Raw genomic sequence first — 55,663 nt, forward strand, 5'->3', positions numbered from 1 at the left:
AACAGGATTACTGAAATCAATACAAAAGGATATCTCCGTGCCCGATCCAGTATGTGTGAAGTTTCTATAGATAAAGATAAAAGTAGGTGTAGCAATGGCGGAAATCAAGTACGAAATTATTGAGAGTGTAGGAGTCTTATCTCAGTCGGCTAAAGAATGGTCTAAAGAATTAAACCTAATAAGTTGGAATAAAAAAGAACCGAAGTTTGATTTGCGAGACTGGGCACCGAACCATGAAAAAATGGGAAAGGGAATAACTTTAACAAATGAGGAATTAAAAGTACTGAGGGATTTATTGAACGAAATGAAATTATAAAATGATAAGTAGCTTTAATAGAAAACAAAAAACCTTGCTAATGCAAGGTTTTTTGTTATGGAGAATAGGGGGCTCGAACCCCTGACCTCTTGCATGCCATGCAAGCGCTCTCCCAGCTGAGCTAATCCCCCGAAACGATGTTACAAATGATATTATAGCGAAGAAGTTGAAAGGTTGCAAGAGAAAAATAAAAAAATAACAGTTTAAGAATCTTCTTTAGAAATAGGTATGTTTGGATGAATTGAATTATACGGTAATTGATTAGGATTCATATATATTCGTGAACTGAATAGCTTTAAAATAATAAGGTGTTCTTTATTAATTCAATCTTATTGAAATTTATAAATATACTTTTATCAGGTTAACGGGCAGTAAGGCTCCCACCTCAAGATTCAGAGTACAATAAAAGAAGCTAGGTGAGAATAACTGTCCCTAAAAGCTTCGAAAGTTGAATTCATACTAAATAGGCCTACGGCAACGGTGCGTGACTAGCATCCTGTGACTTAGAGCTTTCCAGCAGTAAGAAACGAAACCCTCTACTGCTGGAAGGTTCAATCTATTCTGATGTTTATTATCTTGATGGAGAGGGGTAAATGTGCATCATGAGTGATCTATTTCTAGAGTTCATTAATTACGAAGTGCTTTTCAAACTGACATTCGCGGCAATTGCAGGAATTGGAATTGGATTGGAAAGGGAATTAAAGGGAAAGCCTTTAGGATTAAAAACTTGTTTAATCATATCTGTTATGGCTTGTTTATTAACGGTTGTGTCGTATGAATCTGCTTTTTTATATTCTAAAGAATATTCTCGACCGATGGATCCTGGCCGAATTCCATCCTATTTGATCTCAGGGATTGGTTTTTTAGGAGCAGGGGTTATTCTTAGAAGAGGAAATGAAGCTATTTCAGGTCTAACTACTGCATCCTTGGTTCTTGCTGCTGCAGGAATTGGAATTACAATTGGAGCCGGTTTTTATATAGAGGCTCTAACAGGAATTATTTTCTTAATTATTGGAATAAAAGTTGTTCCACCCTTATTCGATAAGATAGGTCCAAAGAAGCTTCAGGAAAAAGAAATAAAGATAAAATTATATATAGAAAAATCCACAAATTTAACTGAATTAGTAAAAGAAATAAACAATAAAAAGTTAGGTGTGAAACGTTTGGTCATTAAAGAAGAACTAGATGATATTATCATTAATAGCATAATAACTGCACATAGAGGAAGCTACACAACAGATATTTACTATGAATTAAAGTCTATTATGGGAGTAATGCAAGTGGAAGTTGAAAGCGTAGAATAATCATAAATGGGTTATTATTGAAATTGAAATATGAAATGCCATGGGTAGTAAGAAGCAACTCATGGCATTGTTTGTATACACTTGTACCTCTGTAAAAGAGGCTTGGCTGTTTGTTGGATTCAATACAGAATGAATGTAAATGTTGAAAAAATAAATGCGGAAATAACGGAAAGAATAAAAGTTCCACCATGAACTTTTTCGTCTGTGTCAGCGATTTTAATGCCTTCAAAAAATGCATACAAAAACAAATATACTGCCATGATTAAGGATAGATATAGTGCAACCGTTTGTAGCATTTGTTCATCACCTTTCAATAGTGCATTTACTAGAAACTTATGTCATCTAATACAAAGATATGACTACCAAATATCACTAACGGGAAATCTTCTTTGAAAAATAAGTAAAATTATATTGAAAAAATTTAACTGACGTGATAAACTATTACATGTCCAAGAGAGAAACATAAATAAAAACTTTTTTAATTGATGTTGACAATGAAAACTTGGATGTGTTAAATTAATAAAGTCGTTTCAAAAGCAATGGAGGATTAGCTCAGCTGGGAGAGCATCTGCCTTACAAGCAGAGGGTCGGCGGTTCGAGCCCGTCATCCTCCACCATATTGCCGGCCTAGCTCAATTGGTAGAGCAACTGACTTGTAATCAGTAGGTTGGGGGTTCGAGTCCTCTGGCCGGCACTTTTATTTTTAACCATTATCCCAGTCGGTAGAGGATCACATCGATTCAAAGAATCTGTGATATGCTATAAAAAGCTAGTAGCTTTTAAGCGCAAAAGTGCTATCGAACTTTAGGGACAAGTATTAGTAAGAGCCATTAGCTCAGTCGGTAGAGCATCTGACTTTTAATCAGAGGGTCGCAGGTTCGAATCCTGCATGGCTCACCATTTATGCGGGTGTGGCGGAATTGGCAGACGCACTAGACTTAGGATCTAGCGCCGCGAGGCGTGGGGGTTCGACTCCCTTCACCCGCACTTAGATTTAATATGCGGAAGTAGTTCAGTGAATCGCACGCCTCGAAGAGGGGCGATTTGCGATAAAAGTCGTAGGCTTTTAGAGCACAAGACCACAATATATGTTGAAAAAGTAAGTAAAATGAAGCGGAAGTAGTTCAGTGGTAGAACACCACCTTGCCAAGGTGGGGGTCGCGGGTTCGAATCCCGTCTTCCGCTCCAAGGTTTAGCCGGGGTGGCGGAACTGGCAGACGCACAGGACTTAAAATCCTGCGGTAGGTGACTACCGTACCGGTTCGATTCCGGTCCTCGGCACCATGAAAAACTTTATTGCAATATGCGCCCGTAGCTCAATTGGATAGAGCGTCTGACTACGGATCAGAAGGTTATGGGTTCGACTCCTATCGGGCGCGCTTATTTTACGGGAAGTAGCTCAGCTTGGTAGAGCACTTGGTTTGGGACCAAGGGGTCGCAGGTTCGAATCCTGTCTTCCCGACCATGAATATACAATTATTCTGATAATGGGGCCTTAGCTCAGCTGGGAGAGCGCCTGCTTTGCACGCAGGAGGTCAGCGGTTCGATCCCGCTAGGCTCCACCATACCCTTTTAAAATAATTATAATGGCGGCGTAGCTCAGCTGGCTAGAGCGTTCGGTTCATACCCGAAAGGTCGTAGGTTCGATCCCTATCGCCGCTACCATTTATTATTACTTTGGACCTTTAGCTCAGCTGGTTAGAGCAGACGGCTCATAACCGTCCGGTCGTAGGTTCGAGTCCTACAAGGTCCACCATTTTTAAAGCGGAGGAATACCCAAGTCCGGCTGAAGGGATCGGTCTTGAAAACCGACAGGCGGGTTAAACCGCGCGGGGGTTCGAATCCCTCTTCCTCCTCCATTTGTTACTTATAAATATTATTATCGCGGGGTGGAGCAGTCCGGTAGCTCGTCGGGCTCATAACCCGAAGGTCGCAGGTTCAAATCCTGTCCCCGCAATTTGGTCCGGTAGTTCAGTTGGTTAGAATGCCTGCCTGTCACGCAGGAGGTCGCGGGTTCGAGTCCCGTCCGGACCGCCATTAAAGCTTAGTAAGGCTCAGTAGCTCAGTCGGTAGAGAATCGTACCGCTTCGAAGAAGCTACGATTTGCCATAAAAGCACAAAGCTTTTAGCGCACAAGACCACTACCTATATTTAGGGAAATATTTTTTTATATGGCTCAGTAGCTCAGTCGGTAGAGCAATGGACTGAAAATCCATGTGTCGGCGGTTCGATTCCGTCCTGAGCCACCTTCCATCAATAAATGATGGCGGTTGTGGCGAAGTGGTTAACGCATCGGATTGTGGTTCCGACATTCGTGGGTTCGATTCCCATCAGCCGCCCCAATCATCGTTTTGCGGGTGTAGTTTAGTGGTAAAACCACAGCCTTCCAAGCTGTTGTCGAGGGTTCGATTCCCTTCACCCGCTCCATAATTAAATGGGCCTATAGCTCAGCTGGTTAGAGCGCACGCCTGATAAGCGTGAGGTCGATGGTTCGAGTCCATTTAGGCCCATCATTTAATTGTTCCGCAGTAGCTCAGTGGTAGAGCAATCGGCTGTTAACCGATCGGTCGTAGGTTCGAATCCTACCTGCGGAGCCATTCTATTGAGCATTTGGAGAAGTACTCAAGTGGCTGAAGAGGCGCCCCTGCTAAGGGTGTAGGTCGGGCAACCGGCGCGAGGGTTCAAATCCCTCCTTCTCCGCCATGTTGGCCCGTTGGTCAAGCGGTTAAGACACCGCCCTTTCACGGCGGTAACACGGGTTCGAATCCCGTACGGGTCATAAAAAAAGCTGTCGACTTATTGTCGACAGCTTTTTTTATTTTGCCCCTAGTTCATTTAGCCCATCTTATCTAGCAAGCAGTAACTCCTAGCTCTACCAAAAAAAACACTAATATGAGTAATATAAAACATACCGTAATTTTTCGTAAAAATATTAGATAAAAATATGGCCCATCTTGTTTGATATAAAGCCAATCAAGGGGAATCTAGGCAATAGGCTATTAATTCAGCGACTATAAAATAAGGAAAAAAGATCAATAACTGGACGGTGCTAAACCACCCTCCAGTTATTTGAAATCCCTTTATTTGTCATCATCCACATAGCCGTCTGTCTGATGGTAGGGTACATCGCCCCAAAGTGTTTCTAACCCTTCATCATCTAGCATTTCTTCATATGCTTCATGCTTTTTCGAATAGTAGACCATTCTATCGGTGCCAGTGATGTCTGTAGCTAAGAAGGTTTCAATGTCTTCTGTAAATCCTTCGTCATCATGGCCGACATTGTAAAGGCTGTTATAGTCTTCATAATCACCTTTTAAATCGGACGGTGTTTCAGAAGTTCCATAGCGGGCAACTTCTTGAAAACTGTCTTCGTTATCGATGACTTCTCGAAATTGATGATGTTGAAAATGGTTGCCATGAGCAAATTCGAGAACCTCCTCTTCAACGGGCCGATCTGTCGGTACGTTCTGTTCATTAGAGTGTTCCACACAATAAAGAGTAGTTGGAACGGCCTGCAGTCTTTCATATGGAATGTCTCCGTTACATATTTTACACTTTCCATAAGTACCATCTTGCATTGCTTGCAATGCCTCATTTACTTTATCTAGTTCCGAATCAGCATGTTCTTCTAAGGCAAAGTCTTTTTCACGATCATATAATTCAGTTCCCATGTCAGCAGGATGGTTATCGTAGGCTGATAATTCACCAACAGCATTCCGATGATTTCTTCCTTCAAGACTGTTTTCTTTATTGCCCTCTAATCGTTCATCAAGTTCTTTTTGATCGTCTGATAATAATTTTTTTAAATGATCTAATTGTTGACTTGTTAGCATATCTGATCCCCCATCGTAAAATCATCATTAGCCTTAGTATGAACGATTATTGATAAAACATGATATTTTTTTAATCTTTTGCAGAGAACCAAAAAAGCCTCTGTATAAACAGAAGCTTTTTGTTTTAAAGAATAGATCCGATAAATAATCCGACTGATAATAATAAACCAAAAAACGTGTTGGTTTGTGATGTTGCCTTCATTGCTGGCATCATATAAATTGGAGCGTGTGCATAATTTTGCAGGAAACCTTTTACTGCTGTAAGTGCTTTCGGAATACTTAATGCAACAAGCAGAATCCAAGGTGAAATTACTCCAAAGCCAACTAAACTAAATACCCAAATATAAGAAACAATAAACAAACTTGCCAAGAAGAGCACAGCTTTCTTTTTACCAAGTAAAATCGCAAGAGTTCGACGGCCGTTTTCTTTATCACCGTCTAGGTCACGAATATTATTTGAAAGGTTTATGTTTCCAACTAAGATCATAATCGGTGTAGAGATTAAAATACTGTCTAGTGTAACCGTTCCAGTTTGAATAAAAAATGAAATTAATACGATTCCCATTCCCATCACAAACCCTGATGCTAGTTCACCAAATGGAGTATAAGCAATTGGAATCGGTCCGCCCGTGTAAAGATAACCAATCATCATACATGCTAGTCCAATTAAAGCAAGGGTCCAACTGCTATTCATGCAAATATAAACCCCAATTAATATAGAAATGCCATATAAGCTGAAAGCTAGATTCATAATCGTACTAGGTTTAATTCCGTCTCTTACTATTCCGCCTCCAATGCCCACGGATCCCTCATGATCAAGTCCTCTTTTATAATCATAATATTCATTAAAAAGATTTGTAGCTATTTGGATAAGCATACTAGCAATAAGCATCATTAGGAATAATAATGCTTTCACTTCTGTCCCATGATTTACTGCAATCACTGTTCCTAGTATGACAGGAACAAATGAAGCGGTTAGTGTATGTGGACGAGTCAACCTCCACCATACTCGCCAATTTTTTTTATAGCTAGGTGAGGAATGCTTCTCTACTTGTATCTGCATTCTAATTCCTCCATTTCCCCTGAATCAAGAAATAATTTTTATTATTATTTTGTCAGAATAATCACAAGTTTGAACAATTCACTACAAATAGTTTATGAAAATATCCCGGTACTGTCAATAAATATGACCATACCTTCATTGAAAATATAATAATAACACGATTATAATGTTATATTAATATACCGAAAAAATCATGCTTAATTTCTTCCAACAATTAATAAAATGATGCAAACCCATGGTAGATTGTGATAATAGTCATTTAAAAGTTAATATGTTATGATAGTGAAGTGAAAATAGAGGCATTCTAAATACAATGTTAAAACCAATGGAGGTGTTTTTTTGGTTACCATTCAAAAAACTGAATTAAAAGAAGGTATTCTTAAAGGGATTGAAGAAGCAAAAAAATCCGGAACCTCCATTTTAGTAAGCGTTGTGCAAAAGGTAGATTCAATTAGTCCACTCTCGTTTTTTAGAGTTGAAAAATTCCAAGGAGAACGCTTTTTCTGGAAGCATGCTACGGAAGAATTCTATATTGTGGGGTTAGGAATATGTAAGCAAATGGTAACGGATCAGGGAGCTGACCGCTTTTTTCATGTGAAAAAACAGTGGGAACACCTCATGAAACACGTAATCATTCAAAAAAATGATGAAGTTCAAGGGACTGGTCCTACTGCTTTTGGCTGTTTTTCCTTTGACCCATTAAAAGAGAAAACCTCATTGTGGTCGAAGTTTCATGACTCCATTTTTCGAATACCTAAATATATGTTAACAATAAAAAATGAACAAATGTACTTGACCGCTAATGTGATTTGTTCACATAGAGATGATCAAACAAAGGTCTATGAAATTGAACAGGAAGTTGAGGAAATCCTGAAAAATAAATGGTCTAGAACAGAACAATATGAAGAAAACTCTATATATAAAAGAATCGATATCAATCCCGAGGAATGGAAAGAAACAGTAAAGAGTGTTGCAAAAGATTTGAAACATAACGACTCTTTAAGAAAAGTTGTTTTAGCCAGGGAATTGAGACTCGTTTTTCCTCATCGAGTGGTCATAGAAAAGGTCTTAGAAACCTTAATGCAAGAACAAAATAATAGTTTTGTATTTGCTTTTGAATCTAAAGGTGATTGCTTTATTGGGGCAACACCTGAGCGCTTAGTCAAAAAAGAAAAGGAAAGAGTATTTTCTGTGTGTCTCGCTGGTTCAATTGGTAGAGGAAAGACGGAGGAAGAGGATTTTCGATTAGGCTATTCCCTACTAAACGATAAAAAGAATCTTATTGAGCATCAATATGTAGTAGATATGATACGAGAGGCTATGAATGAAACTTGTTATGAAGTAAACATTCCGGAAAGTCCTCAGCTCTTTAAACTAAAGCATATTCAACACTTATATACGCCTGTGACCGGGAAAGCAAATTATGATACTACGCTACTTGCTCTTGTTGAACGGTTGCATCCAACACCCGCATTAGGCGGTTTGCCTAAGGAAAAAGCAAATGAAAAAATTAGGGAAGTAGAAGAGTTGGATCGCGGTCTTTTTGGCGCTCCAATTGGATGGTTTGACCATCTTGGAAATGGTGACTTTTCAGTTGCGATTCGCTCGGGTTTAATCCAAGGTAATGAGGCTTCCTTGTTTGCTGGATGTGGAGTAGTCGAGGACTCCCTGGCAGAAATGGAATTTGAAGAAACGAATATTAAATTTAAACCGATGCTTTCGGCTCTTGGAGGATAAAAAGGATGAAACATCAGCAAGTATTAACAACCTATATCGCTTCATTTGTATCTGAACTTGTCTGCTCAGGTGTAACAGATGTCGTCGTGAGTCCTGGCTCACGTTCGACACCTATTGCGATGGTGTTAGCTGAGCACCCCGATTTAAATGTACATATCCAAGTAGACGAACGGTCTGCCGCTTTTTTTGCTTTAGGAGTTGCTAAAGCGACAAAGCGACCAACAGTTCTCTTATGTACATCGGGAACAGCAGCGGCGAATTATTTTCCTGCAATCGTAGAGGCGAATATCTCAAGAGTTCCCTTAGTCGTTTTAACTGCCGATCGTCCTCATGAGCTAAGAGACGTTGGGGCTCCTCAAACGATCGATCAAATCCATTTATACGGTAATCATGTAAAATGGTTTGTTGAGATGTCTCCTCCAATGGATACACCTGAAATGGTTCGCTATTCTCGCGTCGTTTGTGCAAGGGCGGTGTCAACTGCTGCCAAGGCACCAGCAGGACCTGTTCACTTGAACTTTCCACTACGGGAACCGTTAATACCGATTTTAGGGGATGAAGGAATTTTTAAACAAGCAGAGCGTGAAGAACGTTTTGTTGAGGTTCAACAGTCTACCTTAGCCCTACATGAAAATGAATATAAAGCCTATGCAGATAAAGTGGATAGAATGAGCAAAGGAATCATTATTTGTGGTGAAATCAACGATGATAAGTTTGCTCAAGCTGTTGTATTATTAGCAAAAAAACTCCAATTCCCGATTATTGCCGATCCATTATCACAACTTCGCAGTGGCTCACATTCCGGCGACTATATTATAGATGGATATGATGCGTTCTTACGAAATGAAGATGTTCGATCTGAATTGAAACCAGATATCATTATCAGGTTCGGTTCGATGCCTGTATCTAAATTTCTAAGCTTCTTTATAAAAGAAAACCACCAAGCAACCCAAATTGTTGTGGATGGTGGTGGAGGCTGGAGAGATCCATCGCTCTTTTCCACCGATATGGTTTATTGTCAGGAGTCTATTTTTTGTCAGGAATTGGAAAAAAGAGTTGAACAAAAACGAGACTCCAATTATTTCCAACAATGGTTACATATAAATAAAAAGACAATTGAAACAATAAGTGTTTTAAATCATCAACAATCACTTAGTGAAGCAAAGCTATTCTATTGTTTATCGGAACTGTTACCCGAAAATGCAACAATCTTTGTTGGAAACAGCATGCCAATTCGTGATTTAGATTCGTTTTTCCACTTTAATCAAAAAAACATTAGGATCATGGCGAATCGGGGGGCAAATGGGATTGATGGGACGATATCAACGGCTTTAGGAGCGGCAACTACAAGGCAATCGTTTTACTTAATTTTAGGAGATCTTACCTTTTTCCATGATTTAAATGGGCTTGTAGCTGCAAAACTACAGGAAATCAATATCACTATCATCCTTATAAACAATAATGGCGGAGGGATTTTTTCCTTTTTGCCGCAATCTGACCATCCTAAGCATTTTGAACGATTGTTTGGTACACCGTTAGACTTGGATTATCGTAAGGCTGTTGAAATGTATGGCGGAAGGTTTGTTTCGATTGAAAGTTGGGAGCACTTTACAAAGGAACTTATTGAGGACCGTAATCGAAGTGGCCTAAGAGTCATTCAGTTAGTGACAAAACGTGATGAAAATGTAAAAGAACATCGCGATTTGTGGAATTCTGTTTCCCGGGAAATACAAAAAATGTTGGTAGGGGACAAATAATGTATGTTTCAATAGAAAACGTATCTTATTTTATAGATATCCAAGGAGAGGGATTTCCGCTAATCCTATTGCATGGATTTACAGGAGATCATTCAACTTGGTCTACTTTGGTCCATCAACTGAAAGGGAGTCGGAAGCTTGTTAGTGTCGATATGATTGGCCACGGAAAAACCGACTCTCCAGAAGCGAAGGACAGATATAGTATTTTGTCTGTAACACAAGATATCGAAAGGATCATGGATCACTTTCAATGGGATGTGGTTGATGTTTTAGGCTATTCAATGGGCGGTAGAATAGCCTTGAGTCTTGCTATAAAATATCCTCAAAAGGTTCGTAAATTAATATTAGAAAGTTCTTCTCCAGGGTTAAAAACAGAGCTAGAGAGGAAAAATCGACAAATTCAGGATGAAAAGTTAGCTAGCTTTATTCTTGAAAAAGGAATAGAGAATTTTGTTGATTATTGGGAGAATATCCCGCTTTTTTCATCACAAAGGAAACTGCCTGTCCTAAAGCAGCGGGTAATAAGGGAACAAAGATTACAAAACTCTGCAGTTGGTTTAGCTAATAGTTTACGAGGGATGGGAACAGGTATCCAACCTTCATGGTGGGAGACGTTAAACCAATTTGAAGTTGATACTTTACTCCTAACGGGAACGCTTGATCAAAAGTTTTGTCTGATTGCTGAAGAAATGGTAAAACTAATGCAAAAAGCTCAATGGGTCAAAGTTGATGGAAGTGGACATGCAATCCATGTGGAACATTCAGAAAAATTTGGTACAATAATAGATGGGTTTTTATCCCGTTACTAAGAAAAAGTTATTCTATGCCTAACATTGGTGCAAATGACAGGTTTCTTGTACATAAAAGGAGGATTACTATGACAGTTGAATGGGTAGCAGGTCGTAAGTATGAAGAAATTATTTATGAAACGTATAAAGGGATTGCTAAGATTACGATTAACCGTCCTGAAGTAAGAAATGCTTTTACACCAAGAACAGTAGCGGAATTACTCGATGCGTTTGCATATGCACGTGATGATTCTAGTGTAGGTGTCATTATTTTAACAGGTGCTGGGGATATGGCGTTTTGTTCTGGTGGAGATCAAAAAGTACGTGGAAACGGAGGATATGTGGGTGAGGATAATATTCCACGCTTAAATGTCCTTGATTTACAGCGCTTAATCCGTGTCATCCCGAAACCAGTTATTGCAATGGTGAAAGGATACGCAATTGGTGGGGGTCATGTGTTACATATCGTATGTGACTTAACTATTGCAGCTGACAATGCGATATTTGGACAAACAGGTCCAAAGGTGGGAAGCTTCGATGGTGGTTATGGTGCTGGTTATTTAGCAAGAATCGTTGGCCACAAAAAGGCTCGTGAAATTTGGTATTTATGCCGACAATACAATGCACAAGAAGCATTGGAAATGGGTCTTGTCAATAAAGTAGTTCCGTTAGAGAAAGTCGAAGAAGAAACACTGCAATGGTGTGAGGAAATTCTTGAGAAGAGTCCAACCGCACTTCGATTCTTGAAGGCAGCGTTTAATGCAGATTCTGATGGCTTAGCAGGGATTCAACAATTAGCTGGGGATGCGACTTTATTATACTACACATCAGAAGAGGCTAAAGAAGGACGCGATGCATTTAAAGAAAAACGCAAACCGAATTTTGGCCAATTCCCTCGTTTTCCTTAAAATATATACAATAAATAATAAAAATCAGCTTGGTGGTTCTCCATCAGGCTGTGTTTTTTTTACTTAACTAAGATAGTTTTTTCCCTTTTATAAGTGGTAAAATGAACGAATGGTTACGAAAACAATGTGGTACATCTCTTGGCTGAATTAATTAAAAAACCTCTGGCGAGAAATTTCATATTCGGGGTGAAAAAATGGGACAAATTATGCAAAATTGGTTAATTAAGCGGGCTTATTTAACGCCAAACCGGCCAGCAATTATATTTAATGATGAAACAATTTCATTTAAGAAATTATACGAGCGTTCCCTAGATACTGCGGGAAAATTAGCAGCAAAGGGTGTTACGGACAAACAATATGCCGGATTGTTACTGCGAAATCATCTTGATTCTGCAGTGATTCTTCTAGCGTTACAATTACTAGGTGTTCGGGCTGTTATTTTAAATAACCGATTATCATCAGAAGAAATAAATTGGCAACTCACCGACTCTAATTCTATTTTCTTAATTAGTGAGGAATATTTCGATGATAAAATCGAAAGGATGAAAGGTGAGCGCCCAAATATTAAAATAATCACGAAGGAAATTTTATTCCAAGGCACGTACATAGAGCCAATTGTAAAAGAAGAAATCGATTTAGATGATATATGTACAATTATGTACACTTCTGGTACAACTGGTCATCCAAAAGGGGTTATGCAAACTTATGGGAATCATTGGTGGAGTGCAACAGGTTCAGCATTGAATCTTGGTCTTCATGAAAATGATTGCTGGTTATTAACTGTGCCGCTTTTTCATATTAGTGGATATTCGATTCTAATGAAATCGATTATTTATGGGATGAAAATTGTGCTTCACGAAAGGTTTGATGTCCAACAGGTGATGGAGGCTTTTCATAAGGAGCATGTTACGATTATGTCGGTTGTCAGTACAACTTTAAATCGGATACTTGATGGTCTTAAAGAGGATTCGGTGCCTGACTATGTACGCTGTATGCTTCTCGGAGGTGGACCAGCGTCTCAATCTCTCCTTAATCGTTGTGTAGAAAAAGGGATTCCCGTTTTTCAAACGTATGGGATGACGGAAACATCATCGCAAATTGTTACGCTTGCCCCTGAGGATAGTTTACGAAAGTTAGGTTCTGCTGGAAAGCCGCTTTTTCCTTCACAAATTAAAATTGTAAGGGAAAATGGTGAAGAGACTCCTACAGGTGTGGCAGGTGAAATCATAGTGAAAGGTCCAAATGTTACAGTTGGATATTTAAACAAAGAAAACCAACTTGAAAATGGTTGGCTTCATACCGGGGATATTGGTTATGTAGACGAAGAAGGTTTTTTATTTGTTCTTGATCGGCGTTCAGATTTAATTATATCGGGGGGAGAAAATATTTATCCAGCAGAGATTGAAGGGATACTAACCTCTCATCCTCATATTGAAGATGCCGGTGTTATTGGGATTAGAGATGAAGAATGGGGACAAGTCCCTGTTGCCTTTATCGTAAAAAACTATCCAGTATCAAAAGAAGAAATTACAAAATTCTGTATGGAAAAACTTGCTAAGTTTAAAATACCTCATCATTTCTATTTTATTAATGAAATTCCCCGTAATGCCTCAAAGAAAATTTTACGGAGAGAATTACGAACTAAATTGAAATAACCGGTATGAAAGGGGAGGAATATAGGTGACTAAACAATCCATCTTAGTTGTTGAAGATGAAGAAAAGATATTGCGCTTGTTAGAGTTAGAACTTGAATACGAAGGGTACGAGGTCGGAAAAGCAGCCGATGGGTTAGAGGCTCTCCAAATCTATCAAAGCCAGAAATGGGATTTAATTCTACTAGATGTCATGCTTCCAGGAATTAGTGGAATTGAATTGTTGCGACGGATTCGAGGACAAGATGAATATACACCTGTTATTTTATTGACGGCTAAGAGCTCTGTTGAAGATAAAGTATCAGGACTTGATTTAGGAGCAAATGATTATATTACAAAGCCATTTCAAATTGAAGAATTACTTGCTCGGATTAGGGTAGCACTACGTATGAAACCGCAATTATCCGTCCAGTCTGAGGAGCGGGAGACCCTTTGTTTGGCTGATTTGCAAGTAAATGAACAAACACGCCAAGTTACTAGAGGGCACGAAGATATTGAACTGACACCTCGTGAGTTTGATTTATTAGTTTACTTATTAAAAAATAAATCACTTGTTTTAAACCGTGAACAAATTATCGAGAACGTTTGGGGCTATGACTATTATGGAGACACCAATGTTGTGGATGTATATATACGCTATATCCGCAAGAAAATTGATCAACCTGGAGCGGAACCACTTATTCACACGGTTCGCGGTGTAGGTTATGTAATGAGGGAAGGGAAATGAAGCTCCGAAATAAAATTAATTTTTCAACAAGCTTTTTATTTATTGGGTTATTCATCATCAGTAACATTGCGATTTATTTTGTCTTCAGTCATTTGATTGTTGATCGTGAAATTAGTGAATCGAAAGCGGAAACTGAAAAAATAGCTGAGGGGTTTAATGAATCGTTAGGACAAATATCTATAGATACTCTTCTTCGTGCATATCTCCCTGTAGATGGAATGATTCAAATTGTTAAAGAGAATGGGAAGCCGTTGCCCCCTGTAACATCACCTTCAGAGAAAAATCTAAGTACAAAGGCTGCTCAGTACTTTTCAAATGAGATAGCTGATAAGATTGAATTTCAAGGGAAACAATATTCATTTGTTTCCCTCCCGGTTATTTTGGCAGATGGTGAAGTAGCTAATCTACAAATAATAAAAAGTATTCAAAGAGCCGTAGATGATCTTGCCACCTTACGACTTGTATTGTTCATTGTAACCATAATCGTAATGATTCCTGTTCTTATTTCTAGTCGGTTGTTAAGCAGGGTAATTACTAGACCGATTACCTCTTTAATTGAAACAATGACGGACATTCGAAAGAGTGGTCATTTTAAGCGGATACAATTGAATGATGAATCAAAGGATGAACTGAATAAAATGGGAGAGACATTCAATCATATGATTGATCTCCTAGAAACGAACTTTGAAAAACAGGAGCAATTTGTTTCCAATGCTTCACATGAACTAAGAACTCCATTAACAATTATTGAGAGTTATTCAAGTTTATTGAAGCGGCGGGGGATGAAAGAACCACAACTATTTGATGAATCGGTTGAGGCGATCCATTCTGAAGCAATACGAATGAAGGATATGATTGAACAACTGTTACTATTGGCAAAACATGAAGAGGAATGGAATATAAAATTACAAAAAATAGACCTAGGAACTCATGTACAACAAACCATTAAGGTCTTTGAAAATGCCTACCATCGGAATATTGATTTCAAAGTGTTTGAAGGAAAAATTGAAACACTAGCAGACGACCAAAAGTTAAAGCAGCTAACTTTTATTATATTAGATAACGCTAGGAAATACAGTGATGATGTGATTACAGTTGAGGTCGGAATAAAAAGTGATAAACCGTTTGTCAAAATCATTGATCGGGGCATTGGGATTCCAAAGCAAGATTTACCAAAAATATTTGATCGTTTTTATCGAGTAGATAAAGCCAGGAGTCGAAAGATGGGCGGATCCGGCCTAGGATTATCGTTAGCAAAAGAAATTGCAGAGGCTATGTCTGCAAACATGTTTTTAGAGAGTGTAGAAGGAATCGGCACGACCGTAACGATTGAATTGTCACCCTTAAATTAAAAAGAGAAGATTCTCAGCAAATTCTCATCTTTATCATGCATAATTAGAAAAAAACAAGGTGGGATTACATGAAAACAAAAGTTTGGATATCAATAGGAGCCGGTATCTTTGTTGTTCTTTTCCTTTTTATATTACTCACAAAAGTGTTTACACCGGGAAATCCCTCCGCTAGGGAATTAACTGCACAAGAAGCAAAGGAGATTGCTCAGCAGCGTTATTCGGGTCTCGTTCAAGAAATTAAACAAGAGGCTGATCACTATGTTATCCAGTTAGAGCGTATTACTGGCTTATATGAGCTACAAATCAACGCTGAGACAGGAGAGGTTTCTTCTCTAAAGCGATTAAAGGAAAAGGAAGCAGAAAAGAATGTTGAGCCGACTCCAAGTCAACAGCAAGGTACTGAAGAAGAAGCACCGGTTGAAGAGGTACAAAGTAGGTTAACAGAAGAAAAGGCTGCTGAGATTGCACTCAAGGAAGTTCCTGGTGAGGTTGATGATATCGATGTCGAGAATATAAATGGAATCACATATTTTTTAGTAGATGTGGAAGTAAATGATGGCAGGGAAGCAACAGTTGAAATAAATGGGATTACAGGCGAGGTTCAATCTTTAACATGGGACGAAGACGATGATGATGAATAATTTTAATCTATTAAACAAAAAAGGGTGACCAAACACAGTTTAGTTTGGCACCCTTTTTATTAAATTAAGCCCTTAGTTTGATATCATTGAAGCCCCTTATCTAAAGCCTTTAAATTATCTTCCATAATCGAAAAGTAATCACGGTTGTTTTTAATATCTTCTGATGTTCGAGTTGATAAATTATGAAGAACAAGTGGCTCTGCTCCAATTTCATTCTGAACAATTTCAGTTATTTTTGAACTAACATTTTGTTCGAAAAAGATATAATTTAGCCCAAGTTTTTTTGCAGTTTTAATAATGTTTTCAAGGTCTTTTTGTGAAGGTTCACTTGAAGTAGTTAACCCTGATACGCTAATTTGTTCCAAGCCATATCGGGATTCCCAATAACCGTATGCGGCATGTGAGACAATGATTTCTTTATTTTTCGCTTTATCGATTACTTCAGTAAATTGGTCATTTAACACATCAAGCTTTTCTGCCAATGCCTCATAATTTTTCGTGAATTCCTCTTCTTTTTCGGGTAACTTGGCGATTAGTGCCTCTTTAATAGAAAGGGCCATTTCCTTTGCATATAACGGATCGATCCAAATATGAGGATCAACATCCCCATGACTATGACCGGTTTCTTTTTTAGAATGCCCTTCATCAGGCTGCTGAGCAAAAGCTTCCGTTGTTAATAATTTGTCACCAGTAGAAACCATTGTCACATCTTCACCTTTAAAAGTGTCCTTTGCTTTCTCGACAAAACCTTCTAGGCCGAGTCCTACATAGAAAAATAAATCTGAGTCAGCTAAGGCCATCATATCTTTTTGAGAGGGATCAAAGGTGTGTTCATCTGAACCTGGTGGATAAATCGTTTCAACATATATAGCGTCTCCGCCTATTTCTTCTGTAAAGTATTGTAATGGATAAACTGTTGTATATACAGTTAATTTATTTTCGTCATTTGTTAGAGTATCAGCATGTTTGTTTTCTTCCCCACATGCAGCCAGAATTGTGCTAATGGGTAATAATAGGCATATTAATAAAAATAGCTTTTTCATTGTTTTTCTCCTTTCATCCCCTTGTAAATCGAATTCATTACGATTTACCTTGTATAATTATTATTGTCTGTTTTTTTTATTAAATTATGTTAATTCGCAATCATTACGATTATACCTAAGTAATCATACAAAAAATACTTCATAATTGCAAGATGCAAAAAAAACTAGTATTATATAAGAAATTTACTTAGGAGACGGTGCCAACATGAGAATTTTAGATGAAGTATTAGCGTTTAACGAGGAATTTGTTGCCGAGAAAAAATATGAAAAGTATGCAACAGACAAACTTCCAAATAAAAAGATGGTTATTTTAACCTGTATGGATACCCGTTTAGTTGAGTTATTGCCACGTGCGTTAAATGCACGTAACGGGGATATTAAATTAGTTAAAAATGCGGGTGCACTCATTGCCCATCCATTTGGAAGTGTCATGAGAAGTATTTTAGTAGCCTTATATCAATTACAAGCAGAAGAAGTACTTGTAATCGGGCATCATGACTGCGGAATGGGTGGACTAAAAGCTGATGAAATGATTGGGCATATGAAGCAAAGGGGTGTAACCCAGGAAACATTAGATACATTAGAGTACTCTGGAATCGATTTTCAAAATTGGTTAAAAGGTTTTAGTAAGGTAGAAGATAGTGTAGCACACAGTGTTGATGTGATTAAGAATCATCCTTTATTACCTACTGATGTTCCTGTACATGGATTAGTGATTGATCCAGCAACAGGAAAATTAGATTTAGTCGTCAACGGTTATGAAAGTAAATAAAAAAATAGAGAGTGCGAAGACAAAACTTTGTTTTGCGCCTCTCTATTTTTTGATTATGAATGATGATTATCTTTTCCAATCAAACCAGGCCAACTTTCTGGTACTTTATCAATTCCACCTGGATGTAAAGGATTGCATTTTAATATTCGCTTAATTGTTAAATAGCCACCTTTAAAAGCGCCAAAACGTTTTACGGATTCTATTCCATAATGAGAACAAGTTGGATAAAATCGACAGGTTGGCGGCTTTAAGGGGGATATAAAGGTTTGATAAAACCGAATAAGACCAATAAAAATGGATCTAAACATAAAAGATTCCTTCTTTTTCAGAAATTTGCTTAGAGAGCAATATTATAAAATAGGTGACAGCAATCTTGAGATTGATTCTTTAAAACGAATTTTTAACGAACGTTGCTCATATTCCTCAAGTGTTAATTCTGTTGACACAACAATGTCTTTGTTAAAGCTTTCTGTCAATGAGGAAGCTATTTCTTCATCGTAAAGAAATGCATTTACTTCAAAATTTAATTTGAAGCTTCTAACATCAATATTAGCTGTTCCGACAGAAGCTAATTTTCCATCAATAATTATTGTTTTCGCGTGGATAAATCCATTATCATAAATATAAGCCTTCGCTCCTGCTTTGAGCATTTCGCCAATATAAAAATAGGTAGCCCAATAAACAAAAGGATGGTCTGGCTTATTCGGAATCATGATCCGGACATCCTTGCCTGTTAAACTAGCAATTCGTAAGGAGTCTAGAAGGCTGGCATCGGGAATAAAGTAAGGCGTTTGAATTAGAATGGATTCACGCGCATAGGAAATCATTTTAATATAGCCGTATTTAATATGTTCCCATTCTGAATCAGGTCCGCTTGTAACTATTTGCATACTCGTCTGTCCCTGGGATTGAATACTTGGAAATAGATTTGGAGAGTAAGCGATATCGTTACTTTCGGAAGCTTGATTCCAGTCTAGAATAAATCTTGTCTGGATGGCATGAACAGAGTTTCCAACCATTCTCAGATGGGTATCCCGCCAATAGCCGAATCTTTTATTCAATCCTAAATATTCATCACCGACATTAAATCCTCCAACATAGCCAACTTTCCCATCAATAATGACTAACTTCCGATGGTTGCGGTAATTAATTCGAAAATTAATAAGCGGAAAGCTTGAAGGAAAAAACGCCTCTACTTCACCACCAGCAGCGATTAAGCTTCGAAAGTGTTTTTTTCGTGTACCACGGGAACCTAAGTCATCGTAGAGGATTCTCACTTTTACACCTTGCTTAGCCTTTTCAGTTAAAAGTTGTATCAATTGCCCACCTAAATTGTCATTTTTAAAAATATAATATTGCAAGTGAATGGTATTGTTAGCGTTTTTAATATCCTCAAAAAGAGAACGAAATTTTTTATTTCCATCGGTAAAAATTTGAATCTGATTATTGGTTGTTAAAATTGCATCATTATTATCTAAAAGCATATAAATAAGGCCTTTATAGTCTTGAAATAATTCATTTGGGGGTGTAAACCGCTGGGAGTGGAAATGGTCCAATTGCTCTGAAATTATTTCTTCAATGCCAATTTTTTTTCGGTCTTCCCATTGGAATAGATGCCCTTTTGGTAGTTTTTTTCCTAAAATTAAATATAAAATAAATCCTAAAATCGGAATGAAATATAGCACCAAGAGCCAGGCCCAAGTGGATCCAGCATTTCTCTTTTCTAAAAAGATTACAATGGTTGCAAAAATCATATTTAAAATTAATATTAAAGTACCTAAAAGCGTTAAAAGATCAACATTATGGAAAATGTCTGTCATTATGATTCCTCATGTTTCTGTTTTTTTTCTTTGGGCAATGGATCAACGGTATGTTTGAATTGATAGGCCTTGGATGTTGTGATCACACATAAAAAAAGTACAATAGCGAAAATAATGCCTGAAATAATTAAAATAGTTGTAAACAAGGACACTCCCTCCTTTTTTATATTTTAACATGTTGAAGAAAAGTTTCCCCTTAAAATACTCATAATACATGATTTCAAATAAAATTTCTTTATCAACTTTATCAGGCTTAACGGACAGTGAGATTTCCACTGATGGCAGCTTCCCTTTATAAAAGGTTGATTGTGGTAAGGATGTTTCTATTTATACTGGGCATCTTATAGAAGGGAGGTTGATGAAATGAATCAAGAATTAATTGGTGCTGTGAATAAACAAGTAGCAAACTGGATGGTTCTTTATACTAAATTGCATCATTTTCATTGGTATGTAAAAGGCAATCACTTTTTTACATTGCATGAAAAGTTTGAAGAGCTATATGATGAGGCCAATGAGCATATTGATGAGCTGGCAGAGAGAATTTTAACAATTAGTGGGAACCCGGTTTCAACTTTAAAGGAATGCCTTGAGATTTCTTCTATTAAGGAAGCTAAAGGGAATGAATCAGAAGAAGATATGGTCCGTGAAACCATTACTGATTTTCAAACGATTATTGGTGAATGTCAGTCAGCGATGGAATTGGCTGAAAAGGCAAATGATGAAGGTACAAGTGATATGCTATTAGGGGTAATCGGTGGGTTGCAAAAACATGTATGGATGTTAAATGCTTATTTAGGCTAAAATTTATGGATGCTTAAGCTGTTTGAAGCCAAAGCATCCTTTTTTTTTTGTCCTTAGAAAAAACATAAGGAGGACTGCCTTAGTTATAGGCAGTCTAATAAATGATGGTTGATATGTATACTACTTAATGAATATTCCGTTGATTTAAAATAGGACTTGGTCGTTGCCCATAATCCTCTTTTGCAAATTTGCCTTTTAAACTTTCAATCAGATATAACCCCATTAATGTGTAAAGCTCTTGTTCGTCCATTTCCTGGATTAATCTTAATAAATCCTCGCGAGTCATTTCTTCAAGAAATGCAAACGCTAACATATCAATGTCCTCTTCATCGCCTGTTAATTTATCACGATACAATTCAAACAGTTCATCCACTAGCTTCATTTTTATCACCCCTATCTATAGTATATATCTACGCAGCGATTTTTACGACAAAAAGCGGAGAATACGGCTTAATTCATTGGGAAGAATTCCGTTTCTATATTTATTTTAGTGATTGTCAAAAAGGAGTGAAGGTTTCTTCAGGTTCTTCAAAGTTTGTTGTTTAAGAACCTCGATATTTCAACATGCTGAGAGGTTCAAATTGGTGAAATTAGATTAACTTGACTTTCTCCCTTAAATAAATCAATCAGGTTCTCTGAACTAACCATTAGTGAGGGAGAAGAACCCCCCCTCACTGATGGAAGTTTCACTTTATCATTACCCGATATTATGAAAAAAATGTTTATTTATGAATTGTAACATGAAAGGGTAAACTAATCCTTATCATATAGTGAAAGGACGAAGATTATGGAAGGGAAAAAAACGTATTATATTAACATCTCATCTGGTGAAATTAGTCAAAGTCTGTTTGACTCTCCTTGGAATTTCCAAATCGAAGCAACACCTAATGAAATCCAAACGCTAAGACAATACTTTGATGAAAATGAAGCAGGAGATTTTCCTAACTTTTTAAGGGCCCATATTCCATTTCGTGAATATCACTATGATGAAGTCAATGATCGGCAAGACGAGGCACTTCAACAAATTTATGAATTTATTTATCAACGCGGAGATGAAGAAACAAAGCAACTCATTGACAGTATGAATATACTAAAGAATAAGTAATTGCTTGACCACTTAACTTCCATCTATAATAGAATAAGTGAGGTGTTTGGATGGAAACGTTTGAAGATGTAAATGGGTGTACGGTTCAATTATCGTTTGTAAGAGATGCATTTTCTAAAGAGGTAGAACATGTACTAGTTATCTGTAGATTCTATGATCAATGGCTATTAACGAAACATAAAGAAAGAGGCTATGAGTTTCCAGGCGGTAAGAGGGAAGCAGGAGAGACACTCGAGGAAGCGGCAAAAAGGGAAGTCAACGAAGAGACAGGAGCTAGTTTAAATAGCTTAGAATTTATTGGCGAATATAAAGTATCAGATGAAAAGGGTTCCTTCGTAAAAGCGATTTTTATAGGTGAAGTAGAAAAGCTCGAGCCAAAAACAAATTATTTCGAAACCAATGGACCAGTACTTGTGAGTGGGGATCTTCTTACTCTTCGCATGCAGGATTCCTATAGCTTTATTATGAAGGACAAGGTGATTGAAAAGGTAATCAATAAAATTCAAGAAAAAAACGGCTAACAGCCGCTTTGAATAGAATATTTATAGGGAATTTTTAATCAGTCTCTTTTCTAATAAATCAACAAGTTGATACATAATCGTTGCTAATATTGCTATCACAAACAGAGCGAGGAAGACAAGAGAAAAATTAAACACTTGGAATCCGTAAATAATCATATAGCCAAGTCCACGAGATGAGACTAGGAACTCACCAACAATGACACCAACCCAGGATAATCCAACATTTACTTTTAGGGTTGAGATAATTGTTGGAAAGGAGGCTGGTAAAATCGCTTCCTTAAATGATTGAGTCCGGGTCGCCCCAAATGTACGAAGAACTTTAATATAATTGGGATCAACCTCTCGGAACGATGTATAGACAACGATCGTTGTAATAATGATAGAAATTAAAGCTCCCATTGCCATTATAGATGTGAAGTTTGGTCCTAGTGCCACAATAAGGATCGGTCCTAGTGCAATCTTTGGCATTGCATTTAATACAACTAAATAAGGATCCAAAACTTTAGATAGCCTAGGCGACCACCAAAGAATTGCTGCAAGGATTGTTCCAAGAATGGTTCCCAACAGAAATCCAAAAATGGTTTCGCCTAGTGTGACACTAGAGTCTAGTATGAGAGAGCCATCTTGGATTTTTGTCATAAACAAATCCCAAACTTTAGATGGAGAACTAAAAATCAGTGGATCAATCCATTGCATTTTACTAGCAATCTCCCAGCCGCTAAAGAACACGAAAAAAATGATCATTTGGTAAAAACGGACCCAGCGTTTTTCTCTTTTTAGTGAAGAAATATAATTTTTATGAAGTTGTTCGATTTTAGTCTGCGTTTTCAAGGGACTCCAACTCCTTCCAAATGATTTGAAATAATTGTTGGTATTGTTCGTGATTACGAGCATGAAATGGAGGGAGGTTGCGCAATTCTTCGGGAACTAGAAAGGCCTTATGGATTTGACCTGGGCGGGCAGAGAATAGAAAGATACGATCACTCATTGCTATCGCTTCGCCAATATCATGAGTAACTAAAATAGCTGTTTTATTAAAAGCCTTTAAAGTTTCCGATACAAGGTCTTCTAGACGAAGTTTCGTTTGAAAATCGAGCGCAGAAAAGGGCTCATCAAGCATTAATAATTTCGGTTGGGTCGCTAAAGTTCTTACTAAGGCAACACGCTGTCTCATCCCGCCAGAAAGTTGTTTAGGATATTGATTTTCGACGTCATGTAACCCCATTTTATTAAGAAGCTTGAGAGTCTGTTGTTTTTTATCTTGATCTAATTGGTTGCTGATTTTTAAACCAAGTAAAACATTTTCCTCAATTGTTTTCCACGGAAACAAATAATCCTGTTGAAGCATATAACCAATATCATTTTTCTTCGTATCAATTGACTTACCCTCTAATGTAACAACCCCCTCTGTTGGTCGCAGTAAGCCTGCAATGATTGAAAGCAAGGTTGTTTTTCCGCATCCACTTGGACCGAGAAAGGAGATAAACTCACCTTCCTCAATCATAAGGGAAATATTAGAGAGGGCAGTTGTTGCTTGTTTTTTCGTAAAATAAGTATGACCGACATCTTTAATTTTTAAAAATCCCATGATTTGCCCTCCTTGAAGAATCTGCTGAAAAGACGGCATTACTCCATTACTTTTTTAGCAAACTCCGTGTTGACCAGCTCATCATAATCAACGCGCTTTGGGAGTTCACCTGCTTCATTCATAATGTTTTGTAGGTTTTCCCACTCATCTTCATCTAGGATTGGATTTGTCGCAAAGGATTCTTGATTTTTATATCGTTCAATTGAGGATTCAATAATGTCTAAGTCTGTGTCTGTGAAGTAGTTTTTAATCAATTTAGCGGTATCAGCGGAGCTATTTTCATACACCCATTGTTGCGCTTTATAAATTGCACGAGTAAATTTTTCAACTGTCTCATCATTTTTTGTTAAATAGCTATCCTTTGTCATAAATGTTGTATATGGAACATGCCCTGACTCAGTGCCAAAGGATGCGACAATATAGCCTCTGCCTTCTTTTTCAAACATGCTTGCTTGTGGTTCGAATAATTGAACAAAATCGCCTGTCCCTGAGATATACGCATTAGCGATGTTTGCAAAGTCAATATTTTGAATTAAATTTAAATCAGTATGGGGGTTGATGTCATGTTGTTTTAGGACAAACTCACCAACCATTTGCGGCATGCCGCCTTTTCTTTGACCAAGAAAGTCACTGTCTATCAACATATCCCAACTGAAATCTTCAATTTTTTCTCTTGAGACGAGAAAAGTTCCATCTGTTTGTGTAAGTTGTGCGAAGTTAATGATGGGGTCGGTTGAGCCTTGAGCCGATACGTAAATTGAAGTTTCGGAACCAACGAGAGCAATATCTGCTCCACCAGAAATAAGTGCTGTCATGGTTTTATCTCCACCCCAAACCGTTGTTACTTGAACGTCCAGCCCTTCATCTTCAAAAAAGCCTTGTTCAACGGCTACATATAATGGAGCATAAAAAACAGAGCGGGTTACTTCAGCTACACGAACCTTTTCTAAATCTGAATTTCCAGAACTGCCAAAATTACAAGCAGCTAATCCAACCATTAAAACAAAAACAATGAATGGGAATAAGATCTTCTTCCACCTTTTCAAATCTAAGGCCCTCCCTTAAAGTTAACCTAATTTAATAAGCCTAGATTATTGTATGAAAAAAGGGAAAAATGTGTGAATGCCTACCTATGATAGGAAATAAAACATAAACAGCCCATCAACATATTAATTGAGGATGGGCTGTATGATTCAAGTTATTTTCCGATAAACATCTGTGTCCAATGATTGCCACTCGGTTCGTATCCGACCCCGATATGTGTGAAGTTACGATTTAAAATATTACGACGGTGTCCTTCACTATTCATCCAGGCATTTACCACATCTTGTGGGGTTCTTTGACCTTGGGCGATATTTTCCCCGGCTGCACGGTAAGTCACGCCAAAGTCTCTCATCATGTCAAAAGGAGATCCGTAAGTTGGACTTGTATGTGAGAAATAACCGTTTTGTTGCATATCATTGGATTTTGTTTGAGCGACATTGCTTAATCTTGTATCGATTTGTAAATCAGGGACTCCATTTCGGCGACGCTGGTCATTGGTTAAATCAACAACTTGTCTTGCATATTGACTTATATTGCCTGAAACTTGATTTTGATTTATATCTGTTTGTTGCTGGTTGTTTTGATTCGGTTGTGTAACTGGTTCCTGTTCTGTTTGTCTCCGCTGCCTATAGCCATAACGATCTTGATTTTGGCGATACCTGTTGAATCGATTCTCTTGATTTTCATCGGCAGGAGCATATCTGTATCTTGCATCCTGGGTTCGAATCGCTTTTGTATGAGGAAAGTTGTTGCTTGATTTTGATGTATAAACGGCTGTGGAAATAGAGCCATTCCGATTGTTCGCTGAATTGGAATTGTACTCATTTCCGCCTTTTCGATTCCTATAATTCTCTGTTAACGGTCCACGATGGTCGATTAAATTATCATCATGATCGTCAGCAAAAATTCCTTCACGATCCAATACATTTAAGCGATTATTGTTGTTATTTCCTGTGTTACCTGTTTGGTTTGTACGGTAATTTACTCTATTTAAATAACTGTCATCGCCGTTGTTGCGATTTATCGTGTTGTTTCCATTTCCATTTTGGACGTCCATTGCTGCATTGTCATTTCCATTATTACAAGCGGCCAGTCCTAGCACAAGAATAGGTGCAATTAAAACCCCTAAATTTCTTTTTATCAATGGTATTACCTCCTTTTTAATGTGGATACCTCTATATTTTTGCAGTAATCCTGCAAAAGTATTGATGGGAATAACCGTTTAATTTGGGAGTACATATTTAAAGAATGTATCTAATTTAAAATCGATTGGTCTATAGAAGGAAATATGGTAAAATTAGAAAATGTCAATAAGCACGGAATGTATATCTACATTTTCAAGAAAGAAGGGTAATTGGGTGATTGTTAAAACAGAAGAAGATTTAAAAAGCTTGCAAGAAGTTGGAAAAATCATGGGTACGATCCGGGATGAAATGATTAAAATAACAAAGCCGGGTGTAACCACTAAGGAATTAGATGATTTTGCTGGAACACTATTTGAAAAATATGGAGCTATCTCAGGTCCAAAAGGGGAGTACGACTTCCCGGGATTTACTTGTATTAGTGTTAATGAAGAAGTTGCCCATGGAATTCCAGGTAATCGTGTGATTCAAGAAGGCGATTTAGTCAATATCGATGTGTCTGGATCAAAAAATGGGTACTTTGCTGATACAGGTCTATCTTTTGTCGTTGGAAATGGCGATCAAGTCCTTTATAAAATTTGTGATGTTGCTAAAAAGGCATTTGAAGCAGGTTTAACGAAGTTTAAAGTCGGTGGACGAAAAAATGCTATTGGTAAGGCTGTTTATCAAACGGCAAGGGCAAACGGTCTTACGGTCATCATGAATTTAACTGGACATGGCGTAGGCCGTGCTTTACATGAAGCACCTGACCATATTTTGAATTATTATGATTCATGGGATAAAGAATTATTAAAAGAAGGTCAAGTGATTGCCTTTGAACCCTTTATTTCAACGGGTGCAGAAGAGGTATACCAAAAAAGTGATGGTTGGACATACGCAACAGAAGATAAAAGCTTCGTTGCACAAATTGAACACACCATCATTGTAACCAAAAATGGTCCACTGATAATTACACAGTAAAACATTAACAAAATCCCTTCGTGTAAACGTTGGGATTTTTGTTAATAGTTACTATCAGATATAATAGATTAAACAACATAAATGAATAGGTGAACATATGAACAGCACAATAATAAATAAACAAAAATTTCCCTCACCCCATCCGGGGATTGAGCTATCAATTGTGACGTATGACGTAAATGGATTAAAGGTAAAAGGACTTTTAGCTGAGCCGAAAGATGATCACGTTTATGATGGCTTTTTGTATTTAAGAGGTGGAATTAAAAATGTCGGTATGGTCAGACCAAGCAGAATTGTTCAATTTGCTTCAGAAGGTTTTATTGTCTTTGCTCCTTTTTATCGGGGAAATCGAGGTGGAGAGGGAAATGAAGATTTTGCTGGTGAAGACCGTGAGGATGCGTTTGCGGGTTTTGAATTATTGTCGTCAATGGATCGAGTGAAAAAAGTTCATGTTTTTGGGTTTTCTCGCGGCGGAGTGATGGCTCTATTAACAGCAATCCAGTATGCGGAAGCTGCTTCGGTGGTTTCTTGGGCTGGTGTTAGTGATATGAGCTTAACTTATGAAGAACGGAAAGACTTAAGGAGAATGATGAAAAGAGTAATTGGCGGGACTCCAACAAAGGTTCCCGAACAGTATGAAATCCGTACTCCTTTATACGAATTAGAACACTTAGAGGTACCTGTCTTAATTATTCATGGGAGAAAGGATATAAATGTTTCAGTAGAACATGCTTACCGATTAGAAAAAAGATTAATTGAATTAAATAAAAGTGTGGAAACCTGGTATTTTGATGAATTTACTCACTTTTTTCCTCCTGTTATGAATCGGAAAATCGTTTCAGATTTAGGCGCTTGGATGAAAAAGCAAAGAGATAGATGAAAGCAAAGTTACCTTTAAATTTTAAGGAGGGCTATTATGGGGATGCCATTAGAACTAAATACGATGATCGTCACAAAAGGAAAAGAAGATAAAGTTGGAGATAATGAGTATGTATTGAAAAAACAGGATTATCGGTTATATCCACTTGATATACCAATCGAAATAAAAAAAACAATAGACAGTGAAAAAAGCGCAAAAGCAATGATTAAAAAGGTTGTATGGGAGAATAATATAACAACCATTACTTATCAATTAATACGCTAATGTTCAACAATATTAAAGCCGTAATGCAGAGGTACATTACGGCTTTAATTAAATATTTTGACACATTTATTTGTTTAAGCATCTAATTAGGCAATTGGACCGCCTTTTTCAATGATTTCTGATGCAACATGGGTGAATTTTTCAAAATTGGTACGGAACTTTTGTGCCAATTCTTTTGCTTTTTCTTCATATTGCGCTTGGTCATTCCATGTAAGATTAGGCTGTAGCACTTGATCTGGTACACCAGGGACGTGCAAAGGAATATCTAGACCGAAAATTTCGTCTTTTTTCGTTTCGACATTTGACAGTTCACCTTCAAGTGCAGCTTGAATCATCGCACGAGTATAGCTTAATTTCATACGGTTTCCAACACCATATACGCCGCCCGTCCAGCCTGTATTTACTAGGAATACATTAGCGTTATGCTGACTAATTTTTTCTCCTAGCATTTCAGCGTAACGTGTTGCAGGGAGTGGTAAGAATGGTGCTCCAAAGCACGTGGAAAAAGTGGCTTCTGGAGAAGTAACTCCTCGTTCTGTTCCTGCAAGTTTAGAAGTATATCCGCTTAAGAAATGATACATCGCTTGTTCTTTTGTTAATTTTGAAATCGGAGGCAATACGCCAAATGCATCTGCTGTTAGGAAAACGATTGTATTTGGGTGACCGGCGACACTCGGATCAACAATATTATCAATCGCGTGTAAGGAATACGCAGCACGGGTATTTTCTGTTAAAGATCCGTTGTCATAATCAGCGATTCTTGACTCTTCGTTAAGTACCACATTCTCGAGTACAGACCCAAAACGAATTGCATCAAAAATTTGTGGTTCTTTTTCACGAGAAAGATTAATACATTTTGCATAGCAACCGCCTTCAATATTAAACACTCCATTGTTCGTCCAGCCGTGTTCATCGTCACCAATTAATTTTCTGTTCGGATCTGTTGATAAGGTAGTCTTTCCGGTACCTGATAAACCGAAGAAAAGGGCAACATCTCCTTCACTGCCAACATTTGCAGAACAATGCATGGGTAGGATCTCATTTTCAGGTAATAAATAGTTCATAACGGAGAAAATTGATTTTTTGATTTCACCGGCATACTCCGTTCCGCCAATCAATACCGTTCTCTGCTCAAAGGATATAATAATGAATGTTTCTGATTGGGTCCCATCAATGACTGGATCAGCCTTGAAGTTAGGGGCTGAAATGACTGTAAAACCAGCCTGATGTCCAGCCAACTCTTCTTCAGAAGGGCGGATAAACAGCTGGTGTGCAAATAGGTTATGCCAGGCAAATTCATTAATAACTTGAATTGGAAGGCGATTATTTTTATCGGCTCCGGCAAATCCTCTGAAAACAAAGATTTCTTCTTTTTCTTTTAAATAGTCTAAAACCTTATTGTAAAGGTTCGTAAATACTTCCTTCGAAATCGGTTGATTAATAGTGCCCCAGTCAATTTTGTCCTTTACAGATTCCTCTTTAACAATATATTTATCTTTTGGGGATCTCCCTGTGTATTTTCCTGTTGTTGCCATAATGGCTCCTGTTGATGTTAACTTACCTTCATTCCGAGATAATACTTTTTCAACAAGCTGCGGAACAGATAGTTGAATATGAATGTTTTTGCCCTTTAGAAATTGTGTAATTTCATGTTCAATGCTTACAAAACTCATCGGGTCGATACCTTCCTTTATATAATATTTAGATTATTCAGAGTGATCTTTATTATAAAAATAGTATATCACAATTATTTCAATAATCTATACTAGTGAAAAAGATTTTTTCTTCTATATGGGATATGTTAACCCTCCTTTCTTTCATGAAAATGGATAAGCTCATTGACACAATCTCATCAGTACGATAACATGTTAAGTTGAACGGATACTCTCTTATCCTGAGCTGGTGGAGGGACAGACCCTATGAAACCCAGCAACCTGCTTATCTATACGTGAAATTGCTTAGCTAATTCTCGTTAGAAAAGTAAAGGTGCTAATCTGCTGCAAGGAAATCTTCCTTGAACGATAAGAGTGAAGGGCGAGAATTATTTACTTCAACCTTTTCACTTATTGAAAAGGTTTTTTTATTTTGTATAGAAATGCAACGAGTGAATTATAAACCCATAATTTTTCCATACTACTTAGGAAGTATGAGTTCCGTATCAAATAGCCTTTAGCCTATATAAGGAGGAAATTAGATTGTCTAAACGACGTTTGTTTACTTCGGAGTCAGTAACGGAAGGTCATCCTGATAAAATTTGTGATCAAATCTCGGATTCTATTTTAGATGCTATTATTGCCCAGGACCCCAATGCGCGTGTTGCTGCCGAAACTTCTGTGAACACTGGATTAGTTTTAGTTGCTGGGGAAATTACTACCTCAACCTATGTTGATATACCCAAAATTGTTCGTCAAACGATAAAGGATATTGGCTATACAAGAGCCAAATATGGTTTTGACTCTGAAACATGTGCCGTCCTAACTTCCATTGATGAACAATCACCAGATATCGCAATGGGGGTTGATAAAGCATTGGAAGCCCGTGAAGGAAGCATGACGGAAGAAGAAATTGATGCAATCGGTGCCGGTGACCAAGGTTTAATGTTTGGATTTGCGTGTAATGAAACAAAAGAGTTAATGCCTCTGCCGATTTCTCTATCTCATAAGCTTGCACGACGTCTAACTGAAGTTAGAAAAGAAGAAATATTACCCTACCTTCGTCCCGATGGAAAAACACAAGTAACTGTTGAGTATGACGAAAATAATCAACCTGTTCGTATTGATACGATCGTTATTTCAACTCAGCATGATCCTGAAATTGGTCTTGAACAAATCCAACGTGATTTAAAAGAGTTTGTTATAAAACCAGTAGTTCCAAACGGATTGATCGATGAGCAAACAAAATACTTTATTAATCCAACGGGAAGATTTGTGATTGGTGGGCCTCAAGGAGACGCCGGACTAACAGGCAGAAAGATTATTGTTGACACGTATGGCGGTTATGCACGTCATGGCGGAGGTGCTTTTTCTGGAAAAGATCCTACAAAAGTTGATCGTTCAGCCGCATATGCAGCTCGTTATGTTGCTAAAAATATTGTTGCTGCAGGGTTGGCTGATAAAGTAGAAGTGCAACTTGCCTACGCAATAGGTGTAGCTCGTCCAGTATCGATCTCGATCGATACTTTTGAAACAGGAACAGTGAGCGAGGATGTCTTAGTTGATCTAGTCAATAAACATTTTGATCTACGTCCTGCGGGAATTATTAAAATGTTAGATTTACGCCGTCCGATTTATAAACAGACAGCTGCCTATGGACATTTTGGCCGTACAGATGTTGATTTACCATGGGAGCGTACAGATAAAGTAAACCTACTGCGTGAACAAGCAGGGGTATAGTAATTGGTAGTAGAAAAGGGGTGTGCTGTATGATAAGCACGCCCCTTTTTTTCATGGATCTTGGATGCAGTTAGATAAATAGAAGATACTAAGATTATAAACTTATTTTTGTCAGGCTTAACGGGCAGTAAGACCCCCACCTCAATATTCTGATTACAAATAAAAGAAGATAGGTGGGGGATCAACTGCCCGTAAAGCTCCGATTGGTGAAATAAGATTTATCTTTGGGCTTCAGCCCTTAGATAAATCAATCAGGCTCTACGTGACCAACCATCAGTGGGGGATGAAAGAAAACCCCCACTGATGGAAGTTTCACTTTATTGTAATGATTTATAATAGAGGCCTTTTTCAACATATTCTCTTCTAATTCGGTCCATATCAGCAATATCTTCTTGTGTGAGTTTACGAATGACTTTTGCAGGCCTTCCATAAGCTAAAGTTGCTGGAGGGATTTTTTTACCTTGTGGTACGAGACTACCTGCTCCAATGAATGCACCCTCACCAATTTCAGCTCCATCAAGAATAATGGACCCCATCCCGATAAGGGCATTTTCGTTAATCACACAACTATGAAGAATGACTCCATGGCCTACAGAAACTCCATCTTTAATAATAAGGGGGTTTTGAGGGCTTTGATGTAAAACGGAGTTATCTTGGATGTTTACCTTATTCCCGATTCTAGTAGGGGCAACGTCTCCACGGATTACGGTATTAAACCAGATGGATGATTCCTCCCCAATTTCAACATCACCAGTAACCGTAACAAAATCAGCTATAAATGCTGTCGAGGAAATTTTTGGGGTAATTCCGTTGTATGGATAAATCATAATACACGCTCCTTATTTTAAAAAGTCTGAACTTTAATATATATTTTACCATGTAATGTAAGGATATATTTGTCAAAAGATATGTTTTTAGGACATAATAGATGTACAATCATTTAATCAATTTTGTTTTAAGATGGAGGAAGAAACAATGTGGAAGTGGGAAGCGGAAGGTGAAGCTAAAGCGGTTGTTGTTATTGTACACGGCGCTTTTGAACATCATCGTCGTTATGGCTGGTTAATCGAAATGTGGCGTTTATCCGGTTTTCATGTCATCATGGGTGATCTTCCCGGTCAGGGAATGACAACAAGATCAAGCAGAGGCCATATTGATTCTTTTGATGAGTATATCTATGAAGTAAAGGATTGGATTCAGACAGCGTACCAATTTGAATTACCTGTTTTTTTAATCGGACATAGCATGGGTGGGTTAATCGCGATCCGTTTATTAGAAGAAGAAAAGTTGAACTTAGCTGGGGTAATCTTATCGTCACCTTGTTTGGGTTTATTACAAAGACCGTCAAAATTATTGGACCTATTATCGATGCCATTAAATATGATCATGCCGACTATAAGACTCAACTCTGGTGTGACAGTTGAAATGGCAACAAGAAATGATGATGTTCGCGATGCTGATTTAAATGACACCTTATATGTGACAAAAGTATCGATTAGATGGTATCGGGAGCTAATGGATAATATTAAACTTTCTTTTGAACAAATCGGACAAATTCAAGATATTCCTTTCCTAGTAATGCAAGGCGGAGAGGATAAAATTGTCAATAAAAATGCCGTCAAACATTGGTTTAATATTGTTCCATTGTCTGAGAAGCGATTTAAAGAATGGCCTAAATGTTATCATGAAATCTTTAATGAACCAGAACGGGAAGAAGTATTTGAATATGCCAAAGACTTTTTCAACAGTCAATTGAAGTCAATTGGTTATATTGTATAAGAGAGGGATCGTTATGACTGTTCCAACCATGCCGATTACATTAATGTTAAAAACATATCGTCACATTTTTCCTAATGTAAATAAAGAGCTATCTTACTGGAAGAAAAGAGCAGAAGCTATTCCCAACTCCGAATTAAGGAACCAGGCACTTGCCAGCATAAGACATAAAACCTTTCATTGTGAAGGTGGAGCAATTATGTCCCTCCTTGCCAATGATAAATATAAAGAAGCGATGCGTTTTATTGTTGCTTATCAAACGATCAGTGATTATTTGGATAATTTATGTGATCGGAGTACTTCTTTAGATGTCAAAGACTTTTCAGCCTTGCATGAAGCAATGACTGATGCACTGACGATTGATGGTGAGATTAGCGACTATTACCGGTTTAGACAAGAAAAAAACGATGGAAATTATTTAGTTGATTTAGTTTCCACTTGCCGGGACGTGTTAAAGAGGAATCCAAATTATCGAACGTTTAATAAAGAATTACTCGAACTATGTCATTATTATTGTGATCTGCAAATTCATAAACATGTCAATCCTAATGAGAGGGTTCCAAGATTAACTCGATGGTTTCATGAGCATAAACAGTCCATCCCGAATATGGAGTGGTATGAGTTTTCCGCCTGTTCAGGTTCTACACTTGGTATTTTTTGCCTTATTTCCTATTCAATGAATAAACAATATAAGGTGCAGGATGTCCAACATATTCGTAATGGTTACTTTCCATACATACAGGGACTTCATATCTTATTGGATTATTTTATTGATCAAGAAGAGGATAAAATGTTCGGTGATTTGAATTTTTGCTCTTATTTTGAAAATAAAGATGTATTGTTTACTCGTTTAAAACATTTTATGAAGCAATCGGATTTATATACAAAAAATTTACCTTATAAACGATTTCACCAGCTAATTAATCGAGGTCTTCTAGGCCTTTATTTATCAGATGAAAAGGTGAGAGAACAAAAAGATGTTCGCAAGTTAGCGAAAAGTTTAATGCGAAATGGTGGGCCGATTTGTTACTTTTTCTATGTAAATGCTTTTCTATATCGAAAAGTGAAGTCGTTCAATATCGGATTACAAGAGAGTAAAGAAAAAAAGAGATCAGCCCGATACGTAGGCTAATCTCTTTTTTCAATGGCAATAATGAATGGGGGATGGTTATTTTGATTAATAAAACCATATTGAATAACATAAGCTAACTTTTGGTCAATGGATTTAACATGTTTGATGATGGCATCCCGCTCTATGACCCCCTCGGGATGACCGTGATAAATGACTAAAACAATAATCCCTTCGACGGCCATGATGTTAAGAAGCTGATCTATGGCAGATATTGTTGTTAATGGCTTTGTTACAATCGATTTATCTCCACCTGGTAAATAACCAAGGTTAAAAATAGCACCTGTAACTTTGCCGTGTAAGTGCGTTGGGATGCTCTCCTTTACCTTTTCATGGCCATGTTGAAATAATGTAACCATTGAGGTTAATCCCTGTTCTATCAATCTGTCTTCGGTATTTACAATGGCTTGTTCCTGAATATCGAATCCATATACATGTCCATTTGGACCAACTAGACGAGCCAAAAATTCAGTATCGTGGCCATTCCCCAGTGTTCCATCTACAACAATATCCCCGGGTGAACATGCTGCTTCTAATAAGTTCCTCGCAAAAGGAAGAATTTGTTTTACTTTCATACTTTTACCCCATCCCAAAGTTTACCTTGCCAGCTATTTCTACGCTCCAATTCCTGGTCAATCGCATTAAGGACTTCCCATTTATTTACACTCCACATCGGTCCAATCATCAAGTCAATTGGTCCGTCCCCAGTAATCCGGTGAACAATCATTTCCGGGGGTAATATTTCTAATTGATCGCAAACTAAGTGTACATAATCTTCAAAGGATAAGAATTGGAGCATCCCTTTTTCATATTGCTTTACCATCGGTGTGCCTTTTAATAAATGGAGAAGATGGATCTTTATGCCTTGAACATCGAGCTTTGCGACTTCTTTAGCCGTTTCCATCATCATTTCGGTTGTTTCAAGTGGGAGACCGTTAATGATATGAGAACATACTCGAATGCCATGTTTACGAAGCTTTTCTACACCCTCGATATAGGTTTGAAAGTCATGGGCCCGATTAATCAAATGAGCGGTTTTCTCATGGACTGTCTGTAACCCGAGCTCTACCCATAAATAAGTCCGTTCATGAAGCTCTGCTAAATATTCTACAACATCGTCTGGTAAACAATCAGGTCTAGTCGCAATCGACAGACCGACAACACCGTCAAGATTGATCACAGATTCGAATTTTTGTCGTAGTTCACTAACAGGTGCATGGGTATTAGTGAAGGCCTGGAAATAAGCTAAGTACTTTCCATCCTTCCACTTTGTGTGCATTTTATCTTTTATTTCATAGAACTGCTGTACAAGGTTATCGCCGCGGTCTCCCGCGAAATCTCCTGAACCGGCAGCACTACAGAAGGTACATCCACCATGTGCAACTGTACCATCCCGATTAGGGCAATCAAACCCACCATCTAAACTTACCTTAAATACTTTATGTCCAAAGGTTTCTTTTAAATGATAATTTAATGTATGATAACGTTTATGATCAAACGCATATGGAAAAGAATTCTGTTGCTTCATCTTACCAACCTCTTTTTTACTCAAGAATCTAATCATTTTATCATATTTAGTTCCGTTATCCAATTTCCCTTCTTATATTGTCAAAAATAAGCAGTCCTTCTTAGTGTAAGAAAAAATCGGATCTGAGCAAAATAAGAGAGTGAAGCTTTGTCTTGTGAGCTTTACTGAGAATGAATCACAGGAGGGGTTTGGATGGCAACTCGAGATTCAATGAATGAACTGAAGCAGCAATGTGAAGATGTGCTTAGATTTGCGAACGACCAATATCAAGAAAGCAGCTTACAACAACAATACAATGATGATAATTATATACAATCATTGCAACAATTAGAAAAAGCCTATAATGATATTGCGATCATGGCCCATAGTGCGAACGGACAGCAAAGAGAAGAACTGCATCGTTTACGTTTGCAAATTCAACAAGCTCAAAATAAAATGATTCTTCTTCAGCATTAGGAGGATGGCGAAATGAAAAAACGTTCAAAACAACAAAATCCCGAACAAAAGACTCGTAATGGGGTAAATAATAACGATTTAGAATTAGGGGCAGATTTTGATTTAATTAAGCAAGCTAAAAAGAAATATGAACAGAGCGGTGGCCAGCCGATCAAATCAAAACAACATACAGAATAGTGAGATGAGCTGATCCTTAGGGGTCAGCTCTTTTTACTTCTAAAAAAGTATTAAGAATACATTAGAAAAAATGGTTGCTATTTTAAATGATAATTATTAAAATATAGATATAATTCAGAAAATTTAAACAAGGGGAGGAATTGCATGGAAAACTTAGATCAAAGGGATGTATTGAAAAATAATCAAGAGAATTATGATTTTGAAAAAATCGCAAGTAGCCCAGAGTTTGGAAGGTTGATGAAGTCAAAGAGAAATTTTTTAATTCCATCAACTGTTTTATTTTTGGCTTTATATTTTTTATTACCGATTTCGACTTCGTACACGACGATTTTAAACAAGTCTGCTATAGGTTCTGTTTCTTGGACTTGGATATATTCTTTAGGATTGTTTATCATGACATGGATTCTATGTATTCTTTATGTAAAAAAAGCTGTACAGTATGACCAATCGGCGGAACAAATCATTGAAAAGTATGAGGCCCAAGGAGATCAGAGCGTATGAGCAAGATTGCACTCGTTTTATTTGTTGCGATTGTTGGGATGACCCTTATCATTACCTACTGGGCCGCAAAACGAACAAAAACAGCAAGTGAATTTTATACAGCTGGTGGTGGTTTAACAGGATGGCAAAATGGACTTGCTATCGCTGGTGACTATTTGTCAGCTGCATCCTTTTTAGGGATTGCAGGTGCAATTGCATTGAATGGCTTTGATGGATTTTTCTTTTCTATTGGTTATTTGGTTGCCTATTTAGTCGTCCTTTATATTGTGGCAGAGCCATTAAGAAATTTAGGGAAATACACAATAGCTGATATGATTAATGCCAGATTTGATCAAAAAAAGGTACGGGGTGTTGCTGCCTTAAGTACAATAACAATCGTCATATTTTACATGATAGCCCAATTGGTTGGTGCGGGTGCCTTGATTCAACTTTTATTAGGAATTGATTACTGGATTGCGGTTTTAATTGTTGGGGTAATGATGACCATCTACGTTTTATTTGGCGGTATGACAGCCACTAGTTGGGTGCAAATCATCAAAGCTGTATTATTAATGGTAGGGACCGTAGTCATTTCATTTTTAGTATTAGCTAAATTCAACTTCAATATCTTTACGATGTTTAGTGAAATGAAAACATTAACGCCACATGGAGAAAATTACTTGAACCCAGGTGTCAAATATACGAATGGTCTTGATACGATTTCTATGATGGCTGCACTTGTATTAGGAACGGCAGGGCTGCCGCATATATTAATGCGCTTTTTTACAGTAAAAGATGCAAAGACTGCTCGCAGCTCTGTCGTTACGGCAACATGGGTGGTTGGGATATTCTATATTTTAACGATATTTTTAGGATTCGGGGCAGCTGCTTTTGTTGGTTCACAGGATATTATTAGTGCAAATGCTGCAGGGAATATGGCTGCACCCTTATTAGCTAAAGCGCTTGGCGGTGACTTTCTTATGTCATTCGTATCTGCGGTAGCATTTGCGACAATATTGGCTGTAGTCGCAGGCCTCGTTTTGTCAGGAGCTTCCGCTTTTGCACATGATATTTATGGACAAATTATTAAAAAAGGTAAAGTTACCGAAAAGCAACAAATGCTGGCGGCTAGATATGCATCAATTAGTGTTTCCGTACTGTCCATTATTCTCGCTCTTTTTGCTCAAAAAATGAATGTTGCTTTTCTAGTTTCGTTGGCTTTCTGCGTTGCTGCAAGTGCAAACTTACCAGTCATAATTTATACGATATATTGGAAAAAATTTAATACGACAGGTGCTATTACTGGGATGTTGACGGGATTAATAAGTGCCTTGGTACTTGTGGCTATTAGCCCAAATGTATTGAACCCAGAACCTGGCGTTGCAATTCTTGTTGGAGATCCGATTTTTACTTTGACCAACCCAGCAATTATATCTATTCCAGCTGGCTTTATCGGAGCATTTATAGGAACTGTAGTTTCCAATAAATGCGATGAAAAGAAATATGCTGAAGTTATTGTTAAAGCAAACACAGGAATCCATAATCGTTAAGAAATAGCCAACATTTCGATATTGAAATGTTGGCTTTTACCTATAAAAAATCGTTCGTTTATTTTTGTATCATTCATCAGTATGGATTTCCCTAACTTTGTTAATACTTATAGATGTAATTTTAAAATATACATACTAACAAATTATGTTTCACGACATATATTGTAGAGGATAATTTCTAATCTTGCATCTTAGTGAGAAATTATATACAATAGCATTATAAATTGAATAGTTTGAATGGCTAAGATAAGGAATAGTAGTGGTGTCGAAAACCTGTATTAGAGAGCTGACGGTTGGTGCAAGTCAGTCTGGACCATCGCGAACTCGCCTTTGAGTTGCAGATATGAAACAAATAGTAATATCTGACGTAAACCTGCGTTAAGGGATTTTGAGCGAGTGACTTGATCACTAATTGTGGGTGGTACCGCGGGAGATACATAATCCTCTCGTCCCAATTTGGGATGAGGGGTTTTTTATATTTAGCAGCTTTAACAATAAGGTATTGTAAAGAAAACGTCTTTTATTTTAGAGTTTTTAACATTGATTAGTAGGAGGAACACAAGATGAGCTTCAATCATCATGAGATCGAGAAAAAATGGCAGAAATATTGGGAAGACAATAAAACATTTAAAACAAATGAGGATAAAGGTAAACGTAAATTTTATGCACTAGATATGTTTCCATATCCATCTGGAGCAGGTCTCCATGTCGGCCACCCAGAAGGCTATACAGCAACCGATATTCTTTCCAGAATGAAAAGAATGCAAGGATACAATGTTCTACATCCGATGGGTTGGGATGCATTTGGTCTTCCTGCTGAACAATATGCATTAGATACAGGAAATGATCCGGCTGAATTTACAACACATAATATTAATAATTTCCGCCGTCAAATTAAGGCATTAGGTTTTTCATATGATTGGGATCGCGAAATTAATACAACAGATCCGAAATACTATAAATGGACACAATGGATTTTCCTCAAGCTGTATGAAAAAGGTTTAGCCTATATTGATGAGGTACCAGTTAACTGGTGTCCTGCTCTAGGTACGGTACTCGCTAATGAGGAAGTAATCGACGGGAAAAGTGAACGCGGTGGACATCCTGTTGAAAGACGTCCTATGAAACAATGGAATTTAAAAATTACGGCTTATGCTGATCGTTTATTAGAAGATCTAGAAGATTTAGATTGGCCGGAAAGCATTAAAGATATGCAACGCAATTGGATTGGTCGATCTGAAGGTGCAGAGGTTGACTTTAAAATAGATGGTCATGATGAAGCGTTTACCGTTTTCACGACTCGCCCTGATACGTTATTTGGTGCCACCTATGCGGTGCTTGCTCCGGAGCATAAATTAGTCGAAAAGATTACAACATCTGATCAAAAACAAACGGTAGAGAAATATTTAGAAGAAATTAAAACGAAAAGTGATCTAGAAAGAACGGACCTTGCGAAGGATAAGACCGGTGTATTTACAGGTGCTTATGCTATTAACCCTGTTAACAATGTGAAAATCCCAATTTGGATTGCTGATTATGTTTTAGCAACCTATGGCACGGGTGCGATTATGGCTGTACCTGCACATGATGAGAGAGACTATGAGTTTGCAACAAAATTTAATCTTAACATTATTGAAGTTGTTGCTGGTGGAGATGTTTCAAAAGAGGCATACACAGGTGATGGTCCCCATGTGAATTCCGACTTTTTAAATGGACTAAACAAAGAAGAAGCGATCAGTAACATGATCAAATGGCTAGAGGAAAAAGGCATTGGTACGAAAAAGGTAACCTACCGTCTTCGTGATTGGTTATTCAGCCGTCAACGTTATTGGGGTGAACCGATTCCTCTTATTCATTGGGAAGATGGTACAATGACTGCTGTTCCAGAAGAGGAATTGCCTTTAATGCTACCAGTTACGGATGAAATAAAGCCTTCAGGAACAGGGGAGTCTCCACTTGCCAATATCGATAATTGGGTAAATGTTGTAGATCCTGTAACAGGTAAAAAAGGCCGCAGAGAAACGAATACAATGCCACAATGGGCAGGTAGCTGCTGGTATTACTTACGTTTCATTGATCCGCACAATGATCAAGCGTTTGCTGATCCTGAGAAATTAAAAGAGTGGTTACCGGTTGATATTTATATTGGTGGAGCGGAACATGCTGTCCTTCACTTATTGTATGCTCGTTTCTGGCATAAATTCCTTTATGACATTGGTGCGGTTCCAACAAAAGAACCATTCCAAAAGCTTTTCAACCAAGGAATGATTCTTGGAGAGAATAACGAGAAAATGAGTAAATCAAAAGGGAATGTAGTAAACCCTGATGTAATTGTGGATAGCCATGGTGCAGATACATTACGTTTATATGAAATGTTTATGGGACCACTAGAAGGATCGATTGCATGGTCTGCAAATGGGGTCGATGGTTCAAGACGTTTCTTAGACAGAATCTGGCGTCTATTTATTAACGACAACGGAAATGTGAATCCGATTATAAAAGAAAATGTTGAACAAGAAAGCGGGCTTGAAAAAGTTTATCATCAAACCGTTAAAAAGGTAACAGAGGATTATGAAGGTTTACGTTTTAATACGGCTATTTCGCAGTTAATGGTGTTTATTAATGAAGCCTATAAAGCGAAGGTATTGCCAATTAGCTATGTAGAAGGCTTCGTTAAGCTTATCTCTCCAATTACGCCACATATTGCTGAAGAGCTATGGGAAAAGCTTGGTCACAGTAGTACAATTTCTTATGAAGCATGGCCAGCTTATGATGAAGCAAAATTAAAAGATAATGAAATTGAAATTGTCATTCAAATTAATGGCAAGGTAAAACATAAGTTAGTTGTTCCAGTAAATACCAATAAGGATGTATTAGAACAACTAGCGATGGATGACGATAAAGTGAAGGCACAAATTGATGGAAAAACAATTCGCAAAGTGATTGCTGTTCCAGGTAAGCTTGTTAATATTGTAGCGAACTAACAAAAGTGAATGGGCTGTATCTTTTCATCTAAGGGGTGATACAGCTCTCTTTTTAAAAAATGCTTTTTTGTATCGAAAGCTTCCGACAGGTACATATTCTCCCCTTTTATTAGGGGTGAGATAAATACAAGCTGATGGGGGAGCCTTTAGCTAAATGAAGTGAAAGCCTCCGGCGGTTGCTATTTGGTTTCAAAAGAAAGGATCTTTGTGCGAGCGAAGGTATGATCTGGTCGCAAATCCGTTGAGGCAAATTTGATTCTATAATAAAGGGGAAATGGAGTAATGGGAGATTTTCCGATTATCACAACAGATGAATTGCAAAAAAAGGTAGAGGCTGGAGAAAAGCTTCATTTAATTGACGTACGTGAAGACGAAGAAGTGGCACAAGGAATAATTCCGGGAGCGAAACATATTAAAATGATGGAAATTCCGGCCCGATTAAATGAGCTTGACCGCGAAACTGAATATATCTACATCTGCCGTTCAGGAAATCGCAGTTCTCAAGTATGTCATTACTTGCAGGAACAAGGCTATAAAGTGAGAAACATGGTTGGTGGCATGTTAGAATGGAAAGGAAAAGTAGAATAGTTTCTAAATGAAAAGGGCTAGTGATGAAGTCACTGCCCTTTTCTTGTGTTTTTTTGTTATTTATAAGTGGTTAGCGGAAAATCATTGTTTGAAGTAGAAATTGCTGTTATCAATGGGTCGATAGCGTCAAAATCGTAGCCTTAAGTAAAAATTGCAGTTATCAGCAAGACGATAGCAGCAAAATCATCGCCTAAAGTAAAAAAATAGCAGTTATCAGGCAGGCGATAGACGCAAAACTAACACTTGAAGCGTAAAATTGCAGTTATCAGCAAGTCGATAGCGGCAACATCATTGCCAGAAGTAAAAAAATGCTGTTATCAGCACGGTGATAGCAGCAAAATCCATGCCTTAAGTAGAAAATTGCTGTTATCTCTAAGGGCATAGAAACAACTCCGTGGTTCGACTCGGAAAATTGCCTTTCACCTCAATGCCCTCCAAGATAGGCCATCTTCACTTGTTCACTTGCTCGAAGCTCTTCTGCAGCTCCATGAAGCACGACTCTTCCGGTTTCGATAACATAGGCACGATGAGCAATCGATAGAGCCATATTGGCATTTTGTTCAACAAGCATAATGGTGGTGCCAGTTGAATTAATTTCTTGGATAATATGAAAAATCGTTTTAACTAAAAGCGGTGCAAGTCCCATTGAAGGTTCATCTAAAAGCAATAAACGAGGTCTTGCCATTAAGGCTCGTCCCATCGCTAACATTTGTTGCTCGCCGCCTGAAAGTGTACCAGATGCTTGCTTTCTCCTTTCAAGCAGCCGAGGAAATAGTTCATATACTTTTTCGAAATCCTTTTTTATTTCTTGCTTATCCCTGCGAAGATACGCCCCTAACTCAAGGTTTTCCTCCACACTCATCGCTGCAAAAACTCGTCTCCCCTCAGGAACTTGAGAGATTCCTTTTTTTACAATCCATTGTGTTTGTTTTCCATCAATTGAAACCCCGTCAAATGTGATACTACCTTTTTTAGGATTTAATAAACCAGAAATCGTTTTAAGTAAGGTTGTTTTCCCAGCGCCATTGGCTCCGATTAATGTAACAATTTCTCCTTGTTTTACGTCTAAAGAAACTTCCTTTAAAGCATGGATATTTCCATAATAGACATCAATTCCATCTACTTTTAGCATATTATGACACCTCCTCACCCAGGTAAGCCTCAATGACTTTTGGATTATTTCTAATCTCATCAGGAGATCCTTGCGCAATTAATTGTCCATGATCCAACACATAAATCCGTTCACATACCCCCATAACCAATTGCATATCATGCTCAATGAGAATCACGGTTAAATTAAATTTCTCACGAATAAAGGCAATCAATTTCATTAAGTCCCTTGTCTCGTGGGGGTTCATACCGGCGGCAGGTTCATCGAGCAGTAATAATTCTGGATTTGCGGCAAGGGCCCTTGCGATTTCAAGTCTGCGTTGCTGTCCATATGGGAGATTTTTAGCCTTTTCGTGTTTGTACGGATCTAAGTCAAAAATCTTTAAGAATTCAATGGCCTTCTCTTCCATTTCTTTTTCTCCGGAGAAATGCTTAGGCAGACGTAGGATGGAAGATATCATCGAGTGTTTTGCTAATGAATGGTAGGCAACTTTTACATTATCAAGGACAGATAGTTCCTTAAATAATCGAATGTTTTGGAAGGTTCGGCTAATTCCTTTTTGGGTGATTTGAAAAGGGTGAAGCCCATTTAACTTTTGACCATTTAGCAAAATACTTCCCTCGGTTGGGACGTAAACACCTGTCAATAGATTAAAAAAAGTCGTTTTTCCGGCCCCATTTGGTCCAATTAATCCAACTAATTCCCCTTTATGAATTTCTAAATGAACACCTGAAACAGCTTTTAAACCGCCGAATACAATCCCAGCATGGTCCACTTTAAGCAGAGGTGTGTTTGTTTCCATTATGAGGTCCTCCTTCCTCTACTGGACGATTCTTAAAAAAAGATGTTAGTTCTTTTGTGCCCATCAATCCTTGTGGACGATATAACATCATGATAACGAGCACAAGACTATAAATGACCATCCGTGTTTCAGGGTAATCTTGTAGGAAAGTCGAAACAATAGTTAACAGAATGGCAGCAATGACCGACCCTGAAAGACTACCTAAACCACCAAGGACAACATAAATTAAAATGTCAAATGATTTTAAGAAACCGAAATTTGATGGTTGGATAATATAGAAGTTATGTGCATAGAGAGAACCAGCAACACCTGCAAAGAAGGCGCCGATAATAAAAGCACTCACTTTGTAGTAGGTCGTGTTTATTCCCATGGCATCTGCAGCAATTTCATCTTCTCTAACTGAAATACAAGCCCTTCCGTGGGTGGAACTCGTAAAATTTCGAATCACGATAATCGTAATAAGAGTTGCAAAGAAGACCCATGGCCAAGTGGTTAAGTGGGAAACTTGCATTCCGCTCGCACCGCCAACATAATCAATATTCAGTAATATAATCCTGACAATTTCACCGAATCCTAGTGTTGCAATGGCCAAATAATCGCCTTTTAAACGAAGGGTCGGAATTCCAATGACAATCCCTGATAAGGCTGCCGCTATACCACCCGTTAGAATGGCAAGTGGAAAGGGAAGACCGAGCTTCATTGTAATGACGGCTGATGCATAAGCGCCGACCGCTAAAAATCCTGCATGTCCAATTGAAAATTGTCCGGTAATACCGATAATCAGATGTAGACTAACTGCTAGAATAATATGAATAGATATTGTAAAGATCATATTTTGGTAGAAGGGATTAATTTGTCCTCCGAGAATTAGGTATTGAATAATGAAAAACACAGCAACAGCTAATAGAATGGATAGCCAAAATCCCTTCGTCAGTTTAATAAAAGACATGGTGTTCACCCCTTACACTTTTTCCTTTGCATTTTTGCCAAACAGGCCTGATGGTCGGAAAATTAAAATAAGGATTAAAACAATAAAGGCTACACCATCACGCCATAAGGAAAACCCTGCAGCACTTACAAGAGATTCGATCACACCTAGTAACAGTCCTCCGACCATGGCACCCGGAATGATGCCGATGCCACCTAAAACTGCGGCGATAAACGCTTTTAAACCTGGAATAATCCCCATTAACGGGTCGATTTTAATATAATAGAGACCGAAAATAACTCCAGCTGCTCCTGCTAAAGCAGAGCCAATTGCAAAGGTTGCTGAAATTGTATTATTAACATTGATTCCCATTAATCTAGCTGCATCATAATCGAGTGAAACGGCCCGCATCGCTTTTCCAATCTTTGTTTTATAAACAATGAATTGTAGCAAGATCATCAGGGCAACTGAAATTCCTAAAATGGAAAGAGATTGACTGCTAATAGAGATGCCAAATAATTCAATATTTTTAACAGGAAGAACATCTCCGGGATAAGCTACTGGTTGTGCCCCGCGTAAATAAATAAAACCATTCTCAATAAATAAAGAAACACCAATAGCGGTAATCAAAGCTGCAATTCTCGTTGCATTACGTAATGGTTTATAGGCAATTCTCTCAATAAGGACTCCAAAAATAGCACATATAACCATAGATAGAATGAGAGCTGGGAATAATCCAATTTCAAGAACAGTAATAGAGAAGAAACCTACAAATGAGCCGATCATAAACACATCGCCATGGGCAAAATTAATTAACTTAACAATCCCGTATACCATCGTGTATCCAAGTGCAATAAGTGCATATATACTTCCAAGTGAAATTCCGTTTACAACTTGCTGTAAAATTTCCATATATGCCCACCCCTAATTTAAGTCATCTAAATCCATTTAGAAAAAGGGGGCTTAGCCCCCTTTTTCAATATTGTCCTATCGGCTAACATTATGATGTTAGCCCAACACGATTATGGATTTACCTTTGTTTCAAAGACTTGTTCGCCATTTTCATAAGTTAAGATCGTGGCTGTTTTTACAGGATTATGCTTTTCGTCATATGTGAAATTACCTGTTACGAGAGATAAATCTGTTGTTTCTGCTAATGCTTTCTGAATCGCTTCAGAGTCACCAGATCCAGCACGCTTAATCGCATCAGCTAGTAAATATCCAGTATCATATCCAAGTGCATTAAAAGCATCAGGCTTTTTGCCATGTTTCGCTTCAAAGGCATTTACAAAGCTTTGTATTTTTTCATCTGTATCCCCAGAAGAGTAGTGGTTCGTAATATAAGCGTTATTAAGTGCATCAGCACCTGCAATATCAACTAGAGTTGGAGAGTCCCAACCGTCCCCGCCCATAAATGGTACGTCTAATCCTAATTCTTTTGCTTGCTTTATAATTAATCCAGCTTCTTCGTAATAACCAGGAATATATACAAACTCAGGACTTTTACCTTTAATACTTGTTAATTGGGTACGAAATTCAGTATCCTTTGCTGCGTAAGCTTCTTGAACGATAACTTTTCCGCCTTTTGCTTCAAAGGCTTTCTTAAAAGCTGCTGCAAGCCCTTTAGCATAATCACTGTTATTATCAATTAAAATAGCAGCCGACTTTACCCCTAAGTTGTCTGCTGCAAAGTTAGCTGCAATTTCACCTTGGAATGGATCGATAAAACATGTTCTAAACAGAAAATCATTTAACTTTCCATCTTTAAAAGTAATATCTGGATTTGTACCAGATGGTGTGATTACAGGTACTTTATTATCTTGAGCAAGTTGAACTTGTGCTAATGTATTTGTTGTTGTAGCAGCCCCAACAATCGCAGATACTCCATCTTGATTAATTAATTTTAAAGCACCACTTGTTGCCTCAGCTGCTTCAGACTTATTATCATGTTTGATTAACTCAATTTTCTTCCCATCAATGCCTTCTTTGTTAATTTCTTCGATTGCCAGTTCTAATCCATTTAAAATTCCTGTCCCATAAGAGGCGACGTTTCCTGATAATTCCAGGTTGGCACCGATTTTAATTGTGTAACCGCCGTCACTCTTTTTTTCGGTAGTAGAGGTTTGTTCCGCTCCACCAGAACATGCGGCTAATACACCAGCCGATAGGACAAGTGACATAAATGTGGCTTGTAATCTTCCTTTTTTCATTGTCATCCCCCTTGTTTTAGTGACTTTTCTACTAATTAGATAGAAAAGTCAGAATAAATAATATATTTTAGAATATTCTACATCATTAAATCTATTACGTCTATTGTTTTACAAAAAATAGGGTATCATTAACTGTTTACAATTGATTAGACAAAAGTCTGTTAATGACATTAAATTGAATATTCTAAAGAATAAAATAGATAATAATGGAAATAATGATAAAAATACTCTCGAAGTGGGGAGATAAATAATGATTAAAGTAAAACTGTTCGATACCGAACATGAAAAAGATTTAGAAGTAGAAATAAATTATTTTCTAGAGGATTTAGAGGAGCATCAGTTGGTTGATATTAAGTATAATGTCGCTGCAATGCCAGAAGAGGATGACGATGAACAAATCTATTGTTTCTCAGCCATGGTCATTTATCGTAAATAAGCAACCAAGGGAGAAGCTTGGTTGCTTATTTATGACTAAACTCCGCAGCATTTAATCCTGCCAATCTACCTGTAACAAAAGCCGCAGTAATATTAAATCCGCCTGTATATCCATGGATATCGAGAATTTCACCACAAAAGTAAAGACCCTCCATCAACTTGGATGACATGGTTTTCGGATCGACTTCCTTAACGGAAACCCCTCCACCAGTAATGAACGCTTTTTCAATGGGAAGGGTATCATGAACATTAAAACGGAATTTCTTACAACTTTCGGCAAACAACCGCAGTTTGTCTTTTGATAGATTGTTTGCTTGTGTGGCAGGGTCAATCCCATTTTGCTCCAGCAAAAAGAGTAAATAGCGTTCAGGCATAAGATTTTTAAATACATTTTTAAGGCTTTTCTTCGGGTCTGCCTGTAACAAATGAATTAATTCTTGAAATAGAGGTTCTTCCTTTTTATCTGGAAAAATATCAAGGTTTACAACGACTTCCCTATTAACAGATTTCCTCAATTCTTTTACAATAAATTGACTGCATCGAAGGACAGCAGGACCACTGATGCCAAAATGAGTGAAAATCATATCCATACGGTGAGTAATGATTGATTTTCCTTTTGCATTTAATACGCTAAGCGCAATATCTCTCAATGAGAGACCTTGTAAGGTTTTTGTTTTAATAAACTTCTCATGAGAAATGACGGGAACTTCGGTCGGAAAAAGGTCTGTGATCGTATGACCGGCTTTTTTTGCCCATGCATAACCATCCCCAGTAGACCCCGTTTGTGGAACTGATTTTCCGCCTGCTGCGATAATTACCGCCTTTGTTTCAAAAGATTCACCACTCATTAGTTGAACTGTTTTATTATGATTATCATGATAGTGAATCGTGCGAACGGGGCTATTTTTCCTTACCGCTATTTTGAGCACTTCCAATTTATGAAGTAGAGCATTGACAACAGTTTGGGCTTTATCATTGATAGGAAACATTCTTCCATGGTCTTCTTCTTTTAACTCGATCCCAAGCTTTTTGAAAAATAAAATAATATCTTCATTATTAAATAAGGAGAAAGCACCGTATAAAAACCGTCCATTTCCAGGAATATGTTTAATCAAGTCGTCAACAGGCATTCGGTTCGTGACATTGCAGCGACCGCCGCCTGAAATGGCAAGCTTACGACCTAACTTATCTCCTTTATCAATTAATAACACTTTGGCCCCAGACTCTCCGGCTGATAAAGCGGCCATTAAACCTGAGGGTCCACCACCAATTACAATCACATCGTACATTATATGTTAATCCTTTCTATCGATAAGTTCCGAATCATATTTTCTACTAATAAGTAGAATTCTTCTTGAAAGAAGAGTAAACTACAAATAGTGTATTTTCAAGTGCATTGTTAATAAAACGTAATAATTAATTACTATATAAACTAGAAATAGGATATAATTTAACTTCATTCAGCAAAAGCTCTGCACAGAAAGCTTGCGACAGGTAAAGAGGTACTCTACTTCTAAAAGTGGGGGTTCAAACCATGATGAATGAGTTAAGACTCCGATGGATGCCGCGGATTTTTTACTTTTGAGCAAACTTAAAGGCGGACAGGGCGTCCTAATTAATCTAAAAATAGGGATGTGGCGCTTTGAAGGATGCTAAAATTTCGGCAGGTGAATTTAATTAATTTCTAGTTACAATTCCTACGTTGAGAAGGAGAAGGAATGAATGTCATCAAAGCTTTTAAGGGGAACATTTATTTTAACTTTAGGAACGATTATTTCAAAAATGCTTGGTTTGTTTTACGTCATCCCGTTTGATGCAATTGTAGGACAAGAAGGAACAACACTGTATCAATACTCTTATGTACCTTATACAATCTTTCTTAGTATTGCAACGGGGGGGATCCCGTTAGCCATTTCAAAATTTATCTCGAAATATAATGCCTTAGATGAATATGCTGTTGGTCGAAAATTATTTAAATCTAGTCAATGGATTATGATTATTTCAGGCTTTGTCTCTTTTCTAATTCTCTATTTATCAGCTCCATTTCTTGCTGGTATGGTGATAAGAGATACTGATCAAGTAACAAATATTGAGGATGTTATTACGGTGACTCGTGCTGTTAGCTTTGCCTTAATTATTGTCCCTTTTATGAGTTTAAGCCGGGGGTTTTTCCAAGGACATCAATCAATGGGTCCAACAGCAGTTTCTCAAGTCGTAGAACAAATTGTCAGGATTGTGTTTCTATTAGCAGGTGCATATGTCGTATTAAATATCATGGGTGGGGACATCGTCACAGCTGCTAGTATCTCAACCTTCGCTGCGTTTGTTGGGGCAATAGGTGGTCTATTGGTTTTATTTTGGTACTGGTGGAGACGAAAACCTTATTTAGATGAATTGTTGTTAAAAGATAAAGGGACTGTTGATATTTCACTTAAAGAGATGTACAAGGAAATTCTTGTTTATGCAGCTCCCTTTGTATTTGTCGGATTAGCTAATCCATTATTCCAATTTATTGATCAAATTACATTTAATCGGGCAATGGTTGAAATTGGCTTGGCTAAGCAGGCTGACTTCGCTTATAGTGCACTTAACTTTTACTCGCATAAGTTAGTGATCATTCCTGTTTCACTAGCAACTGCTTTTTCATTAACACTAGTTCCTAATATTACGAAATCATTTATAAGTGGTGAACGAAACGTTGTAAATAGTCAAATTAACCAAACGTTCCAAGTCATTTTATTTTTAATTCTGCCTGCTGTTACTGGAATGGCCTTATTGGCAGAACCGATTTATACTACCTTTTATGGCCATGACCCATACGGTACAGAAGTTTTGCGTTTCTATGCTCCAGTAGCACTATTATTTTCTATGTTTCCAGTTACCGCTGCAATTTTACAAGGAATTAACCAACAACGTTTTACGGTTTTAAGTTTATTAGTTGGACTCCTCATTAAATTGACCTTAAATATACCATTGATAAAATTAATGGAAACAAGAGGGGCTATTTTAGCGACTATCCTTGGTTATGTTGCTGCCATAACGATCAATTTATTTGTTATTAAGTATTTTACAGGCTTTTCATTCAAGGTGACAGGACGGAGAAGTCTATTAATTTGTATTTTTACTCTTCTGATGTTCTTAGGTGCAGGCGGTACTTATGAAGTACTTTCGATGTTTTTCAATCCTACATCAATTACACAGGCGATCGTTATGATCATTATCACTGCATTAGTGGGGATCTTGATTTATGGCTATTTAAGTTTGAAATCTAAACTAGCAAATATCTTATTTGGTACAAGAGTTGATCGGATAAAGGAAAAGCTACATCTTCGAATTTAAAGGGCCTCCTCTTAGGAGACCCTTCTTTTATCTGAATTTGATTAATTAATAGTAGTATTCTTCTGTATTTTGGCGGAAGCCAAGTCGTCTTTCAATTCGATCTACACGGCGGTTCAATTGGTCAATTTGTCTTTCTATTCGATCGAATTGACGTTCTAAACGTTCAAGTCGTCGCTCAACATTGCCACCTCCGCCGCCTGGAAACCCCGGGAAAAATTGGCCTGTTTGACGATAATCCATCATCATTGACATCTCCTCTTTCAATTATTTATTTTTAAAAATATACAGGGCTTTAACTTTCTGCTGATTTGCTTAGCACCTTGATTACAGTCTATGAGTTACGGCCATATTTGAAAGAGACAAACGCCTATTATAATGGGAAAGAAGTGATTTTATTGAGAATTGATAAAATGTTAGCCAATATGGGATATGGAAGTCGAAAAGAAGTAAAGCAGCTATTAAAAAAGGGACAAGTTGTTGTAAATGGAAAGATTGTTAAGGATGGGAAAGAGCAGATTGATCCTTTTCATGATGCTGTTACTTTAAATGGAGCTGAGGTCCAATACAAAGAATTTATTTATTTAATGATGAATAAACCACCAGGGGTTATTTCCGCGACTGAGGATGATTATGATGAAACGGTCATTGATATACTCCAGCCGGAAGACGCTGTATTTTCTCCCTTTCCAGTAGGCAGGCTTGATAAAGATACAGAAGGGCTATTACTTATTACAAATGACGGTGGTTTAGCCCATCAATTATTGTCACCTAAAAAAAATGTCCCCAAAACTTATTTTGCAGTGATTGATCGCGAAGTGACAGACGAAGATATTGAAGCTTTTCGTCAAGGGGTTACTTTAGATGATGGGTACCATACGAAACCAGGAGATTTAAAAATCTTAAAGTCTGGTATTTATTCAGATATTGAGTTAACGATAACAGAAGGAAAATTCCATCAAGTGAAAAGAATGTTTGAAGCAGTAGGAAAAAAAGTAGTTTATTTAAAGAGAGTTTCAATGGGGCCGCTTCAACTTGATGAAAGCTTAGAACTGGGGGAATATCGTGAATTAACAGAGGAGGAAGTACTTCAATTAATAAATGTAAGTAAATTAGAAAAAATTTGAAGAAAGTTAGAGGGTCCAATCAAACGCCAAGTGACCATAAGACAAGCCTCAAAAAAGACCGATCCTTTTTACGAGGCTCGTCTTATGCTGGCCGCTTTGGACTGCATAGGATGTGTGATACACGAAAGTTTACCTATCAACTGGCAATCCTTCTATGAACAATTGCACAGTCCGTTAGGAAGATAATTTAACCTTCTTATTTGTTGTTGTCCATTTTCCACGGCTTGGGCTTCTGACTAAATCGTTGTACGCTAAAACATTCAAGTCTCGTTGTATCGTTCGAGGTGTAATACCAAATTCTTCTACTAACTCTTGAGTTGTTACAGTCCCATGGCTATTAATAAACATGTAGACGGATTTGATACGGTTTAACATCCGGTTAGTTGAAGGTTTCAATAAACCACTCCCTATCCATTTTCAAACCTAAGACAAATTCCAGCATCCAACATTTTAGTGAAGATTCTTCTTCGAGAATTTTAGCTTCTTCCCCCCAGACAACCCCTTTACACTATATATAGTATCTTACTTAGATGATACCATCTAACTATATAATATCTTTAATAACATAAGAATTCCACAATAGTGTTTTAAATTTACAAACATTTAACTTCGTCAGGTATGAGAATTTTAATATTTAAAATCTTACGTATATTAAAGATATATTTATATACATACGTTATCTATCAGAAATTATTAATAAAAATTCTATAAATGATTGGAAAATTAAAATATAGGAGAGGATGATTTTTAGAAAAAAGAGTGATACATTAAGAGCGAAAGATCAGCTTAAAGAAAATACATACATATTTCAGCTTTTTATTGATCATACATTTGGAGGTTATGTAATGACTGAAGTGAAATGGATAGATGAAGTGGAGAAAAGACAAGAAGAGCTAATACATGACACTCAAAAACTTTTACAGATTAAAAGTGTGTTAGATGATCCATCCCCAGAAGCTCCACTAGGGGTTGGTGTGAAAGAAGCTCTAGAATTTATGCTACAAATGGGAGAAAAAGATGGTTTTCGTACGAAGAACGTAGGGAACTTAGCGGGACATATCGAATTTGGCGAAGGTGACGAGTCTATTGGGATACTATGCCATGTTGATGTGGTACCAGAGGGAGATGGCTGGTCGAGTGATCCCTATGGAGCAGAAATACGAGATGGTAAGATTTTTGCTAGAGGGGCGATCGATGATAAAGGTCCAACCATGGCAGCTTATTATGCTATGAAAATCGTTAAAGAGTTAGGTTTGCCAGTGGGTAAACGAGTGCGAATGATTATCGGGACAGATGAAGAAAGTGAATGGAGATGTGTCAAACATTATTTTGAACATGAGGAAATGCCAATAGTAGGATTTGCCCCAGATGCTGATTTTCCAATTATTTTTGCTGAAAAGGGAATTGTTGATTTTGACTTAGTTCAGAAGGACGTAAAGAAAAATGTAAACAACGATGAATTGAAAATGGAATTAATTCGGTTTGAATCTGGTAGGAGATATAATATGGTTCCAGATTTTGCAAAAGCTGCAGTCCATGTGAAGGTAGATAACACCAACTTTATTCAAAAGTACGATGATTTTCGAAAAAAACATGCTTTAAAAGGAAAGTGTTATGTGGATAATGGCGAATTAATACTTGAACTCGAGGGAGTTTCAGCTCACGGAATGGAACCGAATAATGGAAAAAATGCTGGTCTATTCTTAATAAAATTTCTCCACGAAAATAATGAAGATCCGTGTGCAGCAACGTTTCTTAACTCTGCTGTTGAATTTTTCTATGGCGACACAAGAGGTAGCAATTTAGGGGTCTCGTTTCAGGATGATATTTCTGGAGAGTTGACGATTAATGTTGGAAAGTTGGCGTATGATCCGCTAAATGGTGGAACTTTTGGACTCAATTTACGCTATCCTGTAAAAAATGATATGGAAGCTACAAAAAATCAATTAGCCGAGGTTGTAACTAAACAAGGTTTTTCGATTCAAAATTATTCGGACTCAAAACCTCACCATGTGGATGAAAATAGCCAATTAATACAGGTATTAAAAAAGGTTTATGAGGAGCAAACAGGAGAAAAGGCGGAACTACTAGCAATTGGTGGCGGTACATACGCACGGTCTTTATCTTCAGGTGTTGCATTTGGTCCGCTTTTCCCGGGAAGAGAAAATATTGCCCATCAAAAGGATGAGTATATGTATATCGATGATCTAATCAAAGCAACAGCGATCTATGCACAAGCGATTTATGAATTAGCTAAATAACAGGAGAAAGAGAGTTGATTATTTGGGTAATCAGCTCTTTTAGTTTGGATGTTTAATATTTGGAGTTATTTGGATAAATACGAGTAAAGAGGTTAAAAATACGAGTAATCGATTGGAAAATACGAGTAAAGCGTTAAAATTCACGAGTAACTGATTGAAAAATACGAGTAATGAGATCAAATGAAAAAGAGGGATGACATGGAACGAAATCCACATTATTTTTGGGCTGTCGGATTACCCTTAGAGATTAAACAGAGCATTTCCGAAGCCTTTAACGATTTAAAATCACTTTTTCCATTTAAACGTTGGGTACATAAAGAGGATTATCATATTACCCTAGCATTTCTTGGTTCTGCAGAAACATCAAAACGGAATGCCACGATCGATCGTATTCAAGAAAGTCTTGAAACAGTAAATTCTTTCCCACTACAAATTCAAGGGATTGATATTTTTGGCAATAAAAAGTCGCCTCGTGTTTTTTGGGCTGCGGTTAATCAAGAAGACCGACTCCATGGTTTACAACAAAATGTATACCAGCAATGCTTACAAGCTGGTTTTAAGTTAGAGACTCGGTCCTATCATCCACATATTACGCTAGCACGGAATTGGATAGGTCCTGATTTTTCACATGAGTTATTGCAAAAGTACAACCCATTCCGTGATCAATCCCTTTCCTTTATCGTAAAAGAAGTTGTGTTATATCAGACACATTTAGAAAAAACACCAAAATATGAACCAATTGCAACCTTTTCGTTACTAGGTGAATAGATTATTATTAAAGGTGGAGAAAAAAGAATCGATAAAGCACCTTACAATCGTAAAGGTTAGTAGTGAGGTTTGAAGAAATGGGACAATTAATTAAATTACAAGACTATACATCTCGATATGAACAGAATATTTACCATTATCCTGCTCGGTTTGTGACACTGAAAAATCAACAATGGGCCAAAACCCAAAAAAGTTGGGAGACCCCTTACACAGAAGATGTAGCGACTAATATTACTCAATCTATAGAAACTAGGACCCAGGATGATTATAAGCCTTCTATTTTAGGGAAAATCAAAATTCTCTTTCTTCGAAATCATGTGATTTAGAGTTTGAAGAGACTCACTCTCCACCAAAAGACATGGTTGAAGAGGAGCTTTCAGGCTTTGATGGAATTTTCAACTCGCCGACACGACCAGCAACAAAGGAAGAGTTAAAGCTTCGATTTTTAAATCAATTATTCCAATTCCAGATGACTTGGGCTACTTCAACACTAATTGATAAATCATTTGTTAATAAAGGTTTCTATTATGATGAAAAGCTTAAATATTTTTTACAACGGTTTCCCGATACATATCTTGTTTTATATCGCCCAATTTTTCAATTGAAA

General features: G+C 37.5%; 58 protein-coding genes, 22 tRNA genes, 1 riboswitch and 1 other annotated feature (2 of these 82 cut by a window edge). Of the genes, 55 read left to right on the top strand and 25 right to left on the bottom strand.

The window, feature by feature from the left end:
* Window positions 1-70 carry the end of a lactonase family protein gene (locus tag R4Z10_RS04250; protein ID WP_338471984.1) on the top strand. Its footprint begins 986 nt before the window's first position, so only the last 70 of its 1,056 coding nucleotides appear in the window; its start codon lies beyond the left edge, outside the window; its stop codon occupies window positions 68-70.
* A gap of 24 nt (window positions 71-94) precedes the next feature.
* Window positions 95-316, top strand: coding sequence for a PC4/YdbC family ssDNA-binding protein (locus R4Z10_RS04255; protein WP_338471985.1), 222 nt, complete (start codon window positions 95-97; stop codon window positions 314-316).
* Between the two features lie 58 nt (window positions 317-374).
* Here the strand turns inward: R4Z10_RS04255 and R4Z10_RS04260 are convergent.
* Window positions 375-447, bottom strand: a tRNA-Ala gene (locus tag R4Z10_RS04260).
* A 471-nt stretch (window positions 448-918) separates the two neighbouring features.
* On the opposite strand from R4Z10_RS04260, the gene R4Z10_RS04265 reads away from it, so the two are divergent.
* Window positions 919-1,620, top strand: coding sequence for an MgtC/SapB family protein (locus R4Z10_RS04265; protein WP_338471986.1), 702 nt, complete (start codon window positions 919-921; stop codon window positions 1,618-1,620).
* Window positions 1,621-1,739: 119 nt separating this feature from the next.
* Here the strand turns inward: R4Z10_RS04265 and R4Z10_RS04270 are convergent, their stop codons facing one another.
* The gene (locus R4Z10_RS04270; protein ID WP_338471987.1) at window positions 1,740-1,916 is read right to left on the bottom strand and encodes a hypothetical protein; all 177 of its coding nucleotides are present in this window, start codon (window positions 1,914-1,916) and stop codon (window positions 1,740-1,742) included.
* Window positions 1,917-2,161: 245 nt separating this feature from the next.
* On the opposite strand from R4Z10_RS04270, the gene R4Z10_RS04275 reads away from it, so the two are divergent.
* The 21 genes from R4Z10_RS04275 (at window position 2,162) to R4Z10_RS04375 (ending at window position 4,399) form a co-directional block, all read left to right on the top strand.
* Window positions 2,162-2,237, top strand: a tRNA-Val gene (locus R4Z10_RS04275).
* 4 nt (window positions 2,238-2,241) lie between these two features.
* Window positions 2,242-2,314 (top strand) — tRNA-Thr (locus R4Z10_RS04280).
* Between the two features lie 130 nt (window positions 2,315-2,444).
* Window positions 2,445-2,520, top strand: a tRNA-Lys gene (locus R4Z10_RS04285).
* Between the two features lie 5 nt (window positions 2,521-2,525).
* A tRNA-Leu gene (locus R4Z10_RS04290) sits at window positions 2,526-2,607 on the top strand.
* A gap of 126 nt (window positions 2,608-2,733) precedes the next feature.
* Window positions 2,734-2,808: transfer RNA gene (locus R4Z10_RS04295), tRNA-Gly, on the top strand.
* Window positions 2,809-2,815: 7 nt separating this feature from the next.
* Window positions 2,816-2,904: transfer RNA gene (locus tag R4Z10_RS04300), tRNA-Leu, on the top strand.
* A 21-nt stretch (window positions 2,905-2,925) separates the two neighbouring features.
* Window positions 2,926-2,999, top strand: a tRNA-Arg gene (locus tag R4Z10_RS04305).
* A gap of 9 nt (window positions 3,000-3,008) precedes the next feature.
* Window positions 3,009-3,085: transfer RNA gene (locus R4Z10_RS04310), tRNA-Pro, on the top strand.
* Between the two features lie 24 nt (window positions 3,086-3,109).
* A tRNA-Ala gene (locus tag R4Z10_RS04315) sits at window positions 3,110-3,185 on the top strand.
* A 23-nt stretch (window positions 3,186-3,208) separates the two neighbouring features.
* Window positions 3,209-3,285 (top strand) — tRNA-Met (locus tag R4Z10_RS04320).
* Between the two features lie 14 nt (window positions 3,286-3,299).
* Window positions 3,300-3,376: transfer RNA gene (locus R4Z10_RS04325), tRNA-Ile, on the top strand.
* A 10-nt stretch (window positions 3,377-3,386) separates the two neighbouring features.
* Window positions 3,387-3,479: transfer RNA gene (locus R4Z10_RS04330), tRNA-Ser, on the top strand.
* 24 nt (window positions 3,480-3,503) lie between these two features.
* Window positions 3,504-3,577 (top strand) — tRNA-Met (locus tag R4Z10_RS04335).
* 3 nt (window positions 3,578-3,580) lie between these two features.
* Window positions 3,581-3,657 (top strand) — tRNA-Asp (locus R4Z10_RS04340).
* Window positions 3,658-3,793: 136 nt separating this feature from the next.
* Window positions 3,794-3,866, top strand: a tRNA-Phe gene (locus R4Z10_RS04345).
* Window positions 3,867-3,886: 20 nt separating this feature from the next.
* Window positions 3,887-3,962 (top strand) — tRNA-His (locus tag R4Z10_RS04350).
* A gap of 11 nt (window positions 3,963-3,973) precedes the next feature.
* Window positions 3,974-4,047 (top strand) — tRNA-Gly (locus R4Z10_RS04355).
* A 9-nt stretch (window positions 4,048-4,056) separates the two neighbouring features.
* Window positions 4,057-4,130, top strand: a tRNA-Ile gene (locus R4Z10_RS04360).
* Window positions 4,131-4,142: 12 nt separating this feature from the next.
* Window positions 4,143-4,217 (top strand) — tRNA-Asn (locus R4Z10_RS04365).
* Between the two features lie 15 nt (window positions 4,218-4,232).
* Window positions 4,233-4,323, top strand: a tRNA-Ser gene (locus R4Z10_RS04370).
* Between the two features lie 4 nt (window positions 4,324-4,327).
* Window positions 4,328-4,399 (top strand) — tRNA-Glu (locus R4Z10_RS04375).
* Window positions 4,400-4,700: 301 nt separating this feature from the next.
* Here the strand turns inward: R4Z10_RS04375 and R4Z10_RS04380 are convergent.
* Window positions 4,701-5,453: a TraR/DksA C4-type zinc finger protein gene (locus tag R4Z10_RS04380; protein WP_338471988.1), complete on the bottom strand. Its 753-nt coding sequence runs from the start codon at window positions 5,451-5,453 to the stop codon at window positions 4,701-4,703.
* A gap of 124 nt (window positions 5,454-5,577) precedes the next feature.
* The gene (locus R4Z10_RS04385) at window positions 5,578-6,516 is read right to left on the bottom strand and encodes a 1,4-dihydroxy-2-naphthoate polyprenyltransferase (protein WP_338471989.1); all 939 of its coding nucleotides are present in this window, start codon (window positions 6,514-6,516) and stop codon (window positions 5,578-5,580) included.
* A gap of 339 nt (window positions 6,517-6,855) precedes the next feature.
* On the opposite strand from R4Z10_RS04385, the gene R4Z10_RS04390 reads away from it, so the two are divergent.
* The 8 genes from R4Z10_RS04390 to R4Z10_RS04425 all read left to right on the top strand — a co-directional run bounded on the left by R4Z10_RS04390 (window position 6,856) and on the right by R4Z10_RS04425 (window position 16,078).
* Window positions 6,856-8,253, top strand: a complete 1,398-nt coding sequence (locus tag R4Z10_RS04390; protein ID WP_338471990.1) for an isochorismate synthase — start codon at window positions 6,856-6,858, stop codon at window positions 8,251-8,253.
* A gap of 5 nt (window positions 8,254-8,258) precedes the next feature.
* Window positions 8,259-10,010: a 2-succinyl-5-enolpyruvyl-6-hydroxy-3-cyclohexene-1-carboxylic-acid synthase gene (gene menD / locus R4Z10_RS04395; RefSeq protein ID WP_338471991.1), complete on the top strand. Its 1,752-nt coding sequence runs from the start codon at window positions 8,259-8,261 to the stop codon at window positions 10,008-10,010.
* The gene (gene menH / locus R4Z10_RS04400) at window positions 10,010-10,819 is read left to right on the top strand and encodes a 2-succinyl-6-hydroxy-2,4-cyclohexadiene-1-carboxylate synthase (protein ID WP_338471992.1); all 810 of its coding nucleotides are present in this window, start codon (window positions 10,010-10,012) and stop codon (window positions 10,817-10,819) included. Before menD ends, menH begins: the two co-directional genes overlap by 1 nt.
* Before the next feature lie 68 nt (window positions 10,820-10,887).
* A complete protein-coding gene (gene menB / locus R4Z10_RS04405) occupies window positions 10,888-11,706 on the top strand; it encodes a 1,4-dihydroxy-2-naphthoyl-CoA synthase (protein WP_338471993.1) in 819 nt (272 codons plus the stop codon).
* Between the two features lie 194 nt (window positions 11,707-11,900).
* Complete coding sequence (locus R4Z10_RS04410; RefSeq protein WP_338471994.1) at window positions 11,901-13,361, top strand: o-succinylbenzoate--CoA ligase; 1,461 nt, start codon at window positions 11,901-11,903, stop codon at window positions 13,359-13,361.
* 25 nt (window positions 13,362-13,386) lie between these two features.
* On the top strand, window positions 13,387-14,085 hold the full coding sequence (locus R4Z10_RS04415; RefSeq protein WP_338471995.1) for a response regulator transcription factor: 699 nt from the start codon (window positions 13,387-13,389) through the stop codon (window positions 14,083-14,085).
* Entirely contained in the window at window positions 14,082-15,437 is a 1,356-nt protein-coding gene (locus R4Z10_RS04420) for a HAMP domain-containing sensor histidine kinase (RefSeq protein WP_338471996.1), read from the top strand. The genes R4Z10_RS04415 and R4Z10_RS04420 overlap by 4 nt, the downstream gene beginning before the upstream one ends.
* 68 nt (window positions 15,438-15,505) lie before the next feature.
* Window positions 15,506-16,078, top strand: coding sequence for a PepSY domain-containing protein (locus R4Z10_RS04425; RefSeq protein WP_338471997.1), 573 nt, complete (start codon window positions 15,506-15,508; stop codon window positions 16,076-16,078).
* 83 nt (window positions 16,079-16,161) lie between these two features.
* On the opposite strand, the gene R4Z10_RS04430 is transcribed toward R4Z10_RS04425, so the two are convergent.
* Entirely contained in the window at window positions 16,162-17,121 is a 960-nt protein-coding gene (locus R4Z10_RS04430; RefSeq protein ID WP_338471998.1) for a zinc ABC transporter substrate-binding protein, read from the bottom strand.
* Window positions 17,122-17,326: 205 nt separating this feature from the next.
* Between R4Z10_RS04430 and R4Z10_RS04435 the strand changes: the two genes are divergently transcribed.
* On the top strand, window positions 17,327-17,893 hold the full coding sequence (locus tag R4Z10_RS04435) for a carbonic anhydrase (RefSeq protein WP_338471999.1): 567 nt from the start codon (window positions 17,327-17,329) through the stop codon (window positions 17,891-17,893).
* A 53-nt stretch (window positions 17,894-17,946) separates the two neighbouring features.
* Here R4Z10_RS04435 and yidD read toward each other — a convergent pair whose 3' ends face one another.
* Genes yidD through ytzI form a run of 3 tightly spaced genes read right to left on the bottom strand, consistent with a single transcriptional unit; the run spans window position 17,947 to window position 19,865 of the window.
* On the bottom strand, window positions 17,947-18,201 hold the full coding sequence (yidD, locus tag R4Z10_RS04440; RefSeq protein ID WP_338472000.1) for a membrane protein insertion efficiency factor YidD: 255 nt from the start codon (window positions 18,199-18,201) through the stop codon (window positions 17,947-17,949).
* Between the two features lie 42 nt (window positions 18,202-18,243).
* The gene (cls, locus tag R4Z10_RS04445; RefSeq protein ID WP_338472001.1) at window positions 18,244-19,713 is read right to left on the bottom strand and encodes a cardiolipin synthase; all 1,470 of its coding nucleotides are present in this window, start codon (window positions 19,711-19,713) and stop codon (window positions 18,244-18,246) included.
* The gene (gene ytzI, locus R4Z10_RS04450; RefSeq protein ID WP_338472002.1) at window positions 19,713-19,865 is read right to left on the bottom strand and encodes a YtzI protein; all 153 of its coding nucleotides are present in this window, start codon (window positions 19,863-19,865) and stop codon (window positions 19,713-19,715) included. The genes cls and ytzI overlap by 1 nt, the downstream gene beginning before the upstream one ends.
* Window positions 19,866-20,076: 211 nt before the next feature.
* On the opposite strand from ytzI, the gene R4Z10_RS04455 reads away from it, so the two are divergent.
* The gene (locus R4Z10_RS04455) at window positions 20,077-20,514 is read left to right on the top strand and encodes a DNA starvation/stationary phase protection protein (RefSeq protein WP_338472003.1); all 438 of its coding nucleotides are present in this window, start codon (window positions 20,077-20,079) and stop codon (window positions 20,512-20,514) included.
* A gap of 124 nt (window positions 20,515-20,638) precedes the next feature.
* Here the strand turns inward: R4Z10_RS04455 and R4Z10_RS04460 are convergent, their stop codons facing one another.
* Window positions 20,639-20,896 carry a DUF6154 family protein gene (locus tag R4Z10_RS04460; protein WP_338472004.1) on the bottom strand — a complete coding sequence of 86 codons (258 nt, stop codon included), beginning with the start codon at window positions 20,894-20,896 and terminating at the stop codon, window positions 20,639-20,641.
* 405 nt (window positions 20,897-21,301) lie between these two features.
* Here R4Z10_RS04460 and R4Z10_RS04465 point away from each other — a divergent pair, with 405 nt between their 5' ends.
* Window positions 21,302-21,619 (top strand): hydrolase, encoded by a 318-nt coding sequence (locus R4Z10_RS04465; RefSeq protein ID WP_338472005.1) that lies wholly within the window; start codon window positions 21,302-21,304, stop codon window positions 21,617-21,619.
* A gap of 50 nt (window positions 21,620-21,669) precedes the next feature.
* Window positions 21,670-22,140, top strand: coding sequence for an RNA deprotection pyrophosphohydrolase (ytkD, locus tag R4Z10_RS04470; RefSeq protein WP_338472006.1), 471 nt, complete (start codon window positions 21,670-21,672; stop codon window positions 22,138-22,140).
* A 21-nt stretch (window positions 22,141-22,161) separates the two neighbouring features.
* Here the strand turns inward: ytkD and R4Z10_RS04475 are convergent, their stop codons facing one another.
* From R4Z10_RS04475 to R4Z10_RS04490, 4 genes are all read right to left on the bottom strand, one after another.
* Window positions 22,162-22,971: an ABC transporter permease gene (locus tag R4Z10_RS04475; RefSeq protein WP_338472007.1), complete on the bottom strand. Its 810-nt coding sequence runs from the start codon at window positions 22,969-22,971 to the stop codon at window positions 22,162-22,164.
* On the bottom strand, window positions 22,955-23,728 hold the full coding sequence (locus R4Z10_RS04480; RefSeq protein ID WP_338472008.1) for an ABC transporter ATP-binding protein: 774 nt from the start codon (window positions 23,726-23,728) through the stop codon (window positions 22,955-22,957). The genes R4Z10_RS04475 and R4Z10_RS04480 overlap by 17 nt, the downstream gene beginning before the upstream one ends.
* 38 nt (window positions 23,729-23,766) lie before the next feature.
* Window positions 23,767-24,774: an ABC transporter substrate-binding protein gene (locus R4Z10_RS04485; RefSeq protein WP_338472009.1), complete on the bottom strand. Its 1,008-nt coding sequence runs from the start codon at window positions 24,772-24,774 to the stop codon at window positions 23,767-23,769.
* 152 nt (window positions 24,775-24,926) lie between these two features.
* Window positions 24,927-25,916, bottom strand: coding sequence for a CAP domain-containing protein (locus R4Z10_RS04490; RefSeq protein ID WP_338472010.1), 990 nt, complete (start codon window positions 25,914-25,916; stop codon window positions 24,927-24,929).
* A 214-nt stretch (window positions 25,917-26,130) separates the two neighbouring features.
* Between R4Z10_RS04490 and map the strand changes: the two genes are divergently transcribed.
* From map to R4Z10_RS04505, 3 genes are all read left to right on the top strand, one after another.
* Window positions 26,131-26,874, top strand: coding sequence for a type I methionyl aminopeptidase (map, locus tag R4Z10_RS04495; protein WP_338472011.1), 744 nt, complete (start codon window positions 26,131-26,133; stop codon window positions 26,872-26,874).
* A gap of 97 nt (window positions 26,875-26,971) precedes the next feature.
* Window positions 26,972-27,754 carry a prolyl oligopeptidase family serine peptidase gene (locus R4Z10_RS04500; protein WP_338472012.1) on the top strand — a complete coding sequence of 261 codons (783 nt, stop codon included), beginning with the start codon at window positions 26,972-26,974 and terminating at the stop codon, window positions 27,752-27,754.
* Between the two features lie 36 nt (window positions 27,755-27,790).
* Complete coding sequence (locus R4Z10_RS04505; RefSeq protein ID WP_338472013.1) at window positions 27,791-28,018, top strand: DUF2584 domain-containing protein; 228 nt, start codon at window positions 27,791-27,793, stop codon at window positions 28,016-28,018.
* 86 nt (window positions 28,019-28,104) lie between these two features.
* Here the strand turns inward: R4Z10_RS04505 and pckA are convergent, their stop codons facing one another.
* On the bottom strand, window positions 28,105-29,691 hold the full coding sequence (pckA, locus tag R4Z10_RS04510; RefSeq protein ID WP_338472014.1) for a phosphoenolpyruvate carboxykinase (ATP): 1,587 nt from the start codon (window positions 29,689-29,691) through the stop codon (window positions 28,105-28,107).
* Window positions 29,692-29,904: 213 nt separating this feature from the next.
* Window positions 29,905-30,046: riboswitch (SAM riboswitch) on the top strand.
* A gap of 167 nt (window positions 30,047-30,213) precedes the next feature.
* Here pckA and metK point away from each other — a divergent pair.
* A complete protein-coding gene (gene metK / locus R4Z10_RS04515) occupies window positions 30,214-31,410 on the top strand; it encodes a methionine adenosyltransferase (RefSeq protein WP_338472015.1) in 1,197 nt (398 codons plus the stop codon).
* A gap of 317 nt (window positions 31,411-31,727) precedes the next feature.
* On the opposite strand, the gene R4Z10_RS04520 is transcribed toward metK, so the two are convergent.
* Window positions 31,728-32,237, bottom strand: a complete 510-nt coding sequence (locus tag R4Z10_RS04520; protein ID WP_338472016.1) for a gamma carbonic anhydrase family protein — start codon at window positions 32,235-32,237, stop codon at window positions 31,728-31,730.
* Between the two features lie 148 nt (window positions 32,238-32,385).
* Here R4Z10_RS04520 and R4Z10_RS04525 point away from each other — a divergent pair, with 148 nt between their 5' ends.
* Window positions 32,386-33,189 (top strand): alpha/beta hydrolase, encoded by an 804-nt coding sequence (locus R4Z10_RS04525; protein ID WP_338472017.1) that lies wholly within the window; start codon window positions 32,386-32,388, stop codon window positions 33,187-33,189.
* Between the two features lie 13 nt (window positions 33,190-33,202).
* Window positions 33,203-34,318: a tetraprenyl-beta-curcumene synthase family protein gene (locus tag R4Z10_RS04530; protein WP_338472018.1), complete on the top strand. Its 1,116-nt coding sequence runs from the start codon at window positions 33,203-33,205 to the stop codon at window positions 34,316-34,318.
* Here R4Z10_RS04530 and R4Z10_RS04535 read toward each other — a convergent pair.
* Entirely contained in the window at window positions 34,315-34,890 is a 576-nt protein-coding gene (locus R4Z10_RS04535; RefSeq protein ID WP_338472019.1) for a class I SAM-dependent methyltransferase, read from the bottom strand. The genes R4Z10_RS04530 and R4Z10_RS04535 overlap by 4 nt on opposite strands.
* Window positions 34,887-35,843, bottom strand: coding sequence for a TIGR01212 family radical SAM protein (locus R4Z10_RS04540; RefSeq protein ID WP_338472020.1), 957 nt, complete (start codon window positions 35,841-35,843; stop codon window positions 34,887-34,889). The genes R4Z10_RS04535 and R4Z10_RS04540 overlap by 4 nt, the downstream gene beginning before the upstream one ends.
* Window positions 35,844-36,035: 192 nt before the next feature.
* On the opposite strand from R4Z10_RS04540, the gene R4Z10_RS04545 reads away from it, so the two are divergent.
* The 6 genes from R4Z10_RS04545 (at window position 36,036) to R4Z10_RS04570 (ending at window position 42,078) form a co-directional block, all read left to right on the top strand.
* Window positions 36,036-36,299 (top strand): YtzC family protein, encoded by a 264-nt coding sequence (locus tag R4Z10_RS04545; protein ID WP_338472021.1) that lies wholly within the window; start codon window positions 36,036-36,038, stop codon window positions 36,297-36,299.
* Window positions 36,300-36,311: 12 nt separating this feature from the next.
* A complete protein-coding gene (locus R4Z10_RS04550) occupies window positions 36,312-36,476 on the top strand; it encodes a glycogen biosynthesis protein GlgD (RefSeq protein ID WP_338472022.1) in 165 nt (54 codons plus the stop codon).
* Between the two features lie 144 nt (window positions 36,477-36,620).
* Window positions 36,621-36,977 (top strand): DUF485 domain-containing protein, encoded by a 357-nt coding sequence (locus R4Z10_RS04555; protein ID WP_338472023.1) that lies wholly within the window; start codon window positions 36,621-36,623, stop codon window positions 36,975-36,977.
* A complete protein-coding gene (locus R4Z10_RS04560; protein WP_338472024.1) occupies window positions 36,974-38,506 on the top strand; it encodes a sodium/solute symporter in 1,533 nt (510 codons plus the stop codon). Before R4Z10_RS04555 ends, R4Z10_RS04560 begins: the two co-directional genes overlap by 4 nt.
* A gap of 234 nt (window positions 38,507-38,740) precedes the next feature.
* Window positions 38,741-38,963, top strand: a binding site (T-box leader).
* A 106-nt stretch (window positions 38,964-39,069) separates the two neighbouring features.
* Window positions 39,070-41,490 carry a leucine--tRNA ligase gene (gene leuS, locus R4Z10_RS04565; RefSeq protein WP_338472025.1) on the top strand — a complete coding sequence of 807 codons (2,421 nt, stop codon included), beginning with the start codon at window positions 39,070-39,072 and terminating at the stop codon, window positions 41,488-41,490.
* Window positions 41,491-41,772: 282 nt separating this feature from the next.
* A complete protein-coding gene (locus R4Z10_RS04570; RefSeq protein ID WP_338472026.1) occupies window positions 41,773-42,078 on the top strand; it encodes a rhodanese-like domain-containing protein in 306 nt (101 codons plus the stop codon).
* A 424-nt stretch (window positions 42,079-42,502) separates the two neighbouring features.
* Here the strand turns inward: R4Z10_RS04570 and R4Z10_RS04575 are convergent, their stop codons facing one another.
* From R4Z10_RS04575 to R4Z10_RS04595, 5 genes are all read right to left on the bottom strand, one after another.
* A complete protein-coding gene (locus R4Z10_RS04575; protein WP_338472027.1) occupies window positions 42,503-43,210 on the bottom strand; it encodes an ABC transporter ATP-binding protein in 708 nt (235 codons plus the stop codon).
* 1 nt (window position 43,211) lies between these two features.
* Window positions 43,212-43,991, bottom strand: a complete 780-nt coding sequence (locus tag R4Z10_RS04580; RefSeq protein WP_338472028.1) for an ABC transporter ATP-binding protein — start codon at window positions 43,989-43,991, stop codon at window positions 43,212-43,214.
* On the bottom strand, window positions 43,966-44,940 hold the full coding sequence (locus R4Z10_RS04585) for a branched-chain amino acid ABC transporter permease (protein ID WP_338472029.1): 975 nt from the start codon (window positions 44,938-44,940) through the stop codon (window positions 43,966-43,968). Before R4Z10_RS04585 ends, R4Z10_RS04580 begins: the two co-directional genes overlap by 26 nt.
* Before the next feature lie 12 nt (window positions 44,941-44,952).
* Window positions 44,953-45,831, bottom strand: a complete 879-nt coding sequence (locus R4Z10_RS04590) for a branched-chain amino acid ABC transporter permease (protein WP_338472030.1) — start codon at window positions 45,829-45,831, stop codon at window positions 44,953-44,955.
* A gap of 110 nt (window positions 45,832-45,941) precedes the next feature.
* Complete coding sequence (locus R4Z10_RS04595; protein ID WP_338472031.1) at window positions 45,942-47,129, bottom strand: ABC transporter substrate-binding protein; 1,188 nt, start codon at window positions 47,127-47,129, stop codon at window positions 45,942-45,944.
* A gap of 250 nt (window positions 47,130-47,379) precedes the next feature.
* Between R4Z10_RS04595 and R4Z10_RS04600 the strand changes: the two genes are divergently transcribed.
* The gene (locus tag R4Z10_RS04600) at window positions 47,380-47,565 is read left to right on the top strand and encodes a sporulation protein Cse60 (RefSeq protein ID WP_338472032.1); all 186 of its coding nucleotides are present in this window, start codon (window positions 47,380-47,382) and stop codon (window positions 47,563-47,565) included.
* A gap of 25 nt (window positions 47,566-47,590) precedes the next feature.
* Here the strand turns inward: R4Z10_RS04600 and R4Z10_RS04605 are convergent, their stop codons facing one another.
* Window positions 47,591-48,856 carry an NAD(P)/FAD-dependent oxidoreductase gene (locus tag R4Z10_RS04605; RefSeq protein WP_338473160.1) on the bottom strand — a complete coding sequence of 422 codons (1,266 nt, stop codon included), beginning with the start codon at window positions 48,854-48,856 and terminating at the stop codon, window positions 47,591-47,593.
* Between the two features lie 430 nt (window positions 48,857-49,286).
* On the opposite strand from R4Z10_RS04605, the gene R4Z10_RS04610 reads away from it, so the two are divergent.
* Window positions 49,287-50,903 (top strand): polysaccharide biosynthesis protein, encoded by a 1,617-nt coding sequence (locus R4Z10_RS04610; RefSeq protein WP_338472033.1) that lies wholly within the window; start codon window positions 49,287-49,289, stop codon window positions 50,901-50,903.
* A gap of 45 nt (window positions 50,904-50,948) precedes the next feature.
* Here R4Z10_RS04610 and R4Z10_RS04615 read toward each other — a convergent pair whose 3' ends face one another.
* Complete coding sequence (locus R4Z10_RS04615; RefSeq protein WP_338472034.1) at window positions 50,949-51,146, bottom strand: hypothetical protein; 198 nt, start codon at window positions 51,144-51,146, stop codon at window positions 50,949-50,951.
* A gap of 152 nt (window positions 51,147-51,298) precedes the next feature.
* On the opposite strand from R4Z10_RS04615, the gene R4Z10_RS04620 reads away from it, so the two are divergent.
* Window positions 51,299-52,027: a pseudouridine synthase gene (locus R4Z10_RS04620; RefSeq protein ID WP_338473161.1), complete on the top strand. Its 729-nt coding sequence runs from the start codon at window positions 51,299-51,301 to the stop codon at window positions 52,025-52,027.
* 174 nt (window positions 52,028-52,201) lie between these two features.
* Here the strand turns inward: R4Z10_RS04620 and R4Z10_RS04625 are convergent, their stop codons facing one another.
* Window positions 52,202-52,423, bottom strand: coding sequence for a DeoR family transcriptional regulator (locus tag R4Z10_RS04625; RefSeq protein WP_338472035.1), 222 nt, complete (start codon window positions 52,421-52,423; stop codon window positions 52,202-52,204).
* 449 nt (window positions 52,424-52,872) lie between these two features.
* Here R4Z10_RS04625 and pepV point away from each other — a divergent pair, with 449 nt between their 5' ends.
* From pepV to R4Z10_RS04645, 4 genes are all read left to right on the top strand, one after another.
* Window positions 52,873-54,288: a dipeptidase PepV gene (gene pepV / locus R4Z10_RS04630; RefSeq protein WP_338472036.1), complete on the top strand. Its 1,416-nt coding sequence runs from the start codon at window positions 52,873-52,875 to the stop codon at window positions 54,286-54,288.
* Window positions 54,289-54,486: 198 nt separating this feature from the next.
* Window positions 54,487-55,056 carry an RNA 2',3'-cyclic phosphodiesterase gene (gene thpR / locus R4Z10_RS04635; RefSeq protein ID WP_338472037.1) on the top strand — a complete coding sequence of 190 codons (570 nt, stop codon included), beginning with the start codon at window positions 54,487-54,489 and terminating at the stop codon, window positions 55,054-55,056.
* A 77-nt stretch (window positions 55,057-55,133) separates the two neighbouring features.
* On the top strand, window positions 55,134-55,382 hold the full coding sequence (locus tag R4Z10_RS04640) for a hypothetical protein (RefSeq protein ID WP_338472038.1): 249 nt from the start codon (window positions 55,134-55,136) through the stop codon (window positions 55,380-55,382).
* A 32-nt stretch (window positions 55,383-55,414) separates the two neighbouring features.
* Window positions 55,415-55,663: the beginning of a nuclease-related domain-containing protein gene (locus R4Z10_RS04645; RefSeq protein WP_338472039.1), read on the top strand. Its footprint extends 450 nt past the window's final position; only the first 249 of its 699 coding nucleotides appear in the window; its start codon is at window positions 55,415-55,417; its stop codon lies off the right edge, out of view.

It is taken from the genome of Niallia sp. XMNu-256 (assembly GCF_036670015.1).
GTDB lineage: Bacteria > Bacillota > Bacilli > Bacillales > Cytobacillaceae > Bacillus_BD.

Excerpts from the sequence above, each read along its gene's own strand:
- R4Z10_RS04540 (WP_338472020.1), bottom strand. The coding sequence starts at position 35,843 with ATGAAGCAACAGAATTCTTTTCCATATGCGTTTGATCATAAACGTTAT.
- R4Z10_RS04265 (WP_338471986.1), top strand. The coding sequence starts at position 919 with ATGAGTGATCTATTTCTAGAGTTCATTAATTACGAAGTGCTTTTCAAA.
- R4Z10_RS04615 (WP_338472034.1), bottom strand. The coding sequence starts at position 51,146 with ATGATGGATTATCGTCAAACAGGCCAATTTTTCCCGGGGTTTCCAGGC.
- menD (WP_338471991.1), top strand. The coding sequence starts at position 8,259 with ATGAAACATCAGCAAGTATTAACAACCTATATCGCTTCATTTGTATCT.
- R4Z10_RS04435 (WP_338471999.1), top strand. The coding sequence starts at position 17,327 with ATGAGAATTTTAGATGAAGTATTAGCGTTTAACGAGGAATTTGTTGCC.
- leuS (WP_338472025.1), top strand. The coding sequence starts at position 39,070 with ATGAGCTTCAATCATCATGAGATCGAGAAAAAATGGCAGAAATATTGG.
- R4Z10_RS04585 (WP_338472029.1), bottom strand. The coding sequence starts at position 44,940 with ATGTCTTTTATTAAACTGACGAAGGGATTTTGGCTATCCATTCTATTA.
- ytkD (WP_338472006.1), top strand. The coding sequence starts at position 21,670 with ATGGAAACGTTTGAAGATGTAAATGGGTGTACGGTTCAATTATCGTTT.
- R4Z10_RS04545 (WP_338472021.1), top strand. The coding sequence starts at position 36,036 with ATGGCAACTCGAGATTCAATGAATGAACTGAAGCAGCAATGTGAAGAT.
- R4Z10_RS04385 (WP_338471989.1), bottom strand. The coding sequence starts at position 6,516 with ATGCAGATACAAGTAGAGAAGCATTCCTCACCTAGCTATAAAAAAAAT.
- R4Z10_RS04595 (WP_338472031.1), bottom strand. The coding sequence starts at position 47,129 with ATGAAAAAAGGAAGATTACAAGCCACATTTATGTCACTTGTCCTATCG.
- R4Z10_RS04530 (WP_338472018.1), top strand. The coding sequence starts at position 33,203 with ATGACTGTTCCAACCATGCCGATTACATTAATGTTAAAAACATATCGT.
- R4Z10_RS04465 (WP_338472005.1), top strand. The coding sequence starts at position 21,302 with ATGGAAGGGAAAAAAACGTATTATATTAACATCTCATCTGGTGAAATT.
- R4Z10_RS04455 (WP_338472003.1), top strand. The coding sequence starts at position 20,077 with ATGAATCAAGAATTAATTGGTGCTGTGAATAAACAAGTAGCAAACTGG.
- menB (WP_338471993.1), top strand. The coding sequence starts at position 10,888 with ATGACAGTTGAATGGGTAGCAGGTCGTAAGTATGAAGAAATTATTTAT.
- R4Z10_RS04380 (WP_338471988.1), bottom strand. The coding sequence starts at position 5,453 with ATGCTAACAAGTCAACAATTAGATCATTTAAAAAAATTATTATCAGAC.
- R4Z10_RS04580 (WP_338472028.1), bottom strand. The coding sequence starts at position 43,991 with ATGGAAACAAACACACCTCTGCTTAAAGTGGACCATGCTGGGATTGTA.
- R4Z10_RS04420 (WP_338471996.1), top strand. The coding sequence starts at position 14,082 with ATGAAGCTCCGAAATAAAATTAATTTTTCAACAAGCTTTTTATTTATT.
- R4Z10_RS04520 (WP_338472016.1), bottom strand. The coding sequence starts at position 32,237 with ATGATTTATCCATACAACGGAATTACCCCAAAAATTTCCTCGACAGCA.
- R4Z10_RS04430 (WP_338471998.1), bottom strand. The coding sequence starts at position 17,121 with ATGAAAAAGCTATTTTTATTAATATGCCTATTATTACCCATTAGCACA.
- R4Z10_RS04640 (WP_338472038.1), top strand. The coding sequence starts at position 55,134 with ATGGGACAATTAATTAAATTACAAGACTATACATCTCGATATGAACAG.
- R4Z10_RS04480 (WP_338472008.1), bottom strand. The coding sequence starts at position 23,728 with ATGGGATTTTTAAAAATTAAAGATGTCGGTCATACTTATTTTACGAAA.
- R4Z10_RS04550 (WP_338472022.1), top strand. The coding sequence starts at position 36,312 with ATGAAAAAACGTTCAAAACAACAAAATCCCGAACAAAAGACTCGTAAT.
- R4Z10_RS04255 (WP_338471985.1), top strand. The coding sequence starts at position 95 with ATGGCGGAAATCAAGTACGAAATTATTGAGAGTGTAGGAGTCTTATCT.
- menH (WP_338471992.1), top strand. The coding sequence starts at position 10,010 with ATGTATGTTTCAATAGAAAACGTATCTTATTTTATAGATATCCAAGGA.
- pepV (WP_338472036.1), top strand. The coding sequence starts at position 52,873 with ATGACTGAAGTGAAATGGATAGATGAAGTGGAGAAAAGACAAGAAGAG.
- R4Z10_RS04505 (WP_338472013.1), top strand. The coding sequence starts at position 27,791 with ATGGGGATGCCATTAGAACTAAATACGATGATCGTCACAAAAGGAAAA.
- R4Z10_RS04410 (WP_338471994.1), top strand. The coding sequence starts at position 11,901 with ATGGGACAAATTATGCAAAATTGGTTAATTAAGCGGGCTTATTTAACG.
- R4Z10_RS04570 (WP_338472026.1), top strand. The coding sequence starts at position 41,773 with ATGGGAGATTTTCCGATTATCACAACAGATGAATTGCAAAAAAAGGTA.
- R4Z10_RS04600 (WP_338472032.1), top strand. The coding sequence starts at position 47,380 with ATGATTAAAGTAAAACTGTTCGATACCGAACATGAAAAAGATTTAGAA.
- R4Z10_RS04500 (WP_338472012.1), top strand. The coding sequence starts at position 26,972 with ATGAACAGCACAATAATAAATAAACAAAAATTTCCCTCACCCCATCCG.
- R4Z10_RS04590 (WP_338472030.1), bottom strand. The coding sequence starts at position 45,831 with ATGGAAATTTTACAGCAAGTTGTAAACGGAATTTCACTTGGAAGTATA.
- R4Z10_RS04535 (WP_338472019.1), bottom strand. The coding sequence starts at position 34,890 with ATGAAAGTAAAACAAATTCTTCCTTTTGCGAGGAACTTATTAGAAGCA.
- R4Z10_RS04555 (WP_338472023.1), top strand. The coding sequence starts at position 36,621 with ATGGAAAACTTAGATCAAAGGGATGTATTGAAAAATAATCAAGAGAAT.
- R4Z10_RS04460 (WP_338472004.1), bottom strand. The coding sequence starts at position 20,896 with ATGAAGCTAGTGGATGAACTGTTTGAATTGTATCGTGATAAATTAACA.
- R4Z10_RS04560 (WP_338472024.1), top strand. The coding sequence starts at position 36,974 with ATGAGCAAGATTGCACTCGTTTTATTTGTTGCGATTGTTGGGATGACC.
- R4Z10_RS04425 (WP_338471997.1), top strand. The coding sequence starts at position 15,506 with ATGAAAACAAAAGTTTGGATATCAATAGGAGCCGGTATCTTTGTTGTT.
- thpR (WP_338472037.1), top strand. The coding sequence starts at position 54,487 with ATGGAACGAAATCCACATTATTTTTGGGCTGTCGGATTACCCTTAGAG.
- R4Z10_RS04575 (WP_338472027.1), bottom strand. The coding sequence starts at position 43,210 with ATGCTAAAAGTAGATGGAATTGATGTCTATTATGGAAATATCCATGCT.
- R4Z10_RS04270 (WP_338471987.1), bottom strand. The coding sequence starts at position 1,916 with ATGCTACAAACGGTTGCACTATATCTATCCTTAATCATGGCAGTATAT.
- yidD (WP_338472000.1), bottom strand. The coding sequence starts at position 18,201 with ATGTTTAGATCCATTTTTATTGGTCTTATTCGGTTTTATCAAACCTTT.
- R4Z10_RS04525 (WP_338472017.1), top strand. The coding sequence starts at position 32,386 with ATGTGGAAGTGGGAAGCGGAAGGTGAAGCTAAAGCGGTTGTTGTTATT.
- R4Z10_RS04610 (WP_338472033.1), top strand. The coding sequence starts at position 49,287 with ATGTCATCAAAGCTTTTAAGGGGAACATTTATTTTAACTTTAGGAACG.
- cls (WP_338472001.1), bottom strand. The coding sequence starts at position 19,713 with ATGACAGACATTTTCCATAATGTTGATCTTTTAACGCTTTTAGGTACT.
- pckA (WP_338472014.1), bottom strand. The coding sequence starts at position 29,691 with ATGAGTTTTGTAAGCATTGAACATGAAATTACACAATTTCTAAAGGGC.